39 protein-coding genes, 16 tRNA genes and 2 rRNA genes (1 of these 57 cut by a window edge) are annotated in these 57,671 nt (G+C 52.1%); 8 read left to right on the top strand and 49 right to left on the bottom strand.

The annotated features are described in order from the left end of the window. The 3 genes in view from NSS83_RS14215 to NSS83_RS14225 are tightly spaced (at most 40 nt apart) and all read right to left on the bottom strand, a layout consistent with a single transcriptional unit that may run on beyond the window. Window positions 1-909 carry the 5' portion of an ABC transporter permease gene (locus NSS83_RS14215; protein ID WP_341183958.1) on the bottom strand. 138 nt of this gene lie to the left of the window's left edge, so 909 of the gene's 1,047 nt are visible here — the first part of the coding sequence; the start codon lies at window positions 907-909; the stop codon falls past the left edge of the window. After that, window positions 902-2,464, bottom strand: coding sequence for an ABC transporter ATP-binding protein (locus NSS83_RS14220; RefSeq protein ID WP_341348468.1), 1,563 nt, complete (start codon window positions 2,462-2,464; stop codon window positions 902-904). The genes NSS83_RS14215 and NSS83_RS14220 overlap by 8 nt, the downstream gene beginning before the upstream one ends. Window positions 2,465-2,504: 40 nt before the next feature. Beyond that, on the bottom strand, window positions 2,505-3,647 hold the full coding sequence (locus NSS83_RS14225; RefSeq protein ID WP_209994128.1) for a BMP family ABC transporter substrate-binding protein: 1,143 nt from the start codon (window positions 3,645-3,647) through the stop codon (window positions 2,505-2,507). A 326-nt stretch (window positions 3,648-3,973) separates the two neighbouring features. Between NSS83_RS14225 and NSS83_RS14230 the strand changes: the two genes are divergently transcribed. Further along, window positions 3,974-4,729: an AraC family transcriptional regulator gene (locus tag NSS83_RS14230; protein WP_341183955.1), complete on the top strand. Its 756-nt coding sequence runs from the start codon at window positions 3,974-3,976 to the stop codon at window positions 4,727-4,729. Window positions 4,730-4,930: 201 nt separating this feature from the next. Beyond that, complete coding sequence (locus tag NSS83_RS14235; protein WP_341348469.1) at window positions 4,931-7,171, top strand: AraC family transcriptional regulator; 2,241 nt, start codon at window positions 4,931-4,933, stop codon at window positions 7,169-7,171. A gap of 114 nt (window positions 7,172-7,285) precedes the next feature. Here the strand turns inward: NSS83_RS14235 and NSS83_RS14240 are convergent, their stop codons facing one another. The 4 genes from NSS83_RS14240 to NSS83_RS14255 form a co-directional block, all read right to left on the bottom strand. Then, window positions 7,286-8,416 (bottom strand): IS4 family transposase, encoded by a 1,131-nt coding sequence (locus NSS83_RS14240; protein WP_341182832.1) that lies wholly within the window; start codon window positions 8,414-8,416, stop codon window positions 7,286-7,288. A 709-nt stretch (window positions 8,417-9,125) separates the two neighbouring features. Then, window positions 9,126-10,724, bottom strand: coding sequence for an extracellular solute-binding protein (locus NSS83_RS14245; protein WP_341183953.1), 1,599 nt, complete (start codon window positions 10,722-10,724; stop codon window positions 9,126-9,128). 149 nt (window positions 10,725-10,873) lie between these two features. Beyond that, on the bottom strand, window positions 10,874-11,767 hold the full coding sequence (locus NSS83_RS14250) for a carbohydrate ABC transporter permease (RefSeq protein ID WP_036700398.1): 894 nt from the start codon (window positions 11,765-11,767) through the stop codon (window positions 10,874-10,876). A gap of 37 nt (window positions 11,768-11,804) precedes the next feature. Next, window positions 11,805-12,800, bottom strand: coding sequence for an ABC transporter permease subunit (locus NSS83_RS14255; protein WP_341185211.1), 996 nt, complete (start codon window positions 12,798-12,800; stop codon window positions 11,805-11,807). Window positions 12,801-13,243: 443 nt separating this feature from the next. On the opposite strand from NSS83_RS14255, the gene NSS83_RS14260 reads away from it, so the two are divergent. Next, the gene (locus NSS83_RS14260; RefSeq protein ID WP_341183952.1) at window positions 13,244-14,125 is read left to right on the top strand and encodes a helix-turn-helix domain-containing protein; all 882 of its coding nucleotides are present in this window, start codon (window positions 13,244-13,246) and stop codon (window positions 14,123-14,125) included. A gap of 50 nt (window positions 14,126-14,175) precedes the next feature. Here NSS83_RS14260 and NSS83_RS14265 read toward each other — a convergent pair whose 3' ends face one another. Then, window positions 14,176-17,256, bottom strand: coding sequence for a glycoside hydrolase family 2 TIM barrel-domain containing protein (locus NSS83_RS14265; protein WP_341348470.1), 3,081 nt, complete (start codon window positions 17,254-17,256; stop codon window positions 14,176-14,178). Between the two features lie 108 nt (window positions 17,257-17,364). After that, window positions 17,365-17,757 (bottom strand): MerR family transcriptional regulator, encoded by a 393-nt coding sequence (locus NSS83_RS14270; protein WP_341348471.1) that lies wholly within the window; start codon window positions 17,755-17,757, stop codon window positions 17,365-17,367. Between the two features lie 160 nt (window positions 17,758-17,917). Between NSS83_RS14270 and NSS83_RS14275 the strand changes: the two genes are divergently transcribed. Next, window positions 17,918-18,838, top strand: a complete 921-nt coding sequence (locus tag NSS83_RS14275; RefSeq protein WP_341183949.1) for an aldo/keto reductase — start codon at window positions 17,918-17,920, stop codon at window positions 18,836-18,838. A gap of 67 nt (window positions 18,839-18,905) precedes the next feature. On the opposite strand, the gene NSS83_RS14280 is transcribed toward NSS83_RS14275, so the two are convergent. Beyond that, window positions 18,906-19,865: a carotenoid biosynthesis protein gene (locus NSS83_RS14280; protein ID WP_341183948.1), complete on the bottom strand. Its 960-nt coding sequence runs from the start codon at window positions 19,863-19,865 to the stop codon at window positions 18,906-18,908. Window positions 19,866-20,029: 164 nt separating this feature from the next. Between NSS83_RS14280 and NSS83_RS14285 the strand changes: the two genes are divergently transcribed. Beyond that, window positions 20,030-20,599, top strand: a complete 570-nt coding sequence (locus NSS83_RS14285; RefSeq protein ID WP_341183947.1) for a TetR/AcrR family transcriptional regulator — start codon at window positions 20,030-20,032, stop codon at window positions 20,597-20,599. A gap of 83 nt (window positions 20,600-20,682) precedes the next feature. Here the strand turns inward: NSS83_RS14285 and NSS83_RS14290 are convergent, their stop codons facing one another. Then, on the bottom strand, window positions 20,683-20,940 hold the full coding sequence (locus NSS83_RS14290; RefSeq protein WP_341183946.1) for a hypothetical protein: 258 nt from the start codon (window positions 20,938-20,940) through the stop codon (window positions 20,683-20,685). Beyond that, window positions 20,921-21,436: a MarR family transcriptional regulator gene (locus NSS83_RS14295; RefSeq protein ID WP_341348472.1), complete on the bottom strand. Its 516-nt coding sequence runs from the start codon at window positions 21,434-21,436 to the stop codon at window positions 20,921-20,923. Before NSS83_RS14295 ends, NSS83_RS14290 begins: the two co-directional genes overlap by 20 nt. A 209-nt stretch (window positions 21,437-21,645) precedes the next feature. Between NSS83_RS14295 and NSS83_RS14300 the strand changes: the two genes are divergently transcribed. Further along, a complete protein-coding gene (locus NSS83_RS14300) occupies window positions 21,646-22,323 on the top strand; it encodes an FCD domain-containing protein (RefSeq protein WP_341183944.1) in 678 nt (225 codons plus the stop codon). After that, entirely contained in the window at window positions 22,320-23,561 is a 1,242-nt protein-coding gene (locus NSS83_RS14305; RefSeq protein ID WP_341183943.1) for an MFS transporter, read from the top strand. The genes NSS83_RS14300 and NSS83_RS14305 overlap by 4 nt, the downstream gene beginning before the upstream one ends. A 272-nt stretch (window positions 23,562-23,833) precedes the next feature. Here NSS83_RS14305 and NSS83_RS14310 read toward each other — a convergent pair. The 19 genes from NSS83_RS14310 to NSS83_RS14400 form a co-directional block, all read right to left on the bottom strand. After that, window positions 23,834-23,912: transfer RNA gene (locus NSS83_RS14310), tRNA-Leu, on the bottom strand. Window positions 23,913-23,924: 12 nt separating this feature from the next. Then, a tRNA-Cys gene (locus NSS83_RS14315) sits at window positions 23,925-23,998 on the bottom strand. 8 nt (window positions 23,999-24,006) lie between these two features. Beyond that, a tRNA-Gly gene (locus NSS83_RS14320) sits at window positions 24,007-24,081 on the bottom strand. 6 nt (window positions 24,082-24,087) lie between these two features. Next, window positions 24,088-24,162, bottom strand: a tRNA-Gln gene (locus NSS83_RS14325). Window positions 24,163-24,182: 20 nt separating this feature from the next. After that, window positions 24,183-24,258, bottom strand: a tRNA-His gene (locus NSS83_RS14330). 48 nt (window positions 24,259-24,306) lie between these two features. Beyond that, window positions 24,307-24,382: transfer RNA gene (locus tag NSS83_RS14335), tRNA-His, on the bottom strand. Window positions 24,383-24,409: 27 nt separating this feature from the next. Then, window positions 24,410-24,483 (bottom strand) — tRNA-Trp (locus NSS83_RS14340). Between the two features lie 6 nt (window positions 24,484-24,489). Continuing rightward, a tRNA-Tyr gene (locus tag NSS83_RS14345) sits at window positions 24,490-24,575 on the bottom strand. 6 nt (window positions 24,576-24,581) lie between these two features. After that, window positions 24,582-24,657: transfer RNA gene (locus tag NSS83_RS14350), tRNA-Thr, on the bottom strand. 15 nt (window positions 24,658-24,672) lie between these two features. Then, window positions 24,673-24,748 (bottom strand) — tRNA-Phe (locus NSS83_RS14355). Window positions 24,749-24,769: 21 nt separating this feature from the next. Then, window positions 24,770-24,847, bottom strand: a tRNA-Asp gene (locus tag NSS83_RS14360). A 22-nt stretch (window positions 24,848-24,869) separates the two neighbouring features. After that, window positions 24,870-24,946, bottom strand: a tRNA-Met gene (locus NSS83_RS14365). 32 nt (window positions 24,947-24,978) lie between these two features. Then, window positions 24,979-25,054: transfer RNA gene (locus tag NSS83_RS14370), tRNA-Val, on the bottom strand. 5 nt (window positions 25,055-25,059) lie between these two features. Further along, a tRNA-Glu gene (locus NSS83_RS14375) sits at window positions 25,060-25,131 on the bottom strand. 134 nt (window positions 25,132-25,265) lie between these two features. After that, window positions 25,266-25,355, bottom strand: a tRNA-Ser gene (locus tag NSS83_RS14380). A gap of 3 nt (window positions 25,356-25,358) precedes the next feature. Then, window positions 25,359-25,434 (bottom strand) — tRNA-Asn (locus NSS83_RS14385). Between the two features lie 62 nt (window positions 25,435-25,496). Continuing rightward, window positions 25,497-28,423 (bottom strand): 23S ribosomal RNA (locus tag NSS83_RS14390). Window positions 28,424-28,673: 250 nt separating this feature from the next. After that, window positions 28,674-30,234, bottom strand: a 16S ribosomal RNA gene (locus tag NSS83_RS14395). Together the 16S and 23S rRNA genes with 16 tRNA genes alongside form the textbook arrangement of a ribosomal RNA operon. A 514-nt stretch (window positions 30,235-30,748) precedes the next feature. After that, the gene (locus NSS83_RS14400) at window positions 30,749-31,624 is read right to left on the bottom strand and encodes a nucleotidyltransferase-like protein (RefSeq protein WP_341183942.1); all 876 of its coding nucleotides are present in this window, start codon (window positions 31,622-31,624) and stop codon (window positions 30,749-30,751) included. Between the two features lie 128 nt (window positions 31,625-31,752). Between NSS83_RS14400 and NSS83_RS14405 the strand changes: the two genes are divergently transcribed. After that, window positions 31,753-32,118 carry a DUF2614 family zinc ribbon-containing protein gene (locus tag NSS83_RS14405; RefSeq protein WP_341183941.1) on the top strand — a complete coding sequence of 122 codons (366 nt, stop codon included), beginning with the start codon at window positions 31,753-31,755 and terminating at the stop codon, window positions 32,116-32,118. 126 nt (window positions 32,119-32,244) lie between these two features. Here the strand turns inward: NSS83_RS14405 and NSS83_RS14410 are convergent, their stop codons facing one another. The 18 genes from NSS83_RS14410 to NSS83_RS14495 all read right to left on the bottom strand — a co-directional run bounded on the left by NSS83_RS14410 (window position 32,245) and on the right by NSS83_RS14495 (window position 57,663). Further along, a complete protein-coding gene (locus tag NSS83_RS14410; protein WP_341348473.1) occupies window positions 32,245-33,966 on the bottom strand; it encodes a glycosyl hydrolase family 18 protein in 1,722 nt (573 codons plus the stop codon). 194 nt (window positions 33,967-34,160) lie between these two features. Next, on the bottom strand, window positions 34,161-34,592 hold the full coding sequence (locus NSS83_RS14415; RefSeq protein ID WP_209991891.1) for a Fur family transcriptional regulator: 432 nt from the start codon (window positions 34,590-34,592) through the stop codon (window positions 34,161-34,163). A 125-nt stretch (window positions 34,593-34,717) separates the two neighbouring features. After that, complete coding sequence (locus tag NSS83_RS14420; protein WP_341183939.1) at window positions 34,718-36,643, bottom strand: DUF4097 family beta strand repeat-containing protein; 1,926 nt, start codon at window positions 36,641-36,643, stop codon at window positions 34,718-34,720. A 37-nt stretch (window positions 36,644-36,680) separates the two neighbouring features. Then, window positions 36,681-37,154 carry a GNAT family N-acetyltransferase gene (locus tag NSS83_RS14425; RefSeq protein WP_341183938.1) on the bottom strand — a complete coding sequence of 158 codons (474 nt, stop codon included), beginning with the start codon at window positions 37,152-37,154 and terminating at the stop codon, window positions 36,681-36,683. A 90-nt stretch (window positions 37,155-37,244) separates the two neighbouring features. Next, a complete protein-coding gene (gene gatB / locus NSS83_RS14430) occupies window positions 37,245-38,690 on the bottom strand; it encodes an Asp-tRNA(Asn)/Glu-tRNA(Gln) amidotransferase subunit GatB (protein WP_341183937.1) in 1,446 nt (481 codons plus the stop codon). A gap of 32 nt (window positions 38,691-38,722) precedes the next feature. Beyond that, a complete protein-coding gene (gene gatA / locus NSS83_RS14435) occupies window positions 38,723-40,180 on the bottom strand; it encodes an Asp-tRNA(Asn)/Glu-tRNA(Gln) amidotransferase subunit GatA (protein WP_341348474.1) in 1,458 nt (485 codons plus the stop codon). Between the two features lie 26 nt (window positions 40,181-40,206). Further along, window positions 40,207-40,494, bottom strand: coding sequence for an Asp-tRNA(Asn)/Glu-tRNA(Gln) amidotransferase subunit GatC (gene gatC, locus NSS83_RS14440; RefSeq protein WP_340751676.1), 288 nt, complete (start codon window positions 40,492-40,494; stop codon window positions 40,207-40,209). A 166-nt stretch (window positions 40,495-40,660) separates the two neighbouring features. Continuing rightward, entirely contained in the window at window positions 40,661-42,154 is a 1,494-nt protein-coding gene (gene araA, locus NSS83_RS14445) for an L-arabinose isomerase (protein WP_341348475.1), read from the bottom strand. 19 nt (window positions 42,155-42,173) lie between these two features. Next, window positions 42,174-43,223, bottom strand: coding sequence for a DUF4432 family protein (locus NSS83_RS14450; protein WP_341348476.1), 1,050 nt, complete (start codon window positions 43,221-43,223; stop codon window positions 42,174-42,176). Window positions 43,224-43,256: 33 nt separating this feature from the next. Continuing rightward, a complete protein-coding gene (locus NSS83_RS14455) occupies window positions 43,257-44,135 on the bottom strand; it encodes a class II fructose-bisphosphate aldolase (RefSeq protein ID WP_341348477.1) in 879 nt (292 codons plus the stop codon). Window positions 44,136-44,148: 13 nt separating this feature from the next. Continuing rightward, complete coding sequence (locus NSS83_RS14460) at window positions 44,149-45,660, bottom strand: FGGY-family carbohydrate kinase (protein ID WP_341348478.1); 1,512 nt, start codon at window positions 45,658-45,660, stop codon at window positions 44,149-44,151. 16 nt (window positions 45,661-45,676) lie between these two features. Continuing rightward, complete coding sequence (locus NSS83_RS14465; protein ID WP_341348479.1) at window positions 45,677-47,737, bottom strand: TIM-barrel domain-containing protein; 2,061 nt, start codon at window positions 47,735-47,737, stop codon at window positions 45,677-45,679. A gap of 34 nt (window positions 47,738-47,771) precedes the next feature. Then, window positions 47,772-48,653, bottom strand: coding sequence for a carbohydrate ABC transporter permease (locus tag NSS83_RS14470; protein WP_341348480.1), 882 nt, complete (start codon window positions 48,651-48,653; stop codon window positions 47,772-47,774). Between the two features lie 14 nt (window positions 48,654-48,667). Further along, a complete protein-coding gene (locus tag NSS83_RS14475) occupies window positions 48,668-49,576 on the bottom strand; it encodes an ABC transporter permease subunit (RefSeq protein WP_341183929.1) in 909 nt (302 codons plus the stop codon). Window positions 49,577-49,594: 18 nt separating this feature from the next. Continuing rightward, a complete protein-coding gene (locus tag NSS83_RS14480) occupies window positions 49,595-51,223 on the bottom strand; it encodes an extracellular solute-binding protein (protein ID WP_341348481.1) in 1,629 nt (542 codons plus the stop codon). A 41-nt stretch (window positions 51,224-51,264) separates the two neighbouring features. Then, window positions 51,265-54,513, bottom strand: a complete 3,249-nt coding sequence (locus NSS83_RS14485) for a DUF6259 domain-containing protein (RefSeq protein ID WP_341348482.1) — start codon at window positions 54,511-54,513, stop codon at window positions 51,265-51,267. Window positions 54,514-54,516: 3 nt separating this feature from the next. Beyond that, entirely contained in the window at window positions 54,517-55,968 is a 1,452-nt protein-coding gene (locus NSS83_RS14490; RefSeq protein WP_341348483.1) for a family 43 glycosylhydrolase, read from the bottom strand. Window positions 55,969-55,989: 21 nt separating this feature from the next. Next, on the bottom strand, window positions 55,990-57,663 hold the full coding sequence (locus NSS83_RS14495; RefSeq protein ID WP_341348484.1) for an extracellular solute-binding protein: 1,674 nt from the start codon (window positions 57,661-57,663) through the stop codon (window positions 55,990-55,992). Window positions 57,664-57,671: the final 8 nt, after the last annotated feature.

The raw sequence follows: 57,671 nt of genomic DNA on the forward strand, positions 1-57,671 counted from the left end.
GTCGGCGCCAATGCGGATATAGGCCAGGAAGAGCGCCGAGACAATGACGGAGAACGGATTATTCTTGGCCAGCATGGCCACCAGCGCACCATCCATACCGTAGCCCGGCAAGGAGGTCCACTGAAACCGGCTATACATCCCGAGCACCTCCACTGAGCCGCCCATACCGGCAATGAACCCGGCGATCAGATGGACCAGAATGATCACCTTGGCTGTCTTCATCCCCGAATAACGGGCGAATTGCCGGTTAACCCCGGTCATCCGCAGCTCGTAGCCCCATTTGGTCTTGTAGAGGAACAGATGGGCCAATACGATAAGCACCAGCACAATAATAAGTCCGGTGTGAATCCGCGTCCCTGGGAACAGCTTGCTGAGCTGGGCCGTTTTCTCGAACTTAAAAGAAACGTTGGCAAACGCCTTGGCATCCCGCAGATGATAGTTCAGCAGGTACAGCCCCACCCCGAACAGGATGTTATTGAACATCAGAGAGGTCACCAGCTCGTTCGCATTCCACTTTGCCTTGAGAATACCGGGGATGGCCGAGAGCAGCGCCCCCACGATGGAGCCTGCAAGAATCGCCACTACCGGATGGAACCAGCTGTTCAGGCTGAGATGAATCGCCAGTGCAGTAGTCACCACTCCGGAGAAATAAAAGATTCCTTCTGCCCCCAGGTTGAACATATTGGCCCGGAACAGCAGTGAGACCGCAAGTCCGGTGAACATCAGCGGGATCGCCATTTCAATGACGTTGCCGATATGGCCCTTCGTGGACAACGGCTCCCAGAGGAAGATTCCGATCGTCTTCACCGGGTGGTCACTGACCAGCGAGATGATCAGGAACGCGATAATAAGTGCAATGACGATGACCGCCGCTGTGCGGATCGCCTCGAAATATTTGACTTTAAACATGATTTGCGGCCCTCCCGGTCTGCTCTTTGTCCTGCCGGTTAATTCCCAGCATGTAGAGCCCCAGCTCTTCCTCACCGACTGCTGACGGATGTTCGAAATACGCCACAATCTGGCCCTCGTACATCACGAGAAGACTGTCGCTCAGCTCCAGAATTTCATTCAGATCTGCCGATACCAGCAGCGTCGCACAGTTGGCCGAACGCAGCTCCAGCAGCTTCTGGTGAATGAACTGGGCAGCCCCGATATCAACGCCGCGGGTCGGCTGCTCGGCGATCAACAGCTGCGGATTCGTGGAACACTCCCTGGCTACGACCACCTTCTGCATGTTACCGCCGGACAGCATGCCGATCGGCTGCTGCGGACCGGAGCACCGCACCTTGAATTCCTCCACCAGCGCAGAGGCCAGCGCAGCAATTCTGGACCCGTGCAGAAATGGCCCTTTATTCATATCCTTCTGGCGGTAGCGCGTGGAGATCAGATTGTCAGCAATGCTGGCCTCTCCGGCAGAGCCCTGGCGCATCCGGTCCTCAGGGATATAGGATACCCCCAGGTTGCGGATGTCCAGAATATCCAGCTCACGGATATCCTTCCCCTTCACCTTTACCGACCCGCTGCCGCCAACCCCGCGCAGGCCCCCGGTCAGCGCCTCAATCAGCTGCGTCTGTCCGTTCCCTTCAACGCCGGCGATGCCGACAATCTGGCCTTCACGGACCGAGAAGCTGATCTCGGAGAGCAGCGCTTTGCCCTGGCTGTCTGAGACGCTCAGCCCTTCCACCGCAAGCACCGGCTTGCCGTAGGGAAGATCGCTTTTGTCATACTTCAGCACCACATCCCGGCCGACCATCAGCCGCGAAATCTCCTGCTCCGTTACTTCCTTGGTCTCGAAGACGCCTTCACTCCGCCCGCCGCGCATGATGGTAATCCGGTCACAGATGGCTTTGACCTCCTTCAGCTTGTGCGAGATGAACACAATCGTGTGTCCCTGCTCCTTAAGCTGCTGCAGCTCATGGAACAGCTCCTCCGTCTCCTGCGGAGTCAGCACCGCTGTCGGCTCATCAAGGATGAGAATTTTGGCCCCGCGCACCAGCGCCTTCAGAATTTCTACCTTCTGCTTCATGCCGACGCTCAGGTCCTCCACCTTCGCCTTGGCATTCACCGAGAGATTATATTTACGCGCAGTTGCTTCCGTCAGACGTACGGCCTCTGCATAATTGAAGCCCACGCCCTTCTTCGGCTCCATACCCAGCACCATATTCTCCGCCACTGTAAAAGAAGGCACCAGCATGAAATGCTGATGCACCATACCAATGCCGCGGTCAATCGCGTCCTGCGGGGACTGCAGCTTCACTTGTTCTCCCCGGATATAGAGCCCGCCTTCGCTCGGGCTCTCCATTCCGAACATAATTTTCATCAGAGTCGATTTACCGGCTCCGTTCTCACCCGCAATCGCATGGATCTCGCCTTCGCGCAGAGAGAACTCAACATCCTTGTTGGCAACCACACCGTTCGGATACACTTTGGTGATTCCCCGCATTTCCAGCAGAGCATTTGCCATGGGTCATCAACGCCTTTCAACCAAAGTTAGATTCATGTCCTTAAGGTTTAACGGCATTACGGATCGCTTCCACTTCAGAAGTCTCCATACCCATTGCGTTATCCACCTTAATTTCCTTATTGATCAGCTTCTGCTTCACTTCTTCAATCTTGGTCTGCAATTCCGCCGGGAATGCCGCCTTGTAGATCTCGTTCTCTGCAATACCTACGCCGTCTTCAACGAAGCCAAGCACATCACGTTTACCCATTTCAAGCGTGCCGTCCTGCAGTTTCTTCACTGCACCAAGGATGGCCGAATCAATCTTTTTAATCGCAGAAGTAACGATCAGGTTGGCTTTCACACTATCTGTATCCTTCAGCAGCATCGCCTGGTCAGAATCGACGCCGATTGCATATTTGTTCTTTTCCTTCGCTGCATCGAAGATGCCAAGGCCCGTACCGCCCGCTACGTTGAAGATAATATCCACACCCGAGTTATACTGGATCAGCGACAATTCCTTGCCCTTGGCAGGGTTTACGAAATCTCCGGCATAAGAGACAGCTACCTTCACTTCCGGATCAACATACTGTGCTCCCTGAATGTAACCGACCAGGAAAGCATTGATGCCGGGAATATCCATTCCGCCCAGGAATCCGATCACATTGTCCTTATTGGCATTAGGCATATCGGACTGGGTAGCAAGCGCCGCAGCCGCTCCGGCCAGGAAGGAGACCTCATTGGTCGAGTAGGACATATTGTACATATTAGCAGGCGCTTCCTCGATGTCGGTGTCATAGTTGATGAATTTTTTATCAGGATTCGCTTCAGCCGTTGCATTGAACATTTCTGTAATTTCCGAGCCGCCGGAGATGACCACATCCCAATCCTCAGCAGCGATATCATTAAAAGTCGGCTCCCATTTCGTCTTGTCAGCGCCCATTTCCACAACCTTCGTTTCTGCGCCAAGCTCGCTTTTCACCTTCTGCAGACCATTGTTCGCCGCATCAAAAAACGACTTGTCCCCCAGCGTCCCCGGAATCAGCAGCACCACCTTGAGCTTGTCCCCCGCAGCCGCGCCGCCGCCTTCCGCATTCGTCCCCGGAGTTGCTGCCGCACCATTTCCATTACCGGATTTGTTGTTTCCGCATGCAGCGACCAGTACCATAACTGCCAGTAACATTAAAGTGAGCATTTTCTTTTTCATTTTCTAAGTTCACACCCCTATTTGTAATAGATCCACCCTGCTGAATAGCATAAAATCCCAATTACACGTTTTGTTGGTCTCATCGAATCGGGCAGCATGAATAAGCGACTGTTGAAATTCTGAAAATAAGCAATTTACTCTGAAAACCAAACATTTCATGTTACATTTCGCTAAAAAACCGTAAAATATCCGAACAAGATGGCCAGTCCAGTTGAGAATCTTCGGTTTTATTGATAAGATCATATCAAATGAAAACATAAATATTTATATATTTTCGGTCATGTTTTTGTACGATTCGGCTAAATGACTAACAAAGGAGGCTCATCATGGATCGTGTCCTATATATTGTAAATGCAGAACATGAAGCGGGTACCTATATCCCTCCGCATCAGCATGAGTGCTTCGAGCTTGTCTATTATATCCATGGCCAGGGCACCTGCAGCATCGGCCAGCGCAGCTACCACTTCCGGCCCTCTACCTTCGCCCTCATTCCGGCAGGCTTTAAGCATGATGAGAATCACCAGCCCAGCCCGGAGGTGCTGTTCGTTGGCTTTCACTGCGGCAATCCGGTGATTAATTCGCTGTCCGGTGTGTTTGACGACGATAAAGAGCACACCGTACTACAGACCCTGCAGCGGATGAACGCCGAGTTCAAGCGTAAGCGCGACGGGTTCAGCGAGCTGCTCAATCTGCAGATGAGTGAAATTACCGTCTACCTCCAGCGGCTGCTCAGCGCCTCAGGTTTCCATTCCCCGGCAGAGGATCAGATGCAGTATGTGCTCAATTATATGGACGAGCATTACCGCCACAAGCTCTCGGTGGCCTCGCTGGCAGAGATGTCCGGCTACAGCTACGACCGCTTCCGGCATCTGTTCAAGGAGCGGTTCATGCATTCCCCCCACCGTTATCTTTTACTAAAACGCCTGGATTATGCCAAGTCGCTCCTCCTGCACAGCCAAATGCATATTTCCGAGGTCTCGGCTGCAGCCGGATTCGTCAACGACGCCCAGTTCTGCAATATGTTCAAACGGGAGATCGGCCTCTCCCCGCGCACCTTCCGTATTCAGAGCAGAGTTATATAGGGAATAGTCCCATCCCCTGTCACAAGTAGCTTTTGTACACGAATCTTGTATTTGTTCACTGTGCAGGGGTCCGGCCAGTTCACTGTTGTAAGCTTGTTCCACTGTCCTGTTCATAGGCTGGAGCTTATAATCGTACTATGAACATTTAAGACAAAGGACGGTACCCGCAAGAATACACAGTGAGTCAGGGGGGCTACTTGGATGAGACTGAACAAGATCGGCAATCAACGCGCACTGTACAGCAGACTGCTAGTGAGCATTACGCTTTGCGTCTCCTTAACCTTTCTGGTCTCCACCATCATTTATTACAACTACTATATCGGCGTAGAAAAGAAACAGACCTTCCAGTCCGATCTCGGCAACCTCACACAAACCAGCCGGGAGGTCGTGAACATGACGGATGCTGCGCAATCGCTTTCTTTTCAAATCTACCGCAACAGCACCATCTCCAAAATTGTGTTCTACGATAAGCCGGACATCTACGATGTCACCGCCGCCATGTCCGAGCTGGGCAACTATCTGAGCTCTATGCCTTATATCGAATCCATCTATGTATATAATCCCAAGGGCGGGCAGCTGTATGTTGCCTCCTCCCATGGCCAGAACGGTGTGTATACCGAAAAGGAGCTGGTCGATACCTCCATTCTGGATATCCTGAGCCACTACCAGAACTATAAGGCGTTCACTCCTATTCCTAGAGTCTATTCCAACGGTGCACAGGAGAACGACCAGGTCCGTGCCTATACTTTCCTGTGTCTGGATGCCATCGGCTGGGACCGGGCGATTAATTCGGCAGTGATTGTGAATATTTCAGCTCCGTGGATTAACAAAGAGATCGCAAGCCCCGTGGACTCCACCAGCGCAACCTATATTCTGGATGATCAGGGTGCCTTCCTGTCCAGCAACAGCCTGAAGCAGCAGGAGCTTACTCCAGAGGAAGAGGAATTCATCGAGCAGCGGATCAAGGGCCGGGAGGCCGGGTATTTCATCGCTCCCTTCGGGGGCGTGAACTCGCTAATCTCTTATACAGCACCGGATGATTTAAGCTGGCAGTATGTACGAATTACGCCGTATGAGATCATTACGAAGCAGACTAACAATATCCGTAACACCACCCTGCTAATCGCAGGTCTAGTACTGGTGGCCGGTATAGGCCTTTCCTGGATCATGTCCAAAAGCCTCTACCTGCCGATAAACCGGATTGTCAGCGAGATGCATATTCTGGAGACTGAGAAGCGGGACAGCATGTTCATGATCCGGCAAAATACACTGCGGGACCTGATCCTCGGCCTGAAGCCGCTGCAGTCCATGCAGCAGGTCGAGAAGCTGCGCCAGCTCGGCATTCATTTCACCTTCAATGATGATTACCGGCTGATCCTACTGCGGATTGACCGTTACCAGGAGTTCCGGGAAGCCCGCTCATCGTATCTGCTGGCCTCCAAGTTCGCCATCATGAACATCGCCTCCGAAATCTGCGGCCAGACCTACCGCGTGGAGACCGTGGATATGAACGATGACGGAATCCTGGTGCTGCTGAACATTATCGATCCCGTGGAATATACGGATACCGGCCTGATCGAGGCCCTCCTCCGGCAGATTCAGCAGGCCTGCTCCGATTATCTGAAGATCAGCCTTACCCTGACCTACAGCCATATTGACCGTAATGCCAGCCAGCTGCATCAGCTCTATCAGCAGGTCCGTGAGGCGTCGAATCACCGCCTGTTCTATGGACATGGCTGTATCCTTAATGCCCGGGACATCTGTGCGCTAGATTCAAGTACTTATCATTATCCGGCGGACAAGGAGAAAAAACTGGCGGATGCGCTGCTGAGCGGCAAGCTGACGGATGCCGCCGAGCAGTTCAGCGCGATGATCCGCGAGACCGGGGCCTTCCCTTATCAGACCGCACAGTTAACCGTGTCCAGGCTCAGCGTCACCGTCAGAGAGATCGTAAATTCGATCCAGAAGCGTAACCGCTTACAAATTGATGGAATGGCCGAGCTGCCCAGCCTGGAAGCTGTCGAGACGATAGACGAGCTGGAGGAGGCCTTCGCCGCCCTCTTCCGTACCCTGCAGGAGCAGCTGGCCGGCAAAAAGAACACCAAGCTGCACGACCTCATCTGCCAGATCAACGCCAAGATCAACGAGGATTACATGAAGCCTCATCTGAGCTTGAACCAGATCGCCGATGAGCTGGATATGTCACCCATCTATATCAGCCGCCTCTACAAGCAGCAGACCATGAACAGCATCGTCGATGTCATCCTTGAGGTGCGGATGCGCGAGGTCTGTGCCCTGCTGGAGAACACTGACCTGCCCGTAACCGCGATAGCCGAGCGCTGCGGCTTCACCAGCAGCTCCTACTTGCACCGGATGTTTAAGCGCAGCTTCGGTACGACGCCTACCGATTACCGGCGGCTAAAGAGTGTGCGGATGAGTTAGGGGTTTAAACAAACTAGCCTGATCAAAATGTTGCAGATACTGCAACTTGGAGCCCCTATCCTTAGCTATTTAGTTGAATTGTTGCACCAAATGCAGGCGTGTTGATTACCTATATTATGGGATTTCAAAAACACCTATATGATCTTTACGCCTGAGCAGACTCAACTGAATCTGCCACTCCAGCGGAAGATTAAATATACGCCAGTACTGCATAAATTCCCAAAGAGTCAGCCTAGCAAAGACCGGTACCTTCGGATGAATTTCATCAAAAATGTATTTCAGAAGCACATACGCGGTAAGGGCCACAAACAATTGGCTATATACTGCATTTTCGGTGGTTCCAAATAGACATGGGACATTCAAATGCTGTTTCACCCAGCGGAAAAAGACTTCAATCTCCCATCGTGCTTTGTAAATTTCAGCAATCACCTGAGCGGACTCTTTTCTCAAATCGGTCACGACACGTACGACTTCACCCCGGTCATTTTCAAATTCAACGACGCGGTGGCGCTGGGCGGATTGGTGTTTCCCTTGACCAATATAACAGGTGATATCGCGTACGATTTGGGTGTCTCCCTCCGCCGGTCGCCGAAGCTTTCGCGGCATCACCAAATGGAGGTTGTCTTTCAGACGAATCACAAAGGACTGACCTTGCTGCACATATTGATCCAATCGACCGATTTTGCCATACGCCCGATCCTGAACTAAAAGGTAGTCCTTATCGGCCAAGACTTCTCCAAATGGAGCGTCATTACGCCGGGCAATCGATTCGACCACCTTCACGGGTGAATGCTGTCCCTGCGAAAAAGCAACGTGCAGTTTAATGCCACCTCTAAATTTTTTATACGGAGCCCAAGACATGCGGGAGTTGGCTGCCGTAACCGTCGTAGAGTCAATCAGCAGCAGATCTTTAGGCAGATTCAGGTGCCGCCGGGTTTGCCGGTTACATTTCTGGACGAGCATTTGAAACAAACGCTTGAAGATATCGTAAGGCACTTCACCGGCTTTGCCCGAAAGGGTGGAGTAATGAACCTTGGGCAAACCGTAGTTCGAGCCCACCCGAGCACTTTGACGAAAGCCATCCCATTGGTGGTAGCAGGCTTGGACAAAGTAGTCGAACAACACACCGACGGTCATTTTGGTTCCCGTATCCTCGTAGTCCTTGGTTTGCCCGCTTACCTTTTGGACTTCTTCCGAAGTTAATACTTGTTTGAACACGGCCAAGAATGGGGTATATTTATTCATGAGGTCGCCTCATTTCGGTTTGGTTTGGTCGTACTTACCATTACCCGAAATGGCGGCCTTTTTTGTCCCTTTTTATGGGAAATCAACACGCTTACACCAAATGCAACAACTCGCTCAAGTATCCGCCGAATTCAAGTGAATTGCTGACTTTTCTGCAACAATTCCTACCTTGAGCCAGTTTTAGAGTGTCGAATGTTGCAATTCATGCAGGATTTTAGAAATCGAGCCGCTCCATGCTTTGGTGGAACACCAAGCCCGCTGTTCGCTGTTCGCTTTGGTGGAACACCAAGCCTGCCTTTCGCTGTTCGCTTTTCCGCTTTGGTGGAACACCAAGCCAGTGTTTTGGCACCTTGCATTTGCTCTGTTACGCTTTAGATGTGGAACAACAACATCAGCCCGTCTCCAGATCCATGGAGACGGGCTTCTGCTCTTCCCCCTGCCCCGGGAGGCCGTCTGGGTGACGGGGCATTTTGTGTGGCGGGTGTAAGTGTGGATAGCGCTTAAACAGCGGAGAAAACGGAATGAATGTGGAGAAGCGGAGCGTTCGCCTTTGTGTCCGGATTTTCACCGCTAAGGTTAAAATCAAAAAAATCCGGACACAACAGCGATCGGAACATCATTCCGTTTTCGGAGCGTCCCCCCAAGCGCCCAAGCCCCCTAATACAGCAAAAAAAGCCCCAAAAGCCATTCGGCTCCCGGGGCTCCCCTCTTACTTAAGACCTTTCTCCGCAACATAAGCCTCCCACTGCTTCGTCCACTCCGCCTGAATCTTCTCCAGACCCGCCTGCTTCGCCTTCTGCATGAAGGTCTCCAGGCCCTTATCCACATCATCCACCAGTCCGGCCTCCAGCGGGAACAGGTACTGCTTCTCTACCTGCTCAAGCGCAGCCTTCTCTGCCTGATAAGAGCTGTAGTCCTCCGCGAAGCCCAGGAACAGGTCCGGCTTCTGGATTTTATCCAGCTCATCAAAGATCGCCTTGACCCCGTCAAAGCCCTTGTCGAACAGCATGAACTCCGGATTTCTCCACGCCCAGCCGTTCATGCCTTCCCGGGTGAAGCCATTGGAGGTACTGGTGCCGACCAGCTTGTAATAGCCGTCTTCCACCGTGTAGTTCTTGCCTTCAATGCCGTATTGCGTCAGCTGATTATAGCGTTTGTCCAGCACCATCTTCTGATAGAAGGCAAGCGCCCGCTCCGGATTCTTGCTGCTCTTCGGAATAGCGAACCCGTTGTGAATCGGATGCACAGGGGTTGCATAGCCGGTTGTCAGGCCGAAAGGAGAATACGCCAGCTCCCAATCCGGGTGGGTCGTGCTGATCTTCATCTTCATATCATTGAACCGGTTAGGGTTGTCGCCGAACATGCTGGCCGCTTTACCTGAAGTGACCGGGTCCTGCATCGTATCCTTAATATTCAGCACATTCTTCGGAATGAAGCCTTTATCGGCCCAGCGCTTCATCATCTTGAGCTCTTCTTTTTGCTCATCGGAGCCCCAGTAGGAGTAGACCGTAGCCGGTGAATCATACTTCACACCCATGCCGTACGGCAGCGCTCCAACCATTTTATGCAGCTCTGTGTAGATATAATGTAGATTGTTGCCCACATCGCTGTTGAGGGACATCGGCATCATATCCGGCTCGTTTTTGACAATGCCGTCCATGTAGGCCTCATAGCTGGCCAAGTCCTTGGGCTCCGGGAGATTGTATTTCTTGCGCAGATCCTCGCGGTAGACGAACCCGTTGGTTACATACTCCTTGAAGGTCGCCGGAACCGTGTAGATTTTACCGTCAACCTTAACATCCTCCCACATCTTCTCGGGGACGAACTTCTGCAGCTCAGGAGCCGCCTTAGGCAACAGATCATCCAGTGCCAGGAAGGCACCTCGCTTCGCATAGGATTGATATTGCGTCCAGTCTGCCGTAAAAATCAGATCAATTGCCTGCCCGGAGGACAGCAGCAGCTTGTACTTCTGATCCCAATCCGTCCAGCTCGTGAAGTTGAACTTCACCGTGGCGTTCAGGTCTGCCTCAGCCATTTTGTTGACTTCAGCCTGGATGGCCGGAAGATCCTTAGGAGCATCGCCGAGCATATAGAATTGCAGCTCCACCTTCTTCGAGGTGTCGATCCCGGTATCCGCTGCCTTCGCCGCTCCCTCTGATGCAGCCGGTGTGCCTGCGTTGCCGTCCTTCCCGGCACTGCTGCCGGTGTTGCCATTGCTGTTCCCCCCGCCGCAGCCGGCCAGGAGCGATAGAGCGAGCAATCCGGTTGTAAGCGTAACCAAAGATCGTCTGCCTGCTTTCTTTCTCATGAATGAACCCTCCTAGAATTTGTTGTAAGACCATGCTTCCCTGACGCTCCTCATGCTGTTCTTTCCCTGGAAGCATACCGCCCTTGTGTGTGACTCTATGTTAGCCGATATAGCAGCTGTACGGTAAAGGTACAATCTGCCACATGGTTCTAACCTTTGACCGCTCCGATCGTCAGTCCCTTCACGAAATAACGCTGGATGAACGGATACAGGAACAGAATCGGCCCCGTGACCACAATCGCCATCGCCATCTTGGTGGATTCTGTGGGCAGATCACTGCCTAAGCTGACCCCGGTACCCGCGCCCATATTGGCGATGAAGGATGCCGAGTTGATGACATTATACAAATGGAACTGCAGCTGATACTTATGCGGATCATTAATGAACAGCGACGAGGAGAACCAGTCGTTCCAGTAAGCCAGTGCAAGGAACAGGCCTACCGTAGCAATCCCGGGCATCGAGAGCTGCAGCACAATGCGCCAGTATATTTTGAAATCCCCCGCCCCGTCAATCTTGGCCGATTCGAACAGCTCCTCCGGCACCGCCGAGCGGATGAAATTCTTCATCAGAATAATCAGGAACGGCGTCATCAGCCCCGGGAAGATCAGCGCCCCATAAGAATCGGTCAGATGCAGATACTTGGTAATCATAATGTACCAGGGAACCAGCCCCCCGCCGAACAGGGTCGTGAAGTAAATATAGAACGAGAAGGTATTGCGGTATTTGAAATCCTTGCGGGCCAGCACATAACCGGCCATCGTCATGAAGAATAGTCCCAGCGTCGTCCCCGTAACCGTAGTGAACAGCGTCACCCCATACGCCCGCAGCACCTCATCGGGAAAAGTAAATACCGTCTTATAGCCCTCCAGCGAGAACTGCGCCGGGATGAAATGATAACCGTCCTTAATGATGGACTCATTAGCCGTCAAGGATGCCGAAATAATCAGCAGGAACGGAATCAGACAGGCTAAGGAGCCCAGTATAATTACCGTATAAGCTACTCCCTGCAATAGCCTGGTGTACGAGTCGTCTTTGATTTGCATGCTCTTTCTCTCCTTTACGCAGCAGATTCCGCACAACCTAGAACAAGGCGTAATCGTCATTTATTTTACGGATGATATAGTTGACCGTCATAATCAGGAAGAAGCCGAACAGCGATTGATACAGGCCGGCCGCCGTTGCCATCCCGACATCGAAGGTCACCTTGAGCGAGCGGAACACGTACGTATCAAGAATATCCGTTGTATTGTACAGCACCCCGTTATTGCCAATCAGCTGGTAAAAGAGGTCAAACTGCCCCTTCATAATACTCCCCAGCGAGAACAGCAGCAGCATGACGAAGGTCGATTTCAGCATCGGCACCGTGATATACCATATCCGCTGGAAAATGTGGGCACCGTCAATTTTGGCCGCTTCATAATATTCCTCGCTGATGCCCGTGATGGATGCCAGGTAGATGACCATGCTGTAGCCGAGATTTTTCCAGAGATAAAAGAGAATGATCAGGAAAATCCAGATGACCGGATTATTATAGACATCCACAGGATTCGCCCCGAATTGCGTCAGCAGCGTATTCAAGAAACCGTTATCATAATTGAACACATTGTAGACGATAACGCTTAAGATAACGAACGATACGAAGTATGGCAGGAACATAACCGACTGGGTCAGCTTCTTGAACCACTTCACCCGCAGCTCGCTAAGCAGAATCGCACAGATAATCGCCAGTACATTCCCCAGTAAAATAAAAGCCAGATTGTAGCCGATCGTATTGAGCGTCAGCTTCACCAGCGTGCCGGACTTCCAGAGGAATTCAAAGTTCTTCAGCCCTACGAAGGGAGCGTCGAACAGCCCGGAATTGAAATCAAACTGCGTGAATGCATAATAGACCCCGACCATCGGAAAATACGAGTTAATTAGAAAGAACAACAGCGTAGGCAGCAGCATCAGGAACAGAATCCGGTTATGGACCAGTTCATGCACGAAGCCCTTCTTCCTTTTCTTCCGGGTACCGGAGTCAAGCTGCGGGGACAGCCCGCTTGTTCCCTTCAGGGGAAACTGGGCGACAAGCGGCATACCGGTCTTGCGTTTGCGGTGTCTCAAAGCCTTCACTCTCCTATGCCTATAGATAAGTTGCCGCGTCACTGGGTCCGAAGCCTCCGTCCTTAATGGCCCCTATGGCTTCGTTAAGCCAAGTGTATGACTTGTATGACCTGAGTATAGAAGAAGTCTCCTGCGGCTGAACAGTGAAGCTTCGGGATATTCCTGTACATTACGGCTAACCGCACTGTGCACTTATCATACATTTGTGCAGTAATCGCAAGTTCAACGCAAATAAGCCCCCGGAGTACTCCTTAAGGAGAACAATCCGGGGGAATTCGGGTGGTCGCACAGGACCTATCCGTAGCCTTACGATTTAAACTTGCCTGTAATAAATTATAGGTGATATACTCTGGAAAATGTACTAATTCTCCAACCTAAACTTTCAATATCCAAACTTTTCTTCAGGAGGCCAGCCCATGAACCCGCTTCTGTTCCGCATCCCTCCCCTGCCGCATTATATAGCCAGCGGCCTCAATCACTGCCAGCCCGGCTATAAACACCGGAGCCGCCAGCAGATCAAGGTATTTGATTTGCTCATTGTCCAGCAGGGATGCCTGTATATTGGCGAGGAGGAGCAGCGGTTCACCGTGAAGGCAGGCGATGCCTTGATCCTGCGCCCCGACTGCCACCACTTTGGAACCGAAGGCTGCAAGGAAGAGACGGCCTATCATTGGCTTCACTTTCAGACCTTCCATGACCTGCCTGCTTTATCCGTGACATTGCCTGCTTCCGGCAACCCGAATGAGACTGCAGGAGAGCTTCCCGTTTCTCTATTCGATATCAGCTCCTTCAATCTGGTGTTATCCCAGTTTGTTAACTTGCTTCTGCCGGACAGAGCTTACGGGGTATTGGAGCAGCTCACACAATTGCAGGCCACCGCCCACCTCGAAGCCGTCCGCTTCCGGCAGCAGCTCCTCTTCCAGGATCTCCTGCAGCAGTTGGCTGCTTCTGTGAATCCAGAGCACCGCAGCTCCCAGACCACCCTATGTGCCGAACAGGCCGCCTCCTATCTCCGCACCCACTACCGTGAAGAGATTACAACCGCCATGCTGGGAGACAGCCTCAACTTCCATCCGGTCTATATTGCCCGCTGCATGAACAAGGTATATGGCTGTTCACCCATGGAATATCTGCTCCGCTACCGGATCGGACAGAGCAAGCTGCTGCTGATGCAGACCAGCTTCCCGATCGCCCGGATTGCCGAAGAGGTGGGCTTCAACCAATCCTCCTACTTCAGCTCCAGCTTCATGAAGCTGGAGGGGTTGTCGCCGCGCGAATACCGGCAGCGCTTCTCATGAAACAGGCCATCAGCGAAGCATACGCTGATGGCCTGTTTACTTAGGGGTTATTACGCCTCCGGCAATGCCGCCGTCAGCGTGAACCCGAATTCCAGCGGCTGACCCGCTGCGATCCGGTATTCCGGATGCACCGGCGCTCCCCAGCTGTCATCCCCGCCCACACCCATCTGTTGTGCCGCGAGGGTGACAACCGTGTAGTGCACCTTAGGCAGCTCATAAGCATGTGCTGCCTGCTCCAGCTCGAACGCTGTATACGGTGACAGCGTACATTCCAGCGGCTGGCCTGCAGCCGCCTGAACCTGCAGCCCATACCCCCGGCTGTCCGTGATGCTCACCTCACGGACGCCCGTCCGGTTGCCGGATTCCTGCGGCACCAGATACGGTGACGGCAGCTCCGTCACCTTACGCCGGAAGCGGGTGAGCCGCGCTCCATAGGCGCGGTCACTGTAGTTCTCTTCCGGTCCGCGGGCATACCACTCGGAGGCCTCGTAGTCTGCCGACATCCGGAAGGATACCGCCACCACCGGAACATCCGGCAGACCGTCTGCCCCGGTGTAGACCATGCGGACACGGACGCTGCCATCGGCATGGACCGTGTACTGAATACTTGCCTTCAGCTCACTGCTGATGCTGAAGGCATAATCGAAGCTGACCGTAGCCCGGTCTGCTTCGGTGTGCAGGCTGACCGCTGTGCACTGGCGGGCCAGACTGGCTGCGAACCAGCCGCCGGCATGGTACCCCAGCGCAGTCCCCTTATCATTGTCAGTCGTTGCCCGCCAGAACAATGGAACCGGCGGAGTCGCAATCATCTCGCGCCCCCCGTAGCAGAGCGACACCAGAGAGCCCGCCTGCTTAGAGAACAAGGCGGAGAAGCCGCGCCCGGTGACCCCGATGTTCACATCCCCTTCAATCACGCGGAACTCCGCTGCCGCAGGCAACAGCGCCGTTTCTCCGCCTGCTTTTGCCCCGGCCGCTTCTGCGCGAGCTGCTTCAACCCGGAAGACATGCTCTCCATAAGCAGTCTCGAACCCCCGCTCCGCCCATAGCTCGGCTTCCTTCAGCACCAGACCTACAGCCAAAGTGTACTCCCCTGGAACTGCTGACACATCTGGCAATTCTAACGTAATTCTCGCCTCTTCCTGAGCCGCAACCGCAAGCTCCTTCTGCCCCTTGAAAATCTCCCTTCCCTCTTTCAATAACCGAAACTCCAGCAGCAGCCGCCCCGTCCCCTCGAACAGATTCCCGTTGACCACTGTCACCGCATCCCGTTCAGGAACAAGCCGGATATTCTGGTAGAGGAACTTTACCTCTTGCATCTTCGGCGTGATCGTCCGGTCAGCGAACACAATCCCGTTTCCGCAGAAGCTGTAGTCCGTTGGCCGGTCATCGAAATCCCCGCCATACGCCAGATACTCTTCACCGTAACGGTTCTTTGCTACCAGCGCCTGATCGATGTAATCCCAGATGAAGCCGCCCTGATACAGCGGATAACGGTTCTCCAGCTCGATATATTTATGGAGTCCCCCTACCGAATTGCCCATAGCATGCATGTACTCACAGCTGATATACGGCTTATACGGCTGATTCTCCAGGTATTCTACAATGTCGGCGGGCTTGGCATACATCCGGCTCTCCATATCACTGCTGTCATTATATTTGCGGTTATGGAAGACTCCTTCATAATGCACCAGCCGTCCCGGATCAGCCTTACGGAAGTAATGGGACACCTTCAGAATGACCTCGCCCGCATACGATTCATTGCCGCAGGACCAGATCAGGATCGACGGATGGTTTTTATCGCGCTCCAGCATCGATACCGCCCGGTCCATGACAATCCCCTCCCACTCCGGCTTATCCCCGGGGATGTTCCAGGACGGCTCAACGGCGCCCATCTTCTGCCACGAGCCATGGGACTCCAGGTTCATCTCGTCAATCACATACACCCCGTATTCATCGCACAGCTCATACCAGAGCGTCTGGTTCGGATAATGCGAGGTCCGCACCGCGTTGATATTATTCTGCTTCAGGATGATGATATCCTTGATCATATCTTCCCTGGAGATGTTGCGGCCCGTGCGGGGGTTGAACTCGTGGCGGTTGACACCTTTGAACATGATCCGTTTGCCGTTCAACAGCATCAGCTTGTCCTTCAGCTCGAAGGTTCGGAAGCCCGCCCGCTGCACAATTGCCTCCACCAGCTCCCCTTCGCCATTACATACAGAGATACAGACGCTGTACAGGTAAGGATTCTCCGCGCTCCACAGGAATACCTTGCCCGCATCCAAGCTTAGAGCCACCTTACCCGCCACAGCTCGTCCTTCTGTATTCGCAACTACAGCGCCTGCTGCATCCTTCAGCTCCACCCGAATCACTGCCTCAGCCTCAGTTGCCATACGAAGCTCAGCTGTTAACTTGCCTTTCTCATAGGAAGCATCCAGCCCCGCCTGAATCCGCAAATCCTGTACATGCAGCTCAGGAACCGTATACAGATACACCTCGCGAAAAATCCCCGAGAACCGCCAGAAATCCTGATCCTCCAGCCAGCTCCCCGTACAGCGCTGATAGACCTCAACCGCGAGCTTATTGGCTCCTTCCTGCAGATAGGGTGTCAATTCGAATTCCGCAGGGGTGAAGCTGTCTTCACTGTAGCCGACGAAGTGCCCGTTCAACCAGACATAACAAGCCGCCTCTACGCCCTGAAAAGAAATAAAAACCGGCCCCTGCTCCATAATTGCCGGCACCTCAAACATCTTCACATAGCTGCCCACCGTATTACTGCTCACCGGAATCTCCGGCGGCCTTACAGCATCCAGACCGTCCCAGGGGTACATCGTATTCGCATATTGCGGCCTGCCGTACCCCTGAAGCTGGATATGACCCGGCACCTGGATGTTCCCCCAGCCGCTCGTATCATATTCCGTCTTATAGAAATCCTTAACACGGGCTGCCACATTCACCGCATAACTGAATTTCCAGTCTCCGTTCAGAGAGTAACGCAGCGCCATGGGGGCTTGTCTCTCCGCTTCCTCCATCGTTCTATAATAGCGGTGATCCGAATGCGCTTCCAACCGGTTCACCTGAAATACAGATACATCGCTTAGCCAATCCAGACTAGGTTCATTGCCTGACATTATAGTGTCCTCCTTCATCTTCTTGAAGTGAATCTGTTCCTTATTCTACCCAAAGTTCGCCCCGGCTCCAAGAAGCGGATCACAACTTCCGTGCAGATAACTTACTTTTCAGACGGTTTTATGGTTTCCGGAGGCTTTCGCTTCATTCTCCAACGATGCAAAATAAGCGATCTTATGGTCAATCTTCCGGGCAAAGCTCTGAAAGAACTTGATCTTCTCATCGATATGCTGTTTATGCTCCTGCAGCAGTCTGCGCTGATCTGGCAGACGGTCCTTGCCTTCCTGCGAGAACGCAATGAATTGCTTAATGTCGGCGATAGCCATACCGGTATCCTTCAGGCAGCAGATTAACGAGATCAGCTCCAGATCCTCGTCATTGAAGCACCGGTTGCCGTTCGCATCCCTCCCCACAACCGGCAATACCCCTTCCCGTTCATAGTAACGCAGCGTATATTGGCTCAGTCCGCTTTTTTGTGCTATGGTTTTGATACTGTATCCCATCCGTACAAGCTCCTCTCTGCCAGCCGTTGCCGGCCTCATCTATATAGTAAAAGTACCATCAATCCGTTTCTATGAACAGTCACTCTATGATTCTATTGACTTACACCTAACTCTAAGGTCTAAGCTTACACTATACCTTCATTTAAGGAGTGAATAATTAATGGTAAAAAGAATTAATGTAGCTAACGGCGCACTTGAGGTTTCCGAGATTTCCCTCGGTTGTATGCGGATCGCTGATTTGTCGCCCAAAGAGGCTGAAACCCATATCCACAGCGCCCTTGAGGTGGGCATAGACTTTTTCGACCATGCAGATATTTATGCCGGAGGTAAAGCAGAGGAAGTATTCGGTAACGTACTGACGGCAAATCCCGGAATGCGCGACCGGCTGATGATTCAGGCCAAATGCGGCATCCGTAACGGCTTCTTCGACTTCTCTAAGGAGCATATCGTGAGTTCAGTAGAGAACAGCCTGAAGCGGCTGCAGACCGATTATGTAGATGTCCTTCTCCTGCACCGTCCTGACACCCTGATGGAGCCGGAGGAAGTGGCGGAAGCCTTCGATAATCTGGAGAGCAGAGGGCTGGTCAAGCACTTCGGTGTCAGCAACCAGAACCCGTTACAGATTGAGCTGCTGAAGAAGAACGTCAAGCAGCCCCTTTTGTTCAACCAGCTTCAGCTCAGCATCATGGTAACTGGAATGATTGATTCGGGCTTCAACGTCAACATGACCAATGCCGGTTCCGTAGTCCACGACGGCGGAATCCTGGAGTACAGCCGCCTGCATGATATGACCATCCAGCCATGGTCTCCGTTCCAGTACGGCTTCTTCGAAGGCGTATTCCTGGGCAGCGAGAAGTTCCCTAAGGTGAACGAAGTCATTAACCGTATTGCCGGGGACAAAGGAGTAGCCGACACCGCGATCGCTATTGCCTGGCTGCTCAGACACCCGGCCAAAATGCAGCCGATTGTCGGCACCACCAACACCGCCCGCCTGCTCGACATCGCTAAGGCTTCAAGCATCACCCTCAGCCGCGAAGAATGGTACGAGATTTACCGCGCAGCCGGAAATGTCCTGCCTTAACGCAGAAGGCAAAAATACACCGCCAGCTATAGACGGAAGAGGTCTAAAGTCTGGCGGTGTTTTTTTACTACCTCGCGATTGGGCTTGCTTTTTTACCCATCTTATAAATTCCAATCCAGGCTAACAATAATACGATTTGAGCCAGAACGACCAGCCACAATACCTCCGTGAAACCTCCTATGAGACAAAATATAGTGTTAACCAGCGGGAATCCTACGAAAGTAAACATGATCGGAAAATCTTTTTTGGGAGTGATTGAATAATTAGCCTTCCGGTCCCAGAACTTTGTGAAAGCCAAGGCTAACACTCCGATTGTAATTACAGAAAGTGCAATCAACATCACCCATTGCATATTAGATTCCCTGGCGAAGAACGGCCCCATGTAATTAAAGAAGTTGGATAAAGGTGAGAACATACAAGCCAATGACGCAAGGGACGCCAAAAACGGATAGATATAACCCACGGTTTTACTGTAGCCTTTCTTCTTATGCCACCATTCACCGATCAGGATAAAGACTGTCCAATATCCCGCGATATAAATCCATCCTGTAAAATTCATCACCGGTTCCCCATAGATTTGAGGTTCACCGGCCAGCGGATAATAACTCCATCTTGCAATGGTTCCATCCATGGTCTCAAAAATCTGTTTAACGGCCACCGGGTCGAGTGAAAAGTCAAACACCATCGCACTTAATCCCGTAATAAACGGTTTCGTCCAGGACGGTATATTTACAGACTTTAGAACACGCAAAGTGGAATAGATGATCAGAAACTCAATAATAGGGACAGTAATTGGTATGTTAAATAACATTAAAATACTGCGCCCATAGGCGTAGAACCCTTCCCCAAGCGATGAAGCAGTAATTTCAAAAACGGCGGCGTAAAAGAACACAAAACCTATAAATTGCAGTAAAACCGTTTTGGGATGTGTTTCCTTATCAAGGATATAGAACACCATTAGGACAGCAGCAATTAAGACAAGAATGTCTTGAATAACCCATACAGGCACTACAGTTATACTACCCATTTTCTTCCTCCAATTAATTTAATTTGAATCGAACGTTTAAATAAATTATAATGTCACCATGTTAGTTAAACAACAGGCTGTTCGTTTGGATTATGTTAGTTACCATACAAATCATATTAGATTTGTTCATTAACCATTTTATTATTTTAAATTAGGAGGTTACGATGGCAGACAAAAAAACAGATCACCGGGTGAGATATACAAAAATGGTTATTAAAGAAAGCCTGTTGAAGCTGATGACAGAACGGTCTATCAATAAAGTTACCGTGACCGACATTTGCAGCGAAGCAGGGATTAACCGCAACACCTTTTATTCACACTATGCGAATCAGTTTGAGCTTCTTTCAACAATCGAAAATGATCTATATGAAGAAATTAAGCAACTTGGGATTAGTTCTGCAAGCCCTCAAAAGCTTTCTTATGAATTATGTAAATATATAAAAGCGAATAAAACGATATGTGAGGTTCTGTTCTCGGAGCATGGCAACAAAGAATTATTGGAAAGAATCCTATATATCAGTCACGACCTAACGATTGAGCGCTGGAAGCAGGAATTAAAATATTTTGATCCGCAATTATTTGAATCCTGGTATACGTTCACCGCTCATGGCAGTATAGCTATTATTAAAAAGTGGGTGAGCAGCGGTCTGAAGGAAAGCCCGGGTAAGGTTGCAGTTTTTATTGATAAAGCCACAGAGGCCGTATCCAAAGCATTTTATTCCGAGGAATCATAAATCATAAAAAATGAAGCGGTCCCTCTTTGTTGAAGGCCGCTTCTCTGCTCTTTTTCCAATTCATTTCATTCCTTATTCCTTACTCATTCTGATTGCTCTAATTGATCCTTTGCCTTTTGTAAAAGTGCAGTCTCTTGAGCGGAAAGCTCATTTAAAGTCGTAAAAAAAGGTTCTATGGGTACCATCACACCACAGGTTGAACCTAATCCCAGCATCAATCTGAGGTAAAATTGAACCTTTCTTTTCTCACTGGCAATTTGCTCTAATTCTGAGAGACCCGAGTTTTTTTCTTCATCTCCTGATGCTTCCTTCCGTCTCGAATTAAATATCTTCATTTCCATTAAACTTCCCCTCGGAGTATTCTTCGGCGCGCGCCAACAAATCACTCATGAATTTCCCGATCGTCTGTAACTCAGCCTCTGAATAAGATTCAATAAACTGATAAAAGTTGTCTTCTTTCGCTTGATGCATCTTTTGATGCAGTTGATATACCTGTCTTCCCTTATCCGTTAAGCTAAAATAAATCTCCTTCCGGTTGTTATTTAGTTGATTTTTCATAATGAAGCCTGTTTCCAACAGCTTGGAACTAATACTTGTAATGCTTGCTTTGGACAGATTCATTCTTTTGGTAATTCCGGTATGATTGATCGGCTCATGATCACCAATGCAATCAATAACATGCACACTGGTAATATTATTGGACAGCATATCGATCTGAAGCTTTTTGGCTTGCTCACGAAACAGATTAATTTCATGTTCTGTATATAATTCGTTCAAATGCAGCATTCTGATATATTGCTCATAAAGGTGACCTTTAGAATGATTTTGAAATTCCACTTGCCAAATCTCTCCTCTCTTGTACTTAATGCAGACTAGGGTCAAAGGCAGCAATCAATTGCTTTTTATTTTTGTTCACTACTGAACAAAATCATATTAGCACGAATGATATTGAGAATCAATATCATTTTCATCTTTTCAAGCCGAAATGAATCTGCTATAATCAACCAGAGTACCAAACATCCTACGTTTGTAAAGGAATGATACAATTGTTAGCTCAGACTCAACGTTTAACCTTGGTGGAACAGGTGGCCTACCAGATCCAAGAGAAGATCGAAAGCAGCGAATGGCAAGTAGGGACGCGTATTCCTCCAGAGCCGGAGCTAATGGAGCAGCTTCAAGTCAGTCGTAATACCTTAAGGGAAGCAATTCGGGCTCTAACCTACGCGGGTCTGCTCAAGACCAGACAAGGGGATGGGACTTATGTATGCTCCTCCAGTGTTTTAGGGTCAGTGATTAGAAAAGTAATAGAGCATACCGATAAGTTTGAGAGCCTGGAGGTCCGGTATGCATTAGAACGAGAGGCGGCTGCCCTGGCTGCGCTCAGGAGAGACGAGGAAGATTTGGCGGCACTTCGGACATGTCTTGACCAGTGCAGACAAGCAGCCGTCCAGCAAGATCTTGAAGCGTATGCTCACTGGGACGTGGAGTTTCACAAAATGGTGATAGCCGCTTCACATAATCAATTGATGTCGAATTTATACAATCATATTTCTGAGGCGCTGCAAAACATGATTTTAGAAATGAAGGATCTCAAAACCGTGGATTTCTATATCGACTCTCATGCCCTGCTCTATCAGGCCATTGCGGATCAGAATGGTCATCAAGCGGAGGAGGCTGTTCGTTTATACATTGACAAAGCCCGTACACAGGAGGCACATCTATGAGTTCACCAGAACAATTGTTAAACAAGCAAGATGGAATATCCAATACCGGTATTCGGAAGCAAGCGACACTCTGGTTCATGATCATAGGAATTATTTTTATCGCAGCGAATTTGCGCGCACCCCTCACCTCAGTGGGACCCTTGGTCAGTCTTATTCGGGACAACGTGCATATTTCTAATACTTTAGCAGGCCTGATTACTACAGTTCCACTAATTGCATTTGCCCTATTATCACCTTTTGTACCCAAATTAGGACATAAATATGGTATAGAACGAATTATCCTGATTTCTCTTATTTTTTTAGTCATCGGTATTGCTGTTCGGTCGTTATCCGGAGCAGCGACTTTATATGTTGGAACTGCAATTCTGGGATTTGCTATTACTATATGTAATGTATTACTTCCCAGTCTGATTAAACGGGAATTTCCGCAGCAAATGGGGACTATGACAGGGGTCTATTCGGTTTCCATGAATCTATGCGGGGCAATTGCTTCCGGTATTAGTATTCCCTTAGCTGTGGGAGCAGGTATGAACTGGCAAGGTGCCCTTGGAGTATGGGGAATACTTAGCTTCATCTCTATTCTCTTTTGGATACCGCTGCTCAAGACTCCAACGAACCCCGCCATTATTGGTAGCAGCACAGATAAGAACCATCAGGTTAAAATATGGCGCTCCCCATTAGCCTGGCAGGTGACTCTCTTTATGGGAATACAATCAGCCATTTTCTATGTGCTGGTTGCCTGGCTGCCTGAAATCCTAAAAGAACAAGGCATCAGTTCGAGTCAATCCGGCTGGTTTCTATCGGTTCTGATTATGGCGTCCCTCCCCTTTGCCTTTATCGTTCCTGTTATGGCAGGGCGTATGTCTAACCAGCGGTCCTTGGTGGTTATTACAACAATCCTACTTTTGATCGGAACACTTGGGCTTCTCTATAGCAGTGTCCAACTGCTTCTGTTGTGGGTGATTATTCTTGGAATTGGAGCGGGCTTTGCCTTTGGCTTATCTATGATGTTTTTCGGTTTACGCACTCAAAGTGCCCATCAGGCGGCGGAACTATCGGGCATGGCCCAATCCATAGGATATCTGCTGGCAGCCATCGGCCCGGCGCTGATAGGTTACTTGCATGACGCCACTCATAGTTGGAGTGCTCCACTCCTGATCTTGGTTGGCGCTTCTGCCCTACTCGGTATCATTGGTCTTGGGGCGGCCAGAAATCAATTTGTGGGTTCTACGAAGTAAGTTCATGATATAAACGACTTAACATATAAGCAGATGACATATAAATTAAAAGAAACAGGCCCTGTGTAGTAAGATACACAGGGCCTGTCTTGTTCTCAGATACATATGGGATAAGGTACGAAAGCTCAAAGAACATAATCATCCTGCAAATGAACGATGCTGGCGCCTCAGTCTTGTTCATGTGCCGATATAACAGATAATGCGTGCCTCTAGGTATACACACAATAAAAAAGCCCACCAGAGAATATCTCTGATGAACTCTTTTAGCGTAATACCGGCGAGAGGACTCGAACCTCCACGGTTTCCCACTCGATTTTGAGTCGAGCGCGTCTGCCATTCCGCCACGCCGGCAAATATTTAAAATGGAGGTGCCACCCAGATTTGAACTGGGGATAAAGCTTTTGCAGAGCTTTGCCTTACCACTTGGCTATGGCACCACATGAAATGGAGCGGACGACGGGAATCGAACCCGCGACCCTCGCCTTGGCAAGGCGATGCTCTACCGCTGAGCCACGTCCGCATATAATGGCTGGGGATATAGGAATCGAACCTATGAATGACGGAGTCAAAGTCCGTTGCCTTACCGCTTGGCTAATCCCCAATATATTTTTTGAAAGAAAATGGGGCGACCGATGGGTCTCGAACCCACGAATGCCGGAACCACAATCCGGTGCGTTAACCCCTTCGCCACGGTCGCCATGTGAAGCTTTTAAGTTGTATTGCTATGTAATTCTTATAAAAGAAATGGGGCGACCGATGGGTCTCGAACCCACGAATGCCGGAACCACAATCCGGTGCGTTAACCCCTTCGCCACGGTCGCCATATGATTCTTTTATATGAAATTACTTGGCAGGGGCAGCAGGAATTGAACCCACACCAACGGTTTTGGAGACCGTTGTTCTACCTTTAAACTATGCCCCTAAAAAATGGTGGAGGCTGATGGATTCGAACCACCGAACACGTACGTGAGCAGATTTACAGTCTGATGCGTTTGGCCACTTCGCTAAGCCTCCACGGTATGGTGCCGGCGAGAGGACTTGAACCCCCAACCTACTGATTACAAGTCAGTTGCTCTACCAATTGAGCTACACCGGCATATTAAGTTGTGTATGGTGGCGCGGGAGGGAATCGAACCCCCGACACAAGGATTTTCAGTCCTTTGCTCTACCGACTGAGCTACCGAGCCATAAAAATGATTCTGTAAAGATGGCGGAACCGACGGGATTCGAACCCGCGGTCTCCTGCGTGACAGGCAGGCATGTTAGGCCAACTACACCACGGTTCCATGTTTGGTACTTTATGGAGATTGGTTGCGGGGGCAGGATTTGAACCTGCGGCCTTCGGGTTATGAGCCCGACGAGCTACCGGGCTGCTCCACCCCGCGTCATTGTACAAAATCTATTCAGTTAAGATAGATGGTGGAGGCTGAGGGGTTCGAACCCCCGACCCTCTGCTTGTAAGGCAGATGCTCTCCCAGCTGAGCTAAGCCTCCATATATGACTCGTATGGGATTCGAACCCATGTTACCTCCGTGAAAGGGAGGTGTCTTAACCCCTTGACCAACGAGCCATGCTGTGTAAAAGTATTGCTACGGAGAGAGGGATACTCTTCACTTCGTTACGAGATTGCGAAGCAGTGCTAACGAAGCCTATGCTCCAACGAACCACTGAGGGTTCTCATCCCTATTCAATGAAGTATTGCTACGGAGAGAGAGGGATTCGAACCCTCGAGACGCTTGTGGCGCCTACACGATTTCCAATCGTGCTCCTTCGGCCAAACTCGGACACCTCTCCATATGGCTCCCCGAACAGGACTCGAACCTGTGACAACTCGATTAACAGTCGAGTGCTCTACCAACTGAGCTATCAGGGAATATACATACCAGGCTTGATCACCTGAAAACTGAATCCGAAACGAATCTGCGTGTTAGAAATTTGGATAAGCCCTCGACCGATTAGTATTGGTCAGCTCCATGCATTGCTGCACTTCCACCTCCAACCTATCTACCTCGTCGTCTTCAAGGGGTCTTACATACTGGGAAATCTCATCTTGAGGGGGGCTTCACGCTTAGATGCTTTCAGCGCTTATCCCGTCCGTACGTAGCTACTCAGCCATGCTCCTGGCGGAACAACTGATGCACCAGCGGTACGTCCATCCCGGTCCTCTCGTACTAAGGACAGCTCCTCTCAAATTTCCTGCGCCCACGACAGATAGGGACCGAACTGTCTCACGACGTTCTGAACCCAGCTCGCGTACCGCTTTAATGGGCGAACAGCCCAACCCTTGGGACCTACTTCAGCCCCAGGATGCGATGAGCCGACATCGAGGTGCCAAACCTCCCCGTCGATGTGGACTCTTGGGGGAGATAAGCCTGTTATCCCCAGGGTAGCTTTTATCCGTTGAGCGATGGCCCTTCCATGCGGTACCACCGGATCACTAAGTCCGACTTTCGTCCCTGCTCGACTTGTAGGTCTCGCAGTCAAGCTCCCTTATGCCTTTGCACTCTGCGAATGATTTCCAACCATTCTGAGGGAACCTTTGAACGCCTCCGTTACTCTTTAGGAGGCGACCGCCCCAGTCAAACTGCCCGCCTGACACGGTCCCCGTACCCGATAAGGGCACTAGGTTAGAACCTAGATACGATCAGGGTGGTATCCCAACGGCGCCTCCGCAGAAGCTTGCGCTCCTGCCTCCACGGCTCCCACCTATCCTGTACAGATCGTACCCAAATTCAATATCAAGCTGCAGTAAAGCTCCATGGGGTCTTTCCGTCTTGTCGCGGGTAACCTGCATCTTCACAGGTATTAAAATTTCACCGGATCTCTCGTTGAGACAGCGCCCAAGTCGTTACGCCATTCGTGCGGGTCAGAATTTACCTGACAAGGAATTTCGCTACCTTAGGACCGTTATAGTTACGGCCGCCGTTTACTGGGGCTTCGGTTCACAGCTTCGGACTAAGTCCTAACCGCTCCCCTTAACCTTCCAGCACCGGGCAGGCGTCAGCCCGTATACTTCGCCTTACGGCTTCGCACAGACCTGTGTTTTTGCTAAACAGTCGCTTGGGCCTTTTCACTGCGGCCCCCTCGGGCTATTCACCCTACCGAGGCACCCCTTCTCCCGAAGTTACGGGGTCATTTTGCCGAGTTCCTTAACGAGAGTTCTTCCGCGCGCCTTAGAATTCTCTTCTCGCCTACCTGTGTCGGTTTGCGGTACGGGCACCTTCTCCTGACTAGAGGCTTTTCTTGGCAGTGTGAGATCATGACCTTCGCTACTGTAATTTTCGCTCCCCATCACAGCCCAGCCTTACGGTGTGCGGATTTGCCTACACACCAGCCTCACTGCTTAGACGGACATCCATCAGTCCGCGTCACTACCCTCCTGCGTCACCCCATCGCTCATAGCGGATTACGGTGGTACAGTAATTTCAAACTGTTGTCCTTCGACTACGCCTTTCGGCCTCGCCTTAGGTCCCGACTTACCCTGAGCGGACGAGCCTTCCTCAGGAAACCTTGGGCTTTCGGCGGATCAGATTCTCACTGATCTTTTCGTTACTCATACCGGCATTCTCACTTGTATACTCTCCAGCGCTCCTTACGGTACACCTTCAACGTATATACAACGCTCCCCTACCCCAGATACAAAGTATCTAGCCATAGCTTCGGTGGTGTGTTTAGCCCCGTTACATTTTCGGCGCAGAGTCACTCGACCAGTGAGCTATTACGCACTCTTTCAATGGTGGCTGCTTCTAAGCCAACATCCTGGTTGTCTGTGCAACTCCACATCCTTTCCCACTTAACACACACTTGGGGACCTTAGCTGATGGTCTGGGCTGTTTCCCTTTTGACAATGGATCTTAGCACTCACTGTCTGACTCCCGGCAAGAAGTAAATGGCATTCGGAGTTTGACTGAGCTTGGTAACCCTTGCGGGCCCCGCACCCAATCAGTGCTCTACCTCCACCACTCCATTCACCGAGGCTAGCCCTAAAGCTATTTCGGGGAGAACCAGCTATCTCCGAGTTCGATTGGAATTTCTCCGCTACCCCCACCTCATCCCCGCATTTTTCAACATGCGTGGGTTCGGGCCTCCAGTGCGTGTTACCGCACCTTCACCCTGGACAGGGGTAGATCACACGGTTTCGGGTCTACGTCCACATACTAAATCGCCCTATTCAGACTCGCTTTCGCTGCGGCTCCGGCTTCTCACCTTAACCTTGCATGTTAAACGTAACTCGCCGGTTCATTCTACAAAAGGCACGCCATCACCCATAGAAAGGGCTCTGACTTTTTGTAAGCACACGGTTTCAGGTTCTATTTCACTCCCCTTCCGGGGTGCTTTTCACCTTTCCCTCACGGTACTGTTTCACTATCGGTCGCCAGGTAGTATTTAGCCTTAGCAGATGGTCCTGCTGGATTCATACGGGGTTTCACGTGCCCCGCACTACTCGGGATCCGTCTCGGAGAGAATACCATTTCGGCTACAGGGCTTTTACCTCTATCGCGGGCCTTTCCAGACCTCTTCGCCTACCATATTCCTTTGTAACTCCATGTGAGACGTCCCACAACCCCAAGAGGCAAGCCTCTTGGTTTAGGCTGTTCCGCGTTCGCTCGCCGCTACTGACGGAATCACTATTGTTTTCTCTTCCTCAGGGTACTTAGATGTTTCAGTTCCCCTGGTCTGCCTCTGCGTATCCTATGTATTCAGATACGAGTAACTGCGAATTACCACAGCTGGGTTTCCCCATTCGGACACCCCCGGATCAAAGCTTGCTTACAGCTCCCCGAGGCAGTTTCGTTGTTCGCCACGTCCTTCGTCGGCTCCTGGCGCCTAGGCATCCTCCGTGTGCTCTTAGTAGCTTAACCAATGTGTTTTCCCTAAGGAAAATCACGGTAGCAACTAATAACTATTTCCACTTGCTTACACAAGTTTCAGCTAAAAGATGTTCTAAAACGCAAATTCGTTTCGGTATCCAGTTTTCAAGGATCAAAGGTAAAGATGAGAGCTTAAACTCTCAAAACTGACCAACGAGTGAGTAACAGGCCTAAACCTGATTGGTTTGGAAGCGAAGCTTCCGATTTGAATGTTTCCGTTGCAGGAAACGATTCTCCATAGAAAGGAGGTGATCCAGCCGCACCTTCCGATACGGCTACCTTGTTACGACTTCACCCCAATCATCTACCCCACCTTCGGCGGCTGGCTCCCTTGCGGGTTACCCCACCGACTTCGGGTGTTGTAAACTCTCGTGGTGTGACGGGCGGTGTGTACAAGACCCGGGAACGTATTCACCGCGGCATGCTGATCCGCGATTACTAGCAATTCCGACTTCATGCAGGCGAGTTGCAGCCTGCAATCCGAACTGAGACCGGCTTTGCTGGGATTGGCTCCACCTCGCGGCTTCGCTTCCCGTTGTACCGGCCATTGTAGTACGTGTGTAGCCCAGGTCATAAGGGGCATGATGATTTGACGTCATCCCCACCTTCCTCCGGTTTGTCACCGGCAGTCACTCTAGAGTGCCCAGCTCAACCTGCTGGCAACTAAAGTCAAGGGTTGCGCTCGTTGCGGGACTTAACCCAACATCTCACGACACGAGCTGACGACAACCATGCACCACCTGTCTCAACTTTCCCCGAAGGGCACCTGATGCATCTCTGCTTCGTTAGTTGGATGTCAAGACCTGGTAAGGTTCTTCGCGTTGCTTCGAATTAAACCACATACTCCACTGCTTGTGCGGGTCCCCGTCAATTCCTTTGAGTTTCAGTCTTGCGACCGTACTCCCCAGGCGGAGTGCTTACTGTGTTAACTTCGGCACCAAGGGTATCGAAACCCCTAACACCTAGCACTCATCGTTTACGGCGTGGACTACCAGGGTATCTAATCCTGTTTGCTCCCCACGCTTTCGCGCCTCAGCGTCAGTTACAGCCCAGAAAGTCGCCTTCGCCACTGGTGTTCCTCCACATATCTACGCATTTCACCGCTACACGTGGAATTCCACTTTCCTCTTCTGTACTCAAGTCACCCAGTTTCCAGTGCGACCTCAGGTTGAGCCCAAGGTTTAAACACCAGACTTAAATAACCGCCTGCGCGCGCTTTACGCCCAATAATTCCGGACAACGCTTGCCCCCTACGTATTACCGCGGCTGCTGGCACGTAGTTAGCCGGGGCTTTCTTCTCAGGTACCGTCACTCCGGTAGCAGTTACTCTACCGGACGTTCTTCCCTGGCAACAGAGCTTTACGATCCGAAAACCTTCATCACTCACGCGGCGTTGCTCCGTCAGGCTTGCGCCCATTGCGGAAGATTCCCTACTGCTGCCTCCCGTAGGAGTCTGGGCCGTGTCTCAGTCCCAGTGTGGCCGTTCACCCTCTCAGGTCGGCTACGCATCGTCGCCTTGGTGGGCCGTTACCCCACCAACTAGCTAATGCGCCGCAGGCCCATCCCCAAGCAGCAGATTGCTCCGCCTTTCATTCTCTCCTCAGGAGAAGAAAGAAATTATCCGGTATTAGCTACCGTTTCCGGTAGTTATCCCAGGCTTGAGGGCAGGTTGCCTACGTGTTACTCACCCGTCCGCCGCTAAGTTTGAAAGGAAGCAAGCTTCCTCTCAAACTCCGCTCGACTTGCATGTATTAGGCACGCCGCCAGCGTTCGTCCTGAGCCAGGATCAAACTCTCCAAATTGGTATTTAGAAAGAGCGATTGCTCATTTTGAAACATCTGACGAGAATTTACATTCTCTAATTTGGATCTCACCGAAGTGATTTCCGATACTCACTCGTTGTTCAGTTTTCAAAGATCAAGTTCATCTTTCGTCGCCGTTTTTTGTCTCAGCAGCGACCTTTATAATATATCACAGCGTCCTCGTTTTAGTCAACCTTTTTTTTATTTTCTTTTTTCGGCTGATTTACGACTGCATTACTGCGCATCGTTATGTCAGAGGGACGAGTTATAATTTATCATAAGAACTGCACCCTAGTCAACCCTAAATATTCTCTTCCCCTTCGGCTCTTCTGCAAACCCGGACAAATAAAATAACCCCACAAAGTGAGGCTTTAGCTTCGATGATGACTCAGGTACTCTGCGGGGGGCCCAAACATATAAATTCTATAAAAAAAGAGAGTACATTCACCCTCTCCATTCTCCCGCTGATGCTATCTATATAGAGCTATTCCCGTCAGTTGGCGATTTGTTAATTTTAGAGCGTATAACGAATGGCATGACCATCTCCGGCATCCACTGCCCACGAGGCGATCTCCCGAATTAATGAACGGGATACCAGCTTGCGAAGCACAAGCGGCAATTCTGCCTGGAGCGGGCTGAGCCCCGAATGCTGCAGAAGCTCCTTAATACTCCACGCCTCCTTACGGCTGCCCAGGATATGAAGCAGCATGGTACAGCAATCCTCCATTTTTGACATGAGGGCAAATTCACAGGCAAGCAGGATAAGCTCGATTCTCTGGTCCAGCGTCTCTGTGCTGATAGTCAATTCTTCATATAGCTTATGGACCGGTGAGTTCAGGCTTTTCACCTGTCCCCATACTGCCGGTTCCGGGAAATACCCCGCTTCACTCACTTCAATGCGCGCCCAATGATACAAGGCAATGAGTACGCAATTATAGGCATCCATGGTACAGCCTGCTTCAATGTAACGCTTGGACTTAATATACATATGTAAAAAACGGGCGAATTCCATAAACAGCACCCGTTCTTTAAGCGGGCCCTCAAACTGAATGAGCTGCTTGCGCATCTCCGCCAAGATTCCCTTCGGATCCCAGAGTACCTCTCCGGATATCAGGCTGCTCAGAAGCTCGTTGTTATCCCCGGCCATGACAGCACGTTCCAGTGCAGACAGCCCTACATGTACCGATTGTGTCCGCGTATCACCGGCAATGCTATGGGTTATGATGCGTTCCGTCTCCTGTTCCTCGTGCAGCAGAAGGACCACCATATCAAAATCGTGCAACAGTGCACTTTGAAACGTGGCATCCCCTCTTTGCCGCCAAGCAACGGCTCCCAGAACATTCTCCTCAAATGTCTCCCCGCTTAATAGGGTCAAATTGGACAGTTCCATACTTCCCTCCATCAAATTTGGCGATTTTGCGTCCGTCAGTTATAATCTCTATACATAAGCTTATTCTACATATTCATGCCAGTTCCTCCTGAACAACCGAACTATATTTCAGTTAGGAGATCATACTCATGAAATTTAAATCGGCTAAAATCAATGCTTTTCGCACCTGGGGATTGCTTCTGACCATGCTGGGCATGGGTCTCATGATCATGGGAACCGCAGGCATTGTATTCTGGGGATCTGCCGGAAAAGTCGTCGCTGCTGTCGGTCTTGTCATTGGACTCGTCTCCATGATGGCCAGTCTGGCTATTTATTTCTGGGCGGGCATGCTCTCCACCAGTGCGGTTCAGGTGGAATGTCCGGAGTGCCATAAGCTGACCAAAATGCTGGGCAAAACTGACCGCTGTATGTTCTGCCATACCATCCTCACCATGGACGCTGCACAAGCTACCATTACTGCCGAAGAGCTTGAAGCCCAGCAACTGAAACACTAATCCTCTGCAAGCAGCGCTTACTGACATTATGCATTTATTAAGAGACAAGGTAATGTAAGAATAGTATTGTCTGCCAAAAAAGGTGTTGTCCACTGTAGGACAACACCTTTTTATAATGAAATCATCTTATTTAATAATTCCCTTCAACGCTTCCCATGCCTCCGGACTGGCGAAGCTCCGGTTCCAGGCTGCCACACCGCCCAGCTTCAAGGACTGGGCCAGCTCTACCCTGGCTGTGAGCGAGGTGCTGTCCTCGATCCAGATTTTGCGGAGAACATCATCTTCCTTATACTCCACGTAGTTCTGTCCGGCTTCCTTATCGAATACCGGTGTCAGCTTCTTCTCGGCAATGATCTCCTTGACCGCATTCATGCTGACGGCCTTGGAGCTTACTTTGGTCTTGCCCTTCTCGGTGGCTTCCGTCCAGATCCGCGTATAGAGCGGCACTCCCAGAATCAGCTTCTCTGACGGCACCTTATCCTCCTCGATAATCCGGTTCATAGAGGTCTTAACCCATGGTAGAGAGGCTACTGATCCCGCAACCGGACTGGCTGCCCAGTGCTCATCGTAGGCCATTACAACCAGGAAGTCGGATACGGCGGCAAGCGCCGGACGGTCGAGGAACAGGGACCACATCTCGCTCTTAGATTTCGGCGTTACGTCAATAGAGACAATCAGATTCCGGCTCTGGGCCATCGGCTTCAGTTCCCGCATGAACTGGGTTACGTTCGGTCCATCCTTGGTGTACACATTCTCGAAGTCGATATTAATCCCGTCTAAGTTATACAGGTCTGCATACTTAAGCATCTGCACAATGGCATTCATCCGATTGTCGTACGTAGATAAGGCTCCAGTAGTCAAGTCTGGTTCAAAGCTGTTGCTCAGCAGCCCCCATACTTCCATACCATGATTATGCGCCCAATCCACATAAGAGCGGTCCGCCTGGCTGCGTACATTCCCCTTCACATCAATAATACTGAACCAGGTGGGGCTAACCACGTTAATTCCAGGCAAGGCTGCAAATTTGGCCGGGTTCGGCTTGCGTTCGTACACGGCTTCCCAGAACATGTTAACCGGCTTGCCCTTCCAGCTGCGTTCAGCTCGTGTAGGTGTTTCGGGCTTTTTTTCTACCGTTCGGGTACCGTCTTCGGTAATATCATCCGCCTGGGCGTAGCCCGAATAACCGTTATCAAGCTGGGCGTATACCCAGTCCTTGGTGTCCGTATTCCAGATTCGTACGACATCCCCAGGATTCATATCTGCAAAAATCGGTGCATGCACCGAGGGTTCACTGCGCAGGGCTTTCGTTTTGCCGCCTTCTTTGCCCTTCACCTTGCCAAGCGGCACCGATTCTCCCGCAGTCATAAGCAGCACCGCACCAGTAGCTGTATCCTCTTCGATCTCGAAGCCGTACAGATTCTCCAGTGTATCTGCCGGAAGATAGGTCACTTTATCTTTAACCTCGGGAGCAAGGCGAAGCTGCAGAGGTTCATTGTTCAGAGCTGCGGCCTTGGATTCCTCCTGCATGTACAACAGACTGCTGTCCGTTGAGAGGATAACTGATTTGCTCTCTTTTTCATAGCGGATAGAAGGATCTACATATTCCTGCAAAAAAGGCAGCGGTAAAAGCAGTCCGTCCCCTGTGCCCGATGCTGAATAGCCGGTAAGCTGTCCCTTCACAAAAATCGGCTTGTCCAGGCCCTTCCAGTCCGGGTCCAGATGCTGGCGGTTCGGCAGTACATAATAAACAACCCAAAAGGCTGCGGCGGCTATGATGACAAGTCCCAATAAGCGGCGAGTAAGACTTCCACGCTTCGTGACGCGTCTTTGTCTCTGTCTTCTGTCCAAAATAGGTCCTCCAAACCGTTCGTTGAATTTTAAAAGCAGGCAACACTTCTGTTAAGTATACGCCATGCAGGCGAGCTTGGTTGCGCGAATCTCTTGGAAGGTTTGTATTTTTGTAACAGCTTGATTCTCTATCTATACAAAAAAACGTGCAGAATCCGCTCTCGGACCCTACACGTTTATAAATATTATTCCATTCAGTGCTGCTTCTCGCCGCAGCCTTTGCATACACCGTACAGCTCCATACGCAATCCATGAATCTTAAAGCCTGTGGCCTGTTCGGCCTGCCGCTCTACTTCATGAAGAGTAGAATAGCTGAAATCCTCAATCTTACCGCATTCCTGGCAGATAACATGATAATGATCAGATACATTGGCGTCGAAACGGCTGGAATTATCACCGTAGGTCAGCTCACGGACCATACCTGCTTCCATGAACATCTTAAGATTGTTATACACAGTTGCCACACTCATGCTCGGAAACTGAGGCTCAAGCGCCCGGTAGATGTCGTCTGCCGTAGGATGATTCATCGCTTCCATCAGATACGTTAGAATCGCATGACGCTGAGGCGTAATACGGACACCGGTTGTCTTGAGTTGCTCCAATGCATGCTGTACGCCACTACCCATCCATGCCACCGCCTTTGATTATACAACTTAATAATAATTCTAATGTAATTGTATGACTCTGCTTTCTACGTTGTCAATGAAGTCATTACATTATATTTATTATTATATAATAAATATTCCTTATTTCAATATTTGCTCACATTTAAATTGCTGTTTCCGTCTACCCGCAGCTTGAATTCGCCGGTTCCGATCTGGCCGGAAAGCACTTTTTTATCAATCACGAGTCCTGGCAGGTCTGTTACGATATCTCCATAGCCGCTGGAGCCCTCCACCGTATAATTACCCGTTAGCGGCAGAAACAGTTCAATATCCCCCACCGCACTGTAAATATCCCAGTCTCCCCCGAAATCCCCGGAGCGGATGCTGATCCGGCCATTCAGCGATTCGGCATGCAGCTTGGCTCTCGCTCCGGAGACCTCCACATTGCCGTTCTTTGTGGACAGATCCAGCGCATCCCCGCTGTCATATGCCGTGATGTTGCCGACCGCCGTTGACAGCTTCAGGGCGCCTCTGACGTCCCAAGCCCCCATATCGCCTCCGCTTGTCCCCAGCTCCACATTGCCCAGGACATCTCTGGCACGCACCGCTCCGTTTAAGGTTTTACCTTTTACATTGCCGTAAATGCGGTGCAGGATCAGCTCCCCGTTCCCGGTCTCCAGCGAGATGTCGGCAATAGCTTCTACATTCTGCAGGGTAATTCCGCCATTCATTGTACGGACATTCAAGTCAAACCGCCGGTCTTCCGGCAGGGAGATATCGAGGTTGATCCGCGGCTGGCGTTTGCCGGATTCACCGTACGCCTTACTCTGGGGTGTAATCTTGATCGTTGTGCCCTCTGTCACCTCGACAAAAGACTGATCGGCTATGGATTCAGCCAGTACCCCGTCCAACTGGTCCACCCATACGGTTGCCGTAATCTCGATATCCTCCACAGCAGCCCGGTGAATGAGAATGTCTCCATTAATAGCGTCAATATTGACCTTGGAGGTGTTCAGTTCGACCGGCACCATTACCGGAGCCTTCGTATAAGAGCTTCCTTCCGCTTCCCCGTAATCGACCGCCGCCACGGTCAGGTTAAGACTCACCTTATTCCACAAATGCAGATAGTGCTCCTGCTCGGTTACGATAAACACACAGGCAGCCAGTATTACCGCAGAGAACAATCCCCGCAGATCCATCCGCGCTCTTCCAGCCGTACCATTCTGCTTCAGCCGGCGGAAAAGAATATAGATCAGCAGATACTCTACTCCCCATAATACCGGAATGATGGGCCACCATTTGAGCAGCAGCATCATATAATCTGTTCCATCGCGCCAGTCCAGAAGAAGCAGGATTCCGACAGCAGCCAGCGTTACTGAGGCCGTATATCTGCCGATCCGCCGTTTCTTACGCTCCTTGTCCTGACGCGCTATGGAGTCCCTGGCCATTTCTCTGATTCCCATAAGCAAGCCAAGTCCTATCAGCACCACGGAGGCGGCAGCACCGGCAGAGGTCTCAATAAATTCCCGAAGCCAGGGTGGCCTTTGCTGGAAAAGAAAGAGCAGCGCCCCGCCGATAAGCAGCAGGAGGCCAAAGGAGATCCCCGGCTCGCTGATCCTTACCCGGCGTCTTGAGGTTGTACTGGCACTCATGGTCTCCAGCTCTTCAGGATCATGCTCTTCAGGATAACGCAGAATCCGGTCTGCAGTCTGGAGCGCGTCAAACACATTATAGAAGTATAATACCGGGATCAGCAGCCCCAGCAAAATCAGCAGCGGTACATTAATTTGCATCCCGATAGATGAGAAATACAGCAGTGCCACAATATCCAGCACAATAAGGAAAATGACAGAAATCCCTTTGCGGAGCAGCCCGAGATAGAGGTGTCCCGTGCCGGGAAGCACTGCAGCAAGCAGGCCGGCTATAAATTTACGTTTGCGCGGACGGCGCTTGGGACGGGGAGGGATGTAGGGGGCCTTCAATTCTCCGTCTGCTTCAGACAGCGGCATGCCTGCCCCGTTCTCTTCCTCCCGTACGGGAAGCTCCTCATGATTCTGATAACCGGAATTCATTCTCGGTACTCCTCCTTTCTAAAATGGGATGCACTTGTCATTTCAGCCTGCCTGTCCGGTGGAATTCCAGCAGCTCTACTCCCGGAACCACCTCTTCGGACCCCACAGGAATGAACCCGTGCTTGGTATAGAGCGTCACTGCCGGAAGATTCAGCTTCCCCGTAGATACGATAAACTGCTCCATCTCCGCATAACGGGCAAAGATAAATTCTAATAGTCTTCCGGCCACGCCTTGGCGGAAATGGTCCGGGCTGACCATCATCCGGGTAACGGTTAGCTTGCCGGGAGACTCCTGGGTAACTGCAACAGCACCGAGCAGCTCCTCCGTCTCATCGAAGCAGCCATAGAAATCCTCTGTAACCCGGCTGAGCATGTCCCTCGTCTCCAGCAGCGGCGGTATGTCACGAAACCCGATGATCTCCGCCTCCAGGCGGTATGCCTTATGCTGAAGGCTCCACAGCTCATCAAGTAGGAACTCATCCTGCAGGTTCAGTCTCACGATTGTATCCATCCGTACATTCCCCTTATATACTGCACAGGGGCCTGCCGTTGCCGACAAGCCCTGTGCCCAAGATTCTATGATCTATTACCCAAAAGCAGTCTATCTGTTCAGCACTTCTGCGAGCAGAGTGTTCGCAAGCCCCGGGTTAGCCTTCCCTTTGCTCGCCTTCATGACCTGTCCTACAAGGAAGCCGATGGCTTTTTGCTTGCCTGCCTTGTAATCTTCGACCGATTGCGGATTGGCTGCGACCACTTCCTCAACAATTCGTTTGATCGCCCCTTCATCGCTGATCTGAACGAGGCCTTGCTCTTCCACAATTACCGCCGGCAGCTTTCCGCTTTCCAGCATTTCTTTGAATACCGTTTTGGCGATTTTGCTGCTGATGGTCCCGCCTGCAATCAGGCCGATCATCTCGCCCAGTCCCTGCGGCGTAATCTTCACCTGGGATAATTCCAGATTGTTGCTGTTCAGATAACCGAGCAGATCGCCCATCATCCAGTTGGCGACAGCCTTGGCATCCTGCGTGAAGGCAAGACTGCCCTCGAAGAAGTCAGCAAGCGGCTTGGAGGAGGTGAGCACTCCGGCATCATAGGCAGTCAGACCAAACTCCTCACTGTACCGGGCCTGCCGGGCATCCGGCAGCTCAGGGATTGTGGAGCGGATCGCTTCCTTCCAGTCCTCCCCAATATGCAGCACAATCAGATCCGGGTCCGGGAAATAACGGTAATCATGGGCTTCCTCCTTGCCGCGCATGGACAAGGTCTTGCCTCCGGCTTCATCCCAGCGGCGTGTCTCCTGTACAACAGTTCCCCCGTCATCCAGAATCTCCGCCTGGCGGAACTGCTCATATTCAAGGCCACGGAGCACACCGCGGAAGGAGTTCATATTCTTCAGCTCCGCACGGATACCGAATTCTTCCTGGCCTGCCGGCCGCAGGCTGATGTTGGCATCACAACGCATGGAGCCTTCCTCCATCTTCACATCGGACACATCGCAGTACTGCATAATAGCGCGGATCTTCTCCAGGTAAGCACGCGCTTCCTCCGGCGAACGCAGATCAGGCTCAGACACAATCTCAATCAGCGGCGTCCCCACACGGTTGAAGTCAACCAGGGAAGCGAAGCCTCCATCCACATGAGTCAGCTTACCGGCGTCCTCTTCCAGATGAAGGCGGGTGATCCCGATCCGCTTGGTCTCTCCGTTCACTTCAATATCAATCCAGCCGCCCAGGCCGATAGGCTGATCGTATTGCGAGATCTGGTAGGCTTTTGGAGAGTCGGGGTAAAAATAGTTTTTGCGGTCGAATTTGCTGACATCTCCAATCGTACAGTTAAGCGCCATTGCCGCTTTCATGGCATACTCCACCGCTTGGCGGTTCAGCACCGGCAGTACACCGGGGTGGCCGAGACAGACCGGACAGGTGTGCGTATTAGGCGGCGCGCCGAATTCAGTGGAGCAGCCGCAGAAGATTTTGGACTTGGTATGAAGCTCCACATGAACTTCCAGCCCGATGACCGTTTCATATTTAGACATAGATAATCTCATCCCTTAAAAGTTTTGTGGTCAACTACTTCAAGCTACAGTTGCGGGCGGGCCTTGTGATGCTCTGTATGTTGTTCAAAGGCATGCGCAACGCGCAGTACCGTACTCTCATCAAACTCCTTGCCGATAATCTGCAGGCCGACAGGCAGACCTTCCGCGAAGCCGCAAGGAATGCTGATGGCAGGAATACCGGCCAGGCTGACAGGAATGGTAAGGATATCATTCAGATACATGGTCAGCGGATCTTCGGTCTGCGAGCCCAGCTTGAAGGCTGTGGTTGGCGCAGTCGGCCCGATGACAACATCATACTTGCGGAATACTTCGTCGAAATCCTGCTTAATCAAGGTGCGGACCTTCTGTGCCTTCAAATAATAGGCATCATAATATCCGGAGCTGAGCGCGTAGGTGCCGAGCATAATCCGGCGTTTGACTTCAGGGCCGAAGCCCTGGCTGCGGGAATTATGGTACAAATCCAGTAATCCGCCCCCATCATCCACACGCACTCCGTAACGGACACCGTCAAAACGGGCCAGGTTGGAGGAAGCCTCCGAGGAGGAGAGCAGATAATAAGCGGCTACAGCGTATTCCGTATGCGGAAGGGAAACCTCTTCCCATACTGCGCCAAGGCCTTCCAGCACTTTAAGCGCTACGAGCACCGATTCACGGACCTTGGCATCCACACCTTCACCCAGGTATTCCTTAGGTACGGCAATCCGCAGACCCGAGACGTCGCCGGTCAGTGAGTTCAGATAATCAGGTATGTTAACCTTAGCTGAGGTGGAATCCTGGGCATCGTAACCGGCAATTGCCTGCAGGACGTATGCGGAATCCTCCACGGTACGGGTAATCGGACCGATCTGATCCAGTGAGGAGGCAAAAGCGACCAGCCCGTAGCGGGAGACGAGACCGTAAGTCGGCTTAAGGCCAACGACTCCGCAATAAGAAGCGGGCTGGCGGATGGAGCCGCCTGTGTCGGAGCCGAGCGTAAAGAATACTTCCCCGGCTGCAACCGCTGCTGCCGAACCGCCGCTCGAACCGCCTGGAACACGCTCAAGGTCCCATGGATTGCGTACAGCGCCGAAGCTGGAATTCTCATTGGACCCGCCCATGGCGAACTCGTCCATGTTCAGCTTGCCCATAGTGACGGCATCAGCCTGACGCAGCTTGGAGACTACGGTCGCATCATACACCGGCTGGAAATTGGTGAGAAATTGGCTGGCACAGGTGGTGCGCAGACCTTGGGTCACGATATTATCCTTAATACCAGCAGGCAGTCCGAAGAGCAGACCGCGTGAAGCCCCGGATGCCAGCTTGTCATCAAGCTCGCGTGCCTTGGCACGGGCTCCCTCTTCATTCAGTGTCAAAAAGGCATGAACCTTGCGCTCACGCTCCGTAATAACGGATAGTGAATCTTCGGTCAGCTCACTGACCGAGACCGCTTTGGTGTTCAGCATGTTATGTAATTCAGGTAATCGGTATTGAAACAGGCTCAACTTGCTTCCTCCTCTCAGGTATGGGGTTATTCCAGAACAGCGGGAACCTTGAAATGCCCTTCTTCGTCTTCTGGTGCGTTAAGCAGAGCTGCCTCCTGGGTCAGGCTCTCCTTGACCACATCGTCACGCATTACATTGCTTACCTGCAACACATGGGTGGTCGGCGGAACGTTCTCGGTATCCAGCTCATTCAACTTCTCGGCATATTGTAAAATAGCATTCATTTGTTCGGTGAAGGTAGCCTCTTCTTCCGGGCTTAATTGCAGGCGGGCCAGCTTGGCCACATGCTGCACATCTTTGACGGTAATGCTCATAATGGATATCCCTCCTGTTTAAAGGGCTAAAGCGCCCGGATAACGTTTTTAATTATAGGGTAGACGGCCTTACAATTCAATGCGCTTGTCGATTGATGGAGCAAAAAGACCCGCACCTGCTATTGTGGCAGGAAGCGGATCTTTGAGTGATCAAGCATTTATCCGGCTAATGATTCAACCGGTAATACAGGTCATTCCAGCGCAGCTCATTTTCAATTGAAGCCAAAGTGCTGGAGGCGTCAATGACGAGACACTCGATTCCTGCCATGCGCGCCCAATCCCGGAGCTGTTCACTTGTGGTATGGAAGGAAAAGGCGAAGTGATGTGCACCGCCGGCCAGAATCCAGGCTTCCGAAGCCCCGGTCAAGGAGGGTTCCGGTTGCCAGAGCAGGCGCGCTACCGGCAGATGAGGCATGCTGTGTTCATTCCGCACGGCATTCACTTCATTGATGATCAGACGGAACCGGTCGCCCATATCCACCAGCGTGACATTGATTCCCGGGCCGCTTGCTCCGTTAAAAATCAGCCGCGCCGGAGCCTCCTTGCCGCCTACAAACAAGGGATGCACTTCAATTCTCGGTCTGTCGGCAGCCAGAGACGGACAGACCTCCAGCATATGTGAACCCAGTACCATTTCATTGCCTTTTTGCAGATGATAGGTGTAATCCTCCATGAATGAGGTGCCTTGGTTACCGGCCATAATCTTCATCATCCGTACCAGCGCAGCCGTCTTCCAATCCCCTTCACCGCCGAAGCCATAGCCTGCCGCCATCAGCCGCTGAGCCGCCAGTCCAGGCAATTGCTTCAAGCCATGCAGGTCCTGAAAGCTGGTCACGAACGCTGTATATCCGCCCTCCTCCAAAAATTCACCCAGCGCAATCTCCATCCGCGCCTGTTCACGAATCGCTTCCCGTTCAGCACCATCCGTACGTCCCTGATCCGTAAAGTCGTACAATTCGGCGTATTCATCCATAAGCTGGCGCAGCCTGGCTTCGCTTACACTCCGAACCCGTTCAGCCAGATCGCCGGCCGGATAACCGTTGACCGTCCATCCTAACTTGATTTGCGCCTCCACCTTATCGCCTTCTGTAACTGCAACATCACGCATGTTGTCGCCGAACCTTGCGATCCTCATCGTCTGGCTCCCGGTATAGCCCGCTGCCGTCTTCATCCACCCTCCGATTCTTGCACGCACCTCTTCATCCTTCCAGTGGCCGGCAATAATCTTCCTCGGCATCCGCAGGCGGGCACCGATGAACCCGAACTCACGGTCGCCGTGCGCCGCCTGATTGAGGTTCATAAATTCCATGTCTATACTGTCCCAAGGAATCTCGACATTGAACTGGGTATGCAGATGCAACAGCGGCTTGCGCAGCTGGGTCAGCCCCGAGATCCACATTTTGGCCGGTGAGAAGGTGTGCATCCAGGTGATTACCCCCGCACAGGTTCCGCTGGAATTCGCTTCAAGACAAACCCGCAGAATCGCTTCCGGAGCTGTGACTGTTTCCCGGAATTCTACCGGATACGGAAGGCCTCCTTCGCGGTTTAACTCGGCAACCATTGTCCGGGAGTTCTCCTCCACTTGCGCCAGTACATCCTCCCCGTATAATCCCTGGCTCCCTGTTACGAACCAGAATACATAAGGCTTAGCCTGCAGCATATCATATTCCTCCATTTGTTCAGTTCGTTGTGAATTTCAATTCAATCTCGTAATGAACGGCTGCTCCAGGCTCAAGCAGTTGCAGCGAATCCGCTTCCTGTTCCTCCGCCCTTCCCCGGGTCCAGCAATTAGACGGCTCAAGTCCCAGCACATGCTCGCCAGCTCCCGGCATTCTCCACTGCACCAGTCTGGGGAGCGTCCGCCGGTTCCACTTCAGTTCTAAAGTCAGGCCGCCGGCAGAAGAAGCTGCGCCGGGGATTGGAAATGAAGGGCTGTTAATTTGTGCGCAGATATAGGTTTCCTGTGACAAGGGTTCATGATAATACACCTGTTCTGCATGCCGATGATCCGGCGTCTGCCATTCATTCATCCGTGACATCTCCATATCAGCATCACGTGCAGCACATGTGCTTTCCGGCAATATGATCCTTGTATCTTCCGCCAGCAGAGGATAGCCGAAGTTGAAATGATACAGCATCAGATGCGGGGCGGGTGTGAAGCCTGCATTCTCCACGGTATCGTTAAGCTGAAGGCTGTTCTCGCCGAGCCTGCTTGTAATCGTGCGGGTCAAACGCAGCTTATGTCCAAAAATAGACGTTTCCTCTACAACTCCCCGCAGGCGCATCTCATATTCATCGCCTTGCCATTCTGTCTGATACGCAGCCTGCCGCGCGGGTGTATGGTGAATTCGTCCATGTAATCCATAGGCTCCGTACTGGTCTTGACCGGCTGCACCAGCTTGCGACAATCCGCAGGTCATCAACAAGCCGCCGGAAGCTGTCCGCAGCCAGTAATTCCCCTCTTCCCTGAAATAAGCAGCGTGGGGATCGCCGTTGCCGGCAGACCAGCTAACCGGAATACCGCAGAATTCAGCCAAAGAGATATCCATGCCTTTCCCGGGATGCACCCAATAGGAGAGGCCCGAGCCGGTCCGCACACGGAATACTTCCTGAGCGGCCTCCGGCCCTTCTCTCATGACAAAGGGCTGCACTCCCCCAAGCTGCTCGATCCGGCCTACTCTGGCTTCCAGCTCACGCCGGGTCCATTCTCTGCCATAAAGTCTTGCCATACCGCCATTCCTCCTGTAAAGGGCAGGTAAGCCTCAGGCTTGTCCGGCACTCCCGAAAATTCTCATCGTTCTCACAATATCCTGCTGTACCGCTTCCATAGCCCATGCGGAAATGTCATGATAATAGCTTTTGCGCTGCTTCGCGCTGTTGGCCGCCAATTTCGCCTGAAGCGTATTCGCCACTTCATGCGCCATGTTGGAATAATAGTTGAGCTTGCGGATGCCGCACTGTATGGAGGTGACATAAGCAGCCTCATCCAGGCCGGACCCGCCATGCATCACCAGCGGCAGGCCGGTAAGCTGCTTGATGAGCTTCAAACGTTCAAAATCCAGAACCGGCTCTTGCAGATAAACACCATGTGCTGTCCCGTAAGCGACGGCAAGGGCATCGATATCGGTATGTTCAATAAAGACTTGCGCCTCTTTGGGATTGGTGTACACATCATCCGGATCATATTCTTCTATCTCTTCCTCGTCTCCGCCGCCCTCCGGACGCAGGATCCGGCCAAGCTCGGCTTCTACGGAAACGCCGAGCGCCTTGGCGATCTTGCTGATCTCATTGGTCTGGCGGATATTCTCTTCCAGCGGCAGATGCGCGCCGTCGAACATCACCGACGAGAAGCCCAGCTTCATCGCACGGACCAGAATTTCATGATCCTGGCCATGGTCCAGGTGTACCGCAACCGGAACCCGTGCCTGCCTCGCGGCCGCAAGTATAACCGGAGCGATCACTTCTAGCGGAACAAGCGGAATATGTACTTCCGCAAAGGAAAGAATGACCGGCGAGTTCACCTCCTCGGCCGCAGCAATGATTCCCCGGATCATCTCCAAATTAATTACATTGTACGCGCCGACGGCATAACGCTTGGCTTCGGCATCCTTCATCAACTCTTTGAGGGTCACTAATGGCATTCTTCAGCATCTCCTATGGGTATGACATGACGTTGTTCACCGCTTGATACAGCCGATTATATTTGGCGTAATTCTCATCGTAGTGTTTACGGTTATCCGGACGTGGATAGTAGGTGGTATTCACCTTCACCAGATGGTGCGCCGCATCCTCAAAGGATGGGAACACTCCCAGTGCCACGCCGGCCAACATAATTGCGCCCAATATACCTGCCTCTTCAATATCAAGGGCGGTGATGGGCCTATTCATAATGTCTGCCTTGATCTGCAGCCACAGCCCGGACTTGGCGCCGCCGCCGCAGGCCTTGATCTCTCCAATACTCATGCCCGCTTGCTCCAGGCAATCCAGATTAAGTCTCATTTCATAGGTGACGCCTTCCATTAAAGCTCTATACAGCTCACCCTTGGTGGTATTAAAATTCAAGCCCGCAATGACCCCAGCAGCAGCCGGATTCATGTATGGAGTTCCTGAACCGGCAAAATGGGGCAGTACCAGGAGATCAGTGGGACCTTCTCCGGCGTTCTCGCCCATAATCTCATAGACACTTCGGCCGGACTCATCTGCCGCGCATTTTTCTTCGTAGCCGAACTGATCCCTGAACCACTTGAGCAAGGAACCTCCGGTAAAATTAAAGGCATACGTGGTATATTTCCCCTGAATATAAGGGACTAGCGCCAGCTTGCTGGCGGCAAGCGCCTGGTCATTGACCTGCATTTTACGGAAAACGGGCGTGATGCACTCTACGGTGCCGATGCCGTCTACAGCCGAGCCTTCTTCCGTAACTCCCGCGCCTATAGCCGCGCATACCTGGTCATGTCCGCCGAGCACGAGCTGGAGATGGGCAGGCAAACCTAGCGCCTCAGCTGCTGAGGGTAAAATCTGGCCGATCCGTGATCCAAGCTCCTGCGCCTCGGGAAATATCCCGCGCTTAAGCCGTGCCGCCTGGATAATATCTTCATCCCATCCAAGCCGATGGACATCAAAGGCCATCGTTCGGGATGCCAGCGAATAGTCGATCACTGGTCTTGCACCGAGCTTGAACAGAATAAATGATCCAAACGGCAGAAATGTATGAAGCCGCTCATAAATGTCCGGCTGCTCTTCCCGGTACCACATCAATTTGGAGAGGGTGTACATCGGATGGGGGTGAAGGCCCGTCTTGCTGGTGATGTTCTCCTCCCCAATGTGCTCCACCAATGCCTCCAGTTGCCTGCTTCCCCGCTTGTCGATATACAGGAGGCTGTTCCCGAGCACGTTGCCTCCGTTGTCGAGGAGGACGGCAGCCTCGCCAAAGGAAGAAACGGACAGGCCGGCAAGCCGGGTATGAGGCCTGTCATACATGTTCATTGCGGAACCCAGTACAGCCTTAACCGCTTCCCACACCTTCTGCGGATTCAGCTCGTAACAGCCGCTTGCCGGTGATTCCATGGCGTATTCCCTGTATGCCTGGGCCAGCACTTCACCCGTTGAAGCCATGATCAGGCATTTCGTGCCTGTTGATCCGATATCTAAGCCTATGAGATCCACAGCGGCCCTCCTTTCTCTACAGCACGTATTTCACACCGGCTATACTATAGCGCTCGGAGACTTTTTCTTGTTCTTGTTCCTCTATGCTCACAATGCCTTCTCCGGCAATCTTTATTTTGGCAAAAGGCAGACTCTCAGAAATCGTTGCATAGCTGACTGCATCATCACATAAAAGCAAGCATTCTCCTGCTTCTGCACCGTACAGTACAGGCTCTATATTAAAAACCGTATGATCCCGGACACATAGAACGGGCTCTGCCCAAGGAATCAGCGCACCCTGTTTGATATACACAGGCACTTCATCCTCTGGGACCTGACGCGTGATCCATTGTCCGCCATCCAGCCACTCGCCGGTCAGCCATTCGTACCAGCGGCCTCCGGGTAAGTAGATCTCACGCGTGTCACCGTTGCCGTAGACAACGGGAGCAGCCATCAGATCGTCTCCCACCATAAACTGGTCGAAGCAATCCAGCACCTCGCGGTCCTCCGGGTAATCCATCACCAAGGGACGGATAGGCGGCGCCCCTTGCTTACTGTATTTTCCAAATGTAGCATACAGGTAGGGAATCAGGCTCATCCTGAACTGCATCAGCTTTCTGCATTGCTGCGCGAGCTGCGGCCAGTCCTCCAGCCACTCACCGGCATGGTTACGGTCATGATCGAATTGCTTCCAGGGCGGCGAAGGGATCATATAACAGTTAAGTACAGCCATTGGCGAGAAAATCACAGCACCGATCCGGCGCAGCAGTTCCTCCCTTGTAGCGGTCTGGCGAACCTCCGGCGACCAGAGGAGACCTGAAAACGAAGCGGTGGCCATTCCCCGTACAAAGTCTTCATGATCGTACAGGTCGCTGTACAGCACATAAGGATAAGGCGCCGCGAGCGCGTGCGAAGCACGCACCTGTCCATAGGTCCGGCGGTCCGCTGCCTTGAACGGGGCGAGCATCGTTTGCTGATAGAGCTGGCCGAACAAGCTGTGCATCTGCTCCCCGTCCGCACCTCCCGGAAAACGGGCGAAATCAGGAAATCCCCAGTTGCCGATATAATCGCCGTTGTCGCATTCATCCAGCTTGAAGCCTGACAATCCCGCCTCTATGAATGGCTGATGAATTCCCGTGAAGGCTTCGCGTGCCTCGGCTTGCGTGAAATCCGGCACCAGGCCGTCCCACACATAGCTGTCTGCCGAATGGGGCCTCAGCTCCGGGAAGATAGGGCTCTCCGGATGCACATAAGCATGTTCCCAGAGATTGAGCCGGTATCCCATTTCATTCAGCTCCCGGATAAGCCCTTTTTCATCCGGGAATCTGCTTTTGTCCCATACATAGGTGCAGGAGTAGGCGTTCGTCTGCCAGCCCGGCTCCAGACCGAACATGTCGCAAGGCATTTCATCATCCCTGATTTGCCGGGCAAGCTGCAGGACATCCTCTTGATCCGCATGCCAGTCAGCGCGGTACATCATCCCGAGACCCCACATGGGCGGCAATGCCCCCCCGCCGCTGAACAGATTATAGCGGGAGACCGCATCCTTCATATCCTTGCCGCAAAAAATATAGACATCCACGCCTTCCGCTGCCGGAATGTCGATCAGCATATTGCCGCTGCCTTTTTTCACTTCCCAGTGACCCTTGCCGGTGCCTGCCGATTTGAACTGCTCCAGATCCTGCCGGCTGCCCACCCGCTTGCATCCTCCGCAGAAAAAGGTGGCATACCGGGCCGTGTCCACCAGAACTCCATAACCGGCGGTGCTTACATAGAAAGGAACCGGCGCATGGGAGTCGCCCAAATCCGCGGACGGGTCGGAGTTCGTGCGCAGCTTCTTCTTGCTGCCGCTCTGCCTGAACGATTTGAGCTGCAGGCCCAAACCGTATACCTCCTCCTTCGGGTCCAAGGGAAGCTCCAGCAATACGGAGCCTTGGCGGGGCTGAAAATGAATGTCCTCCCTTGTAAAGGGAAGCGGATGATCGTCAAGCGCATTCAGCGCTTCGAGGCAGGTGTCGGGCTTCAATACCGATACCGGTGTAATTTCTTCGGGTGTTCCGAAGGTCAGCTTATAGATCCCGCTGGCAATTTTCTGCATAATTCATTTCTCCTACTGTAAATATATTTTGGAACTATCCCTTCACGCTTCCCAGAACGAGACCAGAAACGAAATAACGCTGTAAAAAAGGGTACACACACAAGATCGGCAACGTGGCCAGAATGATCTGCGCGCTCTTGGTCGTACGCGGTGAGATGCTGGCCAGGAGTGCGGCATCCTCAGACCTCACATTGGTAAAATCAAAGCTGACTATAATGGAGCGTAAATAAGTGGCTAACGGATAGTTCTCGGTCTGATTCATGAAGATCATCCCGTCAAACCAGCTATTCCAGTGACCCACCATAGCCAGCAGCAGGATGGTCGCAAACGCCGGCATGGACAGAGGGAAATACAGCTTCCACAGGATGGTCCAGTGTCCCGCTCCATCTATGCGGAAGGACTCATCCAGTTCCCGGGGCAAGCCTCTGAAAAAGTTGATCATTAGAACAATGTTAAAGACGGCCAGTGCTGTGGGCAGGACCAGCACCAGCATGGTGTCCAGCATGTGCAAAGTTTTCACCTGCATGTACAGGGGAACGATGCCTCCGCTGAACAGGATGGTGAACATGAAAAACCATACATAAAAGGTTCGCATGCTGAAGTCCCTGTTCTCCCTTGACAGAGGATAAGCCGAAATAAAGGTAATAAGCATCTGCAGGGCGCTGCCCACAAGCACCCGGATCACCGCTACGCCCAGGGACCGCAGAAACTCCGGACGGGTAGCGATAAATTTATAAGCGTCGAGTGAAAAGTCCGACGGAAAAAACCGTACCTTCCCCATGGCCACCGCTGAGGCTGAGCTGAAGGAAATGGCCAACGTATTGACAATCGGCGCAATGCAGAGGATTGCCAAGAGAATGAGAAACAGTTTGTTGAAAATTGAGAACACGGCACTGCCGTCCAAACGATATTTCATCTTTCTCACCCTTTTCAAAAAATGCGGTAATCGGCAAACTTATAAGCCATATAATAAGAAACTGAAATGAGCACTCCGGACACCAGCGATTTAAACAGTCCTACAGCTGTCGCTACGCTATACTGTGCCTGATTGAACGCCAGCCGGTAGACCAGTGTGTCCAGGATATCACCTGAATTGACAACGAGCGGATTGATTAGCATAAATACCTGTTCAAACCCGGCGTTCAGCACATTGCCCAGACTGAGGGTAGCCAGAAGAATGATCGTAGGACGAATGCCGGGCAAAGTAACATGCCAGATCTGCCGCCAGCGGCTGGCTCCGTCAATCATGGCTGCTTCATATAAATCGGGATTGATGGAGGTTAGCGCAGCCATATAAATAATCGTATTGAATCCAAAGTTCTTCCACACCTCAGTGGTGACCAGTACGCCGGGAAACAGCCGGTTGCTGGACAGAAAGCCTACCGGCTCTCCCCCAAAGGCCTGGATGAGGCTGTTAATCACCCCCTCCAGACTGAGGACATCCAGGATGATACCGCCGAGCACCACCCAGGACAGGAAATAAGGCAGGTACATCGCCGTTTGCAGCACCCGTTTCATCCGCTGGCCGCGCATTTCGTTCAGCAGCAGTGCGACCACGATAGGCACGAGCAACGAAAAGACTATTTTCAAAACCGAGATATAGATCGTGTTATACATGACTTGCCCGAAGCGGGGCATGGAGATGATATATTTGAAATTGTCCATCCCGACCCACGGACCCGCAAGCCAGCCCTTGAACACGCTGAAGTTCTGAAAGGCCATGACAATCCCCATCATCGGGATATAACAGAACAGAATAGCCAGTATAATCCCCGGTATCAAAAACAGATGGTACGGTAATTCATGTCTGAAGCGGCTCTTCAGGCGGAAAACTCTCACAGTTGGAACCCCCTTTCATCACAGGCTGGCGTTAATCTCATCCAGAATCTGCTGGCCCCCCAGTTTGTGCCACTCGGATACAAAAGTATCGAATGCATCGATAGGCTCCGCACCCATGATGATCTTTGTGAAGATTTCACGTTCATAATCGCCGAGGATGCCCATTTTATTCAGCATCGTTTCCGTGGTGCCTCCGTAAGCCTGGGGAATCAGATGATCCGTGCCGTAGCCCTCCACAATGGTTTTGAAGGCTTTGACCTGATGATATTCCATATAACCGGTCCCTTTGCCGTCCAGATAAGCTACACTCGGCTCGTATTTCCCCGTCTCGGTAAGTGCCTGATCCAGCTTGCTGGGATCGCGCTTCTCGATCGCTTCAATCAGATATTCCAGTGATTTCACGGTGGCATCGTCGGTTGTCAGGGTCCGGGCCAGCGATAAATGACCCTGTTCCACAATGGTCTGACCTTTTTCAAAGGCAAAGAATTTCTTGACTTCGGGATCATTCCGGTTAGGGCCGTAGGCCATTTCATTGTAATCATTCAATAATTGGACCAGGATTTCGGGATGCTCATAGTCCTTGTTCACCGCGTAATAGCTCACCACAGTGGTGCCTACATTGGCAAACACATCCTCACCGTCGGCGCTCGGAGCCGCCACTGGCGTCCAGATCATATCCGGCTGTCCCTCCAGGCCCGTACCGTACATGTATACATTCCAGCAACGCCCGTAGCTGATGCCGTATTTACCGCCGCTGACTTCCTCCGTTACCTTGGTCGTATCCTTCATGCCGAACTCAGGATCAATTAAGCCTGCGTCATACATTTCTCTCAGCTTGGCTAAGGCATTCTTCATTTCAGGCTGTACGCTGCCGTAGGTGATTTTGCCGTCTTCTCCCTTCAGCCAGCTCTGCGGATAGGCATGGTAACCGTTGAAGAATCCGGTTGTGGAGGTAATCCCGTCGAACAGCCAGTTGCTGAACGCCAGCCCGCCGGTATCGTCGATGCCGTTGCCGTCCGGGTCCTGCTCCTTGAAGGCCTTGGCCACTGCGATCACCTCGTCGATGGTCTTCGGCACAGGCAGCTTCAGCTTATCCAGCCAGTCCTGCCGCACCCACAACAGACTAGGCTCATAGATGACCGAGGTTGTGTAAGGCAATGCCATGAGCTTCCCGTCAAAGGTAGCCGAATCCATCGCAAGGCCGCCGTCACCGGTGAGAATCTCTTTGGTCAAATCCGAAGCATTCTTCTCGAAAACATCGGTCAGATCCGCTGTCATCCCGGCCTTCACCATAGTTTCCAGCTGATTGGTGGAGGCTTCGATGACGATATCCGGAATCGACCCCGAGGCAATGACGATGTTCAGCTTCTCATTGTATTCATTCTGCAGAGCTGTCCAATCGTGTACGACCTTCAGATTGAATTTGTCAGCATAATGCCGGTACCAGATGTTATTCGCAAAATCATCCCCTGCGGGATAACCCCAGGTGGGCAGGGAATATCGGCCTACCCGCAGTTCGATGGGCTTATTTGAATCGGCAGTGGCACTCCCATTGGAAGTGGCGGTGTCTTTGGTATTGGATGGCGAGCTGCAGGCTGTTAGGGCCAGAAGAACGGTACTAATCGATAAAGCGGCAATTTTTCTCATGATTTTGCTTCCCCCTCATATTCGGTATCTGCATGATCCGTTTACTGCGCAATCAGAGCCGGCTCACCCCAGAAAGCCCGGTCATATCCATAATCGCCCAAGGAATCGGTGATTAGCGTAATAATGACCGAAGTTCCGGCATACTCGGCCAGGGGGATACTGAACGGCGTCCAGGCCCCACCCGGCATCATATCCTGCGACCACTTTATCTCCCCGTTCACCGCTATACGGAAGCCTGCGCCTTGGGATTGTTCCGATCCGTCCTTGATGCCGGCGAATCCTTGCAGTACAGCCGGAGTGCCTGCCGGTAAATTCAAGGCATATTCAATATGCGTCTGACCATGTTGCGGCGGGTGGGCATCCAGCCCCTGCTTCTCAACACTGAGCACAGCACCGCTTCCCGGGAATCCGCCGAACGGAGACTGAGACGGCCCCTCGCTTCCATTCCCGAACACCAGGCTCGAATGAAACGGAGCCCCGCGTAACGTCAACGGCAGCTGCACGGGAGCAGAAACAGTGTTAATCAGATATACCGTACCCGAAGCGGGTGCCGTGATTTCGTAGCGGTTGTTGCCCAGACTTACGGATGAAGCCGCTCCATAGGTGGAATGCACAACACTGAAGGGCTGCGGGCTGTTCACCTTGAAGCTTGCGCTGCGGTTGCCGCCGTATGTTGCGACAGCAACCGTCGGCGCGACCCATACGGCAGAGTCATTGTCTACCGTCACACCGGGATGCGTCTCCAGCCTGAGGGTCACTTCTTTGCCCGCCAATTCCGACAGGTCCAGCTCCACGGCGGTCGGCGTGGCACTTCTGCTGAACTGCTCTTCACTCAGCACCGTGCGATTCTCAGGCGCTGCTGCCTTATCCCAGGCAGATACCTTGAAGGTTACACCGTCACTGCTCGCAACATTCTGCTCGGAGCCTAGCTGCACCCCGGCTTGAAAGCTCGCTGCCGCTGCCGCCGGCAGGCTGAGGTCAAATTCCAGCCATGTCTGTCCGCCCTGCCATGCTCCTGCATAAGGCGGATGGGCCAGTATCCGGTCGCCCCAGTGCTGCACGGTTCCTCCTCCTGGGAAGGAATAGGAGAATCCGCCCGTGGTAGAGAACGGGGCTGCGGTCATATGGACGGTCCCGTCTCCCATGACCTCTCCTGCTCTGACCGGTCCGTCGTAATTCAGCAGATCCATATCACCGGACTGAAGCTTATCCTCCATAACGATGGCAGTGTGGGTGGACCGGCTGGACAGCCGCTTTAGTGCCACATCCTCCGGCCACTCATAGACATGGAAAGCTGAGGAATCACGGGCCTGGTTCAAATACAGATAGGTTCTAAGCGGGTCCAGTCCGAAAAGCCTGTTCTGGTCGTACAGCACCCATCCGGGTATGCTTCCCGGCAACGGATAGCTCTCTGCCCCGTACAAATAACGCATGATGTCGGTGCCCCCGCCGGAAGGATTTCCGTCATAGGCAGTCAGCTTCTCGCCGTAGGAATCAAGCACATATTCGGCACTGCCGCCGCCCGCTGTCTTGAAAGCAAACAGAGTGGAATTTGACCTGTTGCTAAAATCGGCTCTAGGCTGTGCGCTCTGGTACCAATTCGCTTCATCCAGCAATTGCTCCATCAGCGGAGTGGCATTGGCGAGCTGGCCCAGATTGGGTCTGGTGAGCATCGGAATCGCGCCGAGCCTATTCTGAACGACTTTATGCCAGGCCATGTAATAGTCCTCCGTCATCGGGTTGGCATGATCGGGATGGCCGTAAATGGTCGTATAGGGTGCAAAAATCGCTGAGCTGGCCGGAACCACCTGGTCGATTTTGCTCTCATCCCAGGTGCCGCTCGCGGCGAAGATGCCATAGGCATGACGCTGTGCAAAAGACTCGTACCGGGTCGTGATTTCATTCAGGCTTTCTCCGCCCAAGGCGATATTCTCCGGCAGCGCTTCTCTCAGCTCGCGGTGCAGAGCGATATTACCCTGCATCATATTGCTGCCGTCAATCAGACCGTTGGCATCGTTATACATGAGCAGCGACTGGTCCAGATGCAGCGCATCCGGTCCGACTTCATTTACCAAGGCAGTCATCTTGCCAACGAAGAGCTCCCGCCACGCCTCTGCTGCCGGATTAATAACGGCAAATGAAATCTGTTCCGAGCCTGCGGTATACTCCCAACGTTTCCTCTCCAGCGTGAACGGGTCCTTCACCTGATAGGGCTGCATCTGTGTATAATTTTCGTTGTTAAACGATGTTCCAAAGATGTTAACATACAGCATCACGCGGAAACCCAGCGCCTGAGCGGCGTCAACCTTGGCAGCGATATCCGGCTTAGGTTCATAATTAGGAAAATTCACATCATAGGGGTCCGCTCTCCAGCCAGGAACGACCAGCAGCGTCCGCTCCGCATCTACCCGCTGTGCAAGCTCCTCAAGCATTGGCATGTCTTCCAGATCCGTCAGCACCGTGAATCCGATATCCTTGGCCCAATCCGGTTCCTTCGCGGAAGATTCAGACAACCCGAAAGCGCCGTCTGCCCACTCCCGGTACATCGTAGAGCCGTTGGTCCAGTCACCAGCGTAGGCTTTGAGCCGCCAATCGGTGGATACCGCCTTGACCGTCTGCTGAAATGGCGCCGGCGCTTGCGTCTCTATTCCAACATAGAAGCTGCCATTCTCATGCTTCACATGCAAGGTTTTGAAGAACCCTGCGTTGTCATCCGCATGAACCAGCAGTCCGCCATTTGCCCCCTGCACAAGAAACATCTGTGCCTCCCACACATCGGGATAGGTGAACTGGGAGAAGCCATAGGCAGCGTCCGGTGATTCGGCGGTGAGCCGAATCCCTCCCAGCGCGGGAATAATCAGATCATACGTATCCGGGACAATCATTCCCCACTGCACACCTGATATGCCGGGCTGCCCTGTCTCCGCATGCTGGCTGAAAGTCAATGTACCGTCATATTTACGGGCAACCGTCGTCTCCAGTTCAGCCAGCGTAGAGCCTGAGCCCCAGGTGTGTTCATAAGTGACATGCCCCTTCTTCGCAGAAACAGCGGAAGATGCTGCATCATTCCACAGATTGTTCTGCGCCAGATGGCGGATGCCGGTCAGCTTACCGTCGTTTCCGCCGCGGGCCAGTTGCACCGTGCCGTAAGTGAAGTTGATGGCGGCTGTGCCGGAATCAATCGTTACCTTCCCTGTGATTGGATCTGCGGAACTTAAGCCCGGCAGAAGGCTATACAACAGCATACACGCCACACACACTATCACTGTTCTTCTAACCATATTGATCATTACCTATCCCCTCTCTTGATCCGGATTGGAATGAATCTGCATTTCAAACTGTCTGAGCCTGAATTCCGCACTCCCCTCACTTACGAACAATCCCTTCCCTCCCTGCTTAAAATCATACAGCCGCGTGCTTAATGCGATCTCCCCGTTCACATAGACTACGCAAACCTGATCTTCCAGATAGACGCTTAACGAGCATGGAGTTCCGGGCAGCAATGGCAGCGGCCGCTCCATGCCGATAGCGTAAGGGATATCTCCCTTTCTCGGCCACTGGTCTACGACAATCCGGTTACGCCCGGGCTCCAGCCGGATCATATATCCCTGCCCGAAGTCCTGATCTGTCCGCAGAATAAGGCCGCAGCCGCGAGTACCGGGGGTAAACGTTATCGTTGCCGCAAGCTTGCAGGCGCCTTCCGGCAGCGGCCCTGCATAAGCACCGGCGAAGGAATCGGTTGCTACTGCTGCGGCTGTGCTTCCGCTAAATTCCCAGTGCCCGAGCACCTCCGTGAAGGATAAAGCGCTTTCTATACTCAGCGCAGCATTTAAGGGTTCCGGCACTTTTACAAGCAGTGAGCCGTCGGTGCCCTGCATGATCTCATGCACCACCAGATGCCCGCCCCATTGCCAGGTGCCGCCGTCATGCTCGCCTTCACGCGTCGGATTCCATCCGAACGCATAACGACGCTCACCATCGGTCCAGGTCTTCGCGGCATAGAAAGCCCGGGTGTCGAGTGCATCGTTCTCGGGGGCCAGCCAGGGACCCTCCAGCGAGCGGCTCATCCGGTAATGGGTGACCGTCCGGTCCGAGAATGTCGAGTACAGCAGGTACCACCATTCCCCCATCCGGAACAGATCCGGGCATTCATGAGTCGTATACAAGTAGGGGGCCCAGAATGGCTCGCGCACCTCCCAGGTGTTCAAATCCTTAGAGGCGCACAGGGCAACACAGCCGCGGCGGCCCGCAGGCCCTTCCTTCAAACGGGCGGCAAGCAGCATCCAATATTCCCCTGCTTCCTCGTTCCAGAACACAAACGGATCGCGCCAGTCATGCTCCTCGTAACGGTCGGTTGGCGCGTAGAAAGCATCCTCCGGCCGTTTGTCCCAATGCAGGAAGTCGCTGCTGACCGCATGCATCACCGCCTGCTGAGCTTTGCCCTGAGCCGGATAATGAAAATTGTTGCCGGTATAGAAGATATGATAAAGCCCGTCTTTCTTCAGCACGCAGCCCGTATAGATATATAAGTCCTGCTCGGCTTCCCCTCCCCGCTGAAGAACCTCTCCATATTCCTTGTAGTGAATAAAATCGTTGGTCCCCAGCAGAAACCAGGGTGTGCCCTCACCGTGCCCTTCTCTGTCACGCCAATCTTTCAAGTACAGCAGCTTGAACTCGCCGTCTTCATAAAAGGGGATAACATCGGCCAGCCAGCCGTCTTCAGGCTTGTAGAATAATTTGCTCATGCTGTATGTTCACGCTCCTCATTACGGTTCATTAATTTCTTCCAGAATTGCTTTGCCGCCAAGCCGGTTCCATTCCTTTACGAAGCTATCGAATTCATCAATGGAAACGGCCCCCATAATGATTTTGGTGAAGGTTTCTTTCTCGAGCCGGTCCAGCATGGCCCACTTCTCAGTCATTGTAGGTGTTTGACCGCCAAAGGCAGTCATCAGCAGCCGGTCGCCGCTATAGTGGTCCATAGTGATCTCAAAACCGAAATACTGATGGGCAACATCCCAATTTTCCATGTTCCCGGTGTTCAGATAATCGAGCGCCGGCCCATATTTATCAGTTTCAGTGAGCGCATCCTTCAGCAGGCTCTCATCCTCGTTCTGGATAGCCTCGCGGAGTAACGACAACGACTCTGCCACATCTTCGTTCGATACGCCGGATTGGACGATGGATAGTCTGGAAGTGTTGATTCGTTCGCCGCCGTCTCCTTCCATCGTGATGAACTCGCCTTCGCCGCGTCTTGCGCCGTGAACCACCTCTTCATGCAGGTTCAGCATTTTCACCACTGCCTCCGGGTGCTCGAAGCCTTTGCGCACTACGACATAGCCGCTGGCCGAGAAGCCGACACTGGCCTTGGCCGGCATGCCGTCCACTGAAGGCACCGGAAACGGCTTCCACTCCATTCCAGGGTTGTGCCGCACGGCATCAAGGAATACATAGGGATTCCAGTTGGCGCCGAACGTCATGCCGAGCTTGTTCCCAGTGATATCTTCCATTACCTGGTTGCTGTCCTTGACTCCGAATTCCCGGTCAAGCTGCCCGGTCTTATACATCTCCTGAAGCTTGCCCAGCGCATGCTTCATCTCCGGCTGTATGGAGCCGTAAATGACTTGGCCGTTCCCGTCTTTGATCCAGGTCTGCGGATAGGCATGAAAGGCATTAAAGAACCCGGTAAGCGAGGCAAAGCCGCCATACAGATAATTATTGAGGGCCAGGCCGAAGGTATCCGCTTGGTTATTGCCGTCCGGATCTTCTTTGGCAAATGCTTCAGCAATCGCAAATACCTCTTCCAGCGTCCCGGGCTCCGGCAAACCCAGTCTCTCCAGCCAATCCGTCCGCACCCACAGCAGATTGGCTTCATAGATGGGAGCATTGACGATAGGTATAGCGAGCAGCTTGCCATTGAATGTGGCTGAAGCCAGTGCTGCACCGCCGTCTCCCATCTGCAGCTTTTTGGTGCGGTCTGAAGCATAGCGTTCGTAGACCTTTGTCAGATCTTCCAGCTGATCCGCATCCGCCAGCCCTTTGAGCTGGGCGGCCGAGACGGAGAACATTTCCGGCAGACTGCCCAAGGCGATCATGACATTCAGCTTACGGTTGTATTCGCCCGGCAAGGCGGTCCAATCGTGTATAATTTCAATTCCCAGCAGGTTCCGGTACTCCCGGTACCAGATATTATCTTCGATGCTGTCGCCGCCGGGATAGGTCCAGCTCTGGTCAACCGGACGCGCGATGTGAAGCTGAACCGGCGGATCGTATGTCCCGAACGGATCGGCTTCATATTGCTGGCTGTGCTGCCCTTCATCCGGCGGTCTGGAAGCTTTCTCAGTATTCGAACCTCCGCCCGTTCCGGGACTGCACGCGCTCAGCAAAAGCGACAACACTATTCCGTAAGACGTCAAGACTGCCCATCTCTTTCCCTTCACTTCTTATC

It is taken from the genome of Paenibacillus sp. FSL H3-0469 (assembly GCF_038051945.1).
Classification (GTDB): Bacteria; Bacillota; Bacilli; order Paenibacillales; family Paenibacillaceae; genus Paenibacillus_AQ.

Coding starts and splice junctions, on each gene's coding strand:
- NSS83_RS14425 (WP_341183938.1), bottom strand. CDS start 37,154: ATGGATACAATCGTGAGACTGAACCTGCAGGATGAGTTCCTACTTGAT.
- NSS83_RS14305 (WP_341183943.1), top strand. CDS start 22,320: ATGAGTTCACCAGAACAATTGTTAAACAAGCAAGATGGAATATCCAAT.
- araA (WP_341348475.1), bottom strand. CDS start 42,154: ATGCTGCAGGCTAAGCCTTATGTATTCTGGTTCGTAACAGGGAGCCAG.
- gatC (WP_340751676.1), bottom strand. CDS start 40,494: ATGAGCATTACCGTCAAAGATGTGCAGCATGTGGCCAAGCTGGCCCGC.
- NSS83_RS14270 (WP_341348471.1), bottom strand. CDS start 17,757: ATGGGATACAGTATCAAAACCATAGCACAAAAAAGCGGACTGAGCCAA.
- NSS83_RS14235 (WP_341348469.1), top strand. CDS start 4,931: ATGAGACTGAACAAGATCGGCAATCAACGCGCACTGTACAGCAGACTG.
- NSS83_RS14455 (WP_341348477.1), bottom strand. CDS start 44,135: ATGCCATTAGTGACCCTCAAAGAGTTGATGAAGGATGCCGAAGCCAAG.
- NSS83_RS14245 (WP_341183953.1), bottom strand. CDS start 10,724: ATGAGAAAGAAAGCAGGCAGACGATCTTTGGTTACGCTTACAACCGGA.
- NSS83_RS14265 (WP_341348470.1), bottom strand. CDS start 17,256: ATGTCAGGCAATGAACCTAGTCTGGATTGGCTAAGCGATGTATCTGTA.
- NSS83_RS14290 (WP_341183946.1), bottom strand. CDS start 20,940: ATGGAAATGAAGATATTTAATTCGAGACGGAAGGAAGCATCAGGAGAT.
- NSS83_RS14230 (WP_341183955.1), top strand. CDS start 3,974: ATGGATCGTGTCCTATATATTGTAAATGCAGAACATGAAGCGGGTACC.
- NSS83_RS14490 (WP_341348483.1), bottom strand. CDS start 55,968: ATGAGCAAATTATTCTACAAGCCTGAAGACGGCTGGCTGGCCGATGTT.
- NSS83_RS14485 (WP_341348482.1), bottom strand. CDS start 54,513: ATGATCAATATGGTTAGAAGAACAGTGATAGTGTGTGTGGCGTGTATG.
- NSS83_RS14240 (WP_341182832.1), bottom strand. CDS start 8,416: ATGAATAAATATACCCCATTCTTGGCCGTGTTCAAACAAGTATTAACT.
- NSS83_RS14405 (WP_341183941.1), top strand. CDS start 31,753: ATGAAATTTAAATCGGCTAAAATCAATGCTTTTCGCACCTGGGGATTG.
- NSS83_RS14480 (WP_341348481.1), bottom strand. CDS start 51,223: ATGAGAAAAATTGCCGCTTTATCGATTAGTACCGTTCTTCTGGCCCTA.
- NSS83_RS14255 (WP_341185211.1), bottom strand. CDS start 12,800: ATGCCGCTTGTCGCCCAGTTTCCCCTGAAGGGAACAAGCGGGCTGTCC.
- NSS83_RS14400 (WP_341183942.1), bottom strand. CDS start 31,624: ATGGAACTGTCCAATTTGACCCTATTAAGCGGGGAGACATTTGAGGAG.
- NSS83_RS14260 (WP_341183952.1), top strand. CDS start 13,244: ATGAACCCGCTTCTGTTCCGCATCCCTCCCCTGCCGCATTATATAGCC.
- NSS83_RS14225 (WP_209994128.1), bottom strand. CDS start 3,647: ATGAAAAAGAAAATGCTCACTTTAATGTTACTGGCAGTTATGGTACTG.
- NSS83_RS14465 (WP_341348479.1), bottom strand. CDS start 47,737: ATGCAGAAAATTGCCAGCGGGATCTATAAGCTGACCTTCGGAACACCC.
- NSS83_RS14250 (WP_036700398.1), bottom strand. CDS start 11,767: ATGCAAATCAAAGACGACTCGTACACCAGGCTATTGCAGGGAGTAGCT.
- gatB (WP_341183937.1), bottom strand. CDS start 38,690: ATGAGATTATCTATGTCTAAATATGAAACGGTCATCGGGCTGGAAGTT.
- NSS83_RS14470 (WP_341348480.1), bottom strand. CDS start 48,653: ATGAAATATCGTTTGGACGGCAGTGCCGTGTTCTCAATTTTCAACAAA.
- NSS83_RS14450 (WP_341348476.1), bottom strand. CDS start 43,223: ATGGCAAGACTTTATGGCAGAGAATGGACCCGGCGTGAGCTGGAAGCC.
- NSS83_RS14415 (WP_209991891.1), bottom strand. CDS start 34,592: ATGGGTAGTGGCGTACAGCATGCATTGGAGCAACTCAAGACAACCGGT.
- NSS83_RS14285 (WP_341183947.1), top strand. CDS start 20,030: ATGGCAGACAAAAAAACAGATCACCGGGTGAGATATACAAAAATGGTT.
- NSS83_RS14220 (WP_341348468.1), bottom strand. CDS start 2,464: ATGGCAAATGCTCTGCTGGAAATGCGGGGAATCACCAAAGTGTATCCG.
- NSS83_RS14420 (WP_341183939.1), bottom strand. CDS start 36,643: ATGAATTCCGGTTATCAGAATCATGAGGAGCTTCCCGTACGGGAGGAA.
- NSS83_RS14280 (WP_341183948.1), bottom strand. CDS start 19,865: ATGGGTAGTATAACTGTAGTGCCTGTATGGGTTATTCAAGACATTCTT.
- NSS83_RS14275 (WP_341183949.1), top strand. CDS start 17,918: ATGGTAAAAAGAATTAATGTAGCTAACGGCGCACTTGAGGTTTCCGAG.